This is a genomic window from Azospirillum humicireducens (genome assembly GCF_001639105.2).
GTDB classification, from domain to species: Bacteria; Pseudomonadota; Alphaproteobacteria; order Azospirillales; family Azospirillaceae; genus Azospirillum; species Azospirillum humicireducens.
In genome coordinates this window covers 2,274,171-2,329,457 of record NZ_CP015285.1, presented here as the reverse complement: position 1 = coordinate 2,329,457, position 55,287 = coordinate 2,274,171, and the positions used below count along the sequence as shown (strand labels likewise).

Annotated in this window: 60 protein-coding genes (2 of these 60 running past the window's edge); 41 read left to right on the top strand and 19 right to left on the bottom strand. The window is 67.4% G+C overall.

Annotated elements, in window-relative coordinates:
- Positions 1–843: the beginning of a methyl-accepting chemotaxis protein gene (locus A6A40_RS10900; RefSeq protein ID WP_063636231.1), read on the bottom strand. The gene continues 1,680 nt to the left of window position 1, outside the view; only the first 843 of its 2,523 coding nucleotides appear in the window; it begins with the start codon at positions 841–843; its stop codon lies off the left edge, out of view.
- A 275-nt stretch (positions 844–1,118) separates the two neighbouring features.
- On the opposite strand from A6A40_RS10900, the gene A6A40_RS10895 reads away from it, so the two are divergent.
- The 11 genes from A6A40_RS10895 (at position 1,119) to A6A40_RS10845 (ending at position 11,950) form a co-directional block, all read left to right on the top strand.
- Complete coding sequence (locus A6A40_RS10895; RefSeq protein WP_063635420.1) at positions 1,119–3,011, top strand: ABCB family ABC transporter ATP-binding protein/permease; 1,893 nt, start codon at positions 1,119–1,121, stop codon at positions 3,009–3,011.
- 23 nt (positions 3,012–3,034) lie between these two features.
- Positions 3,035–3,604, top strand: coding sequence for a biliverdin-producing heme oxygenase (locus A6A40_RS10890; RefSeq protein ID WP_063635419.1), 570 nt, complete (start codon positions 3,035–3,037; stop codon positions 3,602–3,604).
- Between the two features lie 72 nt (positions 3,605–3,676).
- Positions 3,677–4,402, top strand: coding sequence for an orotidine-5'-phosphate decarboxylase (pyrF, locus tag A6A40_RS10885; RefSeq protein WP_063635418.1), 726 nt, complete (start codon positions 3,677–3,679; stop codon positions 4,400–4,402).
- Positions 4,399–5,043, top strand: coding sequence for a phosphoribosylanthranilate isomerase (locus A6A40_RS10880; RefSeq protein ID WP_063635417.1), 645 nt, complete (start codon positions 4,399–4,401; stop codon positions 5,041–5,043). The genes pyrF and A6A40_RS10880 overlap by 4 nt, the downstream gene beginning before the upstream one ends.
- A gap of 96 nt (positions 5,044–5,139) precedes the next feature.
- Positions 5,140–6,048, top strand: coding sequence for a diguanylate cyclase (locus A6A40_RS10875; protein ID WP_063635416.1), 909 nt, complete (start codon positions 5,140–5,142; stop codon positions 6,046–6,048).
- Positions 6,049–6,144: 96 nt separating this feature from the next.
- Positions 6,145–6,795, top strand: a complete 651-nt coding sequence (gene upp / locus A6A40_RS10870; protein WP_063635415.1) for a uracil phosphoribosyltransferase — start codon at positions 6,145–6,147, stop codon at positions 6,793–6,795.
- Between the two features lie 435 nt (positions 6,796–7,230).
- Positions 7,231–8,445: a 5-aminolevulinate synthase gene (gene hemA, locus A6A40_RS10865; RefSeq protein ID WP_063635414.1), complete on the top strand. Its 1,215-nt coding sequence runs from the start codon at positions 7,231–7,233 to the stop codon at positions 8,443–8,445.
- A 186-nt stretch (positions 8,446–8,631) separates the two neighbouring features.
- Positions 8,632–9,189 (top strand): hypothetical protein, encoded by a 558-nt coding sequence (locus A6A40_RS10860; RefSeq protein WP_063635413.1) that lies wholly within the window; start codon positions 8,632–8,634, stop codon positions 9,187–9,189.
- Positions 9,190–9,314: 125 nt separating this feature from the next.
- The gene (locus tag A6A40_RS10855; protein WP_063635412.1) at positions 9,315–10,091 is read left to right on the top strand and encodes an Hpt domain-containing protein; all 777 of its coding nucleotides are present in this window, start codon (positions 9,315–9,317) and stop codon (positions 10,089–10,091) included.
- A gap of 118 nt (positions 10,092–10,209) precedes the next feature.
- Positions 10,210–11,094: an ABC transporter permease gene (locus A6A40_RS10850; protein ID WP_063635411.1), complete on the top strand. Its 885-nt coding sequence runs from the start codon at positions 10,210–10,212 to the stop codon at positions 11,092–11,094.
- A 40-nt stretch (positions 11,095–11,134) separates the two neighbouring features.
- Positions 11,135–11,950, top strand: coding sequence for an ABC transporter permease (locus A6A40_RS10845; RefSeq protein WP_063635410.1), 816 nt, complete (start codon positions 11,135–11,137; stop codon positions 11,948–11,950).
- Between the two features lie 3 nt (positions 11,951–11,953).
- Here the strand turns inward: A6A40_RS10845 and A6A40_RS10840 are convergent, their stop codons facing one another.
- Entirely contained in the window at positions 11,954–12,199 is a 246-nt protein-coding gene (locus A6A40_RS10840; protein ID WP_042442341.1) for a hypothetical protein, read from the bottom strand.
- Between the two features lie 178 nt (positions 12,200–12,377).
- Between A6A40_RS10840 and A6A40_RS10835 the strand changes: the two genes are divergently transcribed.
- A complete protein-coding gene (locus tag A6A40_RS10835; protein WP_063635409.1) occupies positions 12,378–12,800 on the top strand; it encodes an acyl-CoA thioesterase in 423 nt (140 codons plus the stop codon).
- 36 nt (positions 12,801–12,836) lie between these two features.
- Positions 12,837–14,168, top strand: coding sequence for a class I SAM-dependent RNA methyltransferase (locus A6A40_RS10830; protein ID WP_063635408.1), 1,332 nt, complete (start codon positions 12,837–12,839; stop codon positions 14,166–14,168).
- Between the two features lie 43 nt (positions 14,169–14,211).
- Here the strand turns inward: A6A40_RS10830 and A6A40_RS10825 are convergent, their stop codons facing one another.
- Both A6A40_RS10825 and A6A40_RS10820 read right to left on the bottom strand, forming a co-directional pair.
- Positions 14,212–15,423 carry a class I SAM-dependent rRNA methyltransferase gene (locus A6A40_RS10825; protein WP_063635407.1) on the bottom strand — a complete coding sequence of 404 codons (1,212 nt, stop codon included), beginning with the start codon at positions 15,421–15,423 and terminating at the stop codon, positions 14,212–14,214.
- A gap of 66 nt (positions 15,424–15,489) precedes the next feature.
- A complete protein-coding gene (locus A6A40_RS10820) occupies positions 15,490–15,975 on the bottom strand; it encodes a hypothetical protein (protein WP_236783638.1) in 486 nt (161 codons plus the stop codon).
- 309 nt (positions 15,976–16,284) lie between these two features.
- On the opposite strand from A6A40_RS10820, the gene ccoN reads away from it, so the two are divergent.
- The 8 genes from ccoN to A6A40_RS10780 all read left to right on the top strand — a co-directional run bounded on the left by ccoN (position 16,285) and on the right by A6A40_RS10780 (position 23,919).
- A complete protein-coding gene (gene ccoN, locus A6A40_RS10815) occupies positions 16,285–17,781 on the top strand; it encodes a cytochrome-c oxidase, cbb3-type subunit I (protein ID WP_063635405.1) in 1,497 nt (498 codons plus the stop codon).
- Positions 17,782–17,802: 21 nt separating this feature from the next.
- Positions 17,803–18,543, top strand: coding sequence for a cytochrome-c oxidase, cbb3-type subunit II (gene ccoO, locus A6A40_RS10810; protein ID WP_063635404.1), 741 nt, complete (start codon positions 17,803–17,805; stop codon positions 18,541–18,543).
- Between the two features lie 15 nt (positions 18,544–18,558).
- The gene (locus A6A40_RS10805) at positions 18,559–18,720 is read left to right on the top strand and encodes a cbb3-type cytochrome c oxidase subunit 3 (RefSeq protein ID WP_014248870.1); all 162 of its coding nucleotides are present in this window, start codon (positions 18,559–18,561) and stop codon (positions 18,718–18,720) included.
- 3 nt (positions 18,721–18,723) lie between these two features.
- Positions 18,724–19,614 carry a cytochrome-c oxidase, cbb3-type subunit III gene (ccoP, locus tag A6A40_RS10800; protein ID WP_063635403.1) on the top strand — a complete coding sequence of 297 codons (891 nt, stop codon included), beginning with the start codon at positions 18,724–18,726 and terminating at the stop codon, positions 19,612–19,614.
- Between the two features lie 231 nt (positions 19,615–19,845).
- Positions 19,846–20,376, top strand: a complete 531-nt coding sequence (locus tag A6A40_RS10795; protein ID WP_063635402.1) for a FixH family protein — start codon at positions 19,846–19,848, stop codon at positions 20,374–20,376.
- 57 nt (positions 20,377–20,433) lie between these two features.
- Entirely contained in the window at positions 20,434–22,968 is a 2,535-nt protein-coding gene (locus A6A40_RS10790) for a heavy metal translocating P-type ATPase metal-binding domain-containing protein (protein ID WP_063635401.1), read from the top strand.
- Entirely contained in the window at positions 22,874–23,074 is a 201-nt protein-coding gene (gene ccoS, locus A6A40_RS31275) for a cbb3-type cytochrome oxidase assembly protein CcoS (RefSeq protein WP_063635400.1), read from the top strand. Before A6A40_RS10790 ends, ccoS begins: the two co-directional genes overlap by 95 nt.
- A gap of 182 nt (positions 23,075–23,256) precedes the next feature.
- Positions 23,257–23,919: a Crp/Fnr family transcriptional regulator gene (locus tag A6A40_RS10780; protein WP_236783637.1), complete on the top strand. Its 663-nt coding sequence runs from the start codon at positions 23,257–23,259 to the stop codon at positions 23,917–23,919.
- Between the two features lie 98 nt (positions 23,920–24,017).
- Here the strand turns inward: A6A40_RS10780 and A6A40_RS10775 are convergent, their stop codons facing one another.
- The 4 genes from A6A40_RS10775 to A6A40_RS10760 form a co-directional block, all read right to left on the bottom strand.
- Complete coding sequence (locus A6A40_RS10775) at positions 24,018–25,091, bottom strand: COX15/CtaA family protein (RefSeq protein ID WP_063635398.1); 1,074 nt, start codon at positions 25,089–25,091, stop codon at positions 24,018–24,020.
- A gap of 102 nt (positions 25,092–25,193) precedes the next feature.
- Entirely contained in the window at positions 25,194–25,688 is a 495-nt protein-coding gene (locus A6A40_RS10770; protein WP_063635397.1) for a lysozyme, read from the bottom strand.
- A 136-nt stretch (positions 25,689–25,824) separates the two neighbouring features.
- A complete protein-coding gene (locus A6A40_RS10765; protein WP_063635396.1) occupies positions 25,825–26,097 on the bottom strand; it encodes a hypothetical protein in 273 nt (90 codons plus the stop codon).
- Positions 26,098–26,228: 131 nt separating this feature from the next.
- Positions 26,229–26,492 carry an usg protein gene (locus A6A40_RS10760; RefSeq protein WP_063635395.1) on the bottom strand — a complete coding sequence of 88 codons (264 nt, stop codon included), beginning with the start codon at positions 26,490–26,492 and terminating at the stop codon, positions 26,229–26,231.
- 358 nt (positions 26,493–26,850) lie between these two features.
- On the opposite strand from A6A40_RS10760, the gene groES reads away from it, so the two are divergent.
- The 6 genes from groES to A6A40_RS10730 all read left to right on the top strand — a co-directional run bounded on the left by groES (position 26,851) and on the right by A6A40_RS10730 (position 32,790).
- The gene (groES, locus tag A6A40_RS10755) at positions 26,851–27,141 is read left to right on the top strand and encodes a co-chaperone GroES (protein ID WP_042702035.1); all 291 of its coding nucleotides are present in this window, start codon (positions 26,851–26,853) and stop codon (positions 27,139–27,141) included.
- Positions 27,142–27,189: 48 nt separating this feature from the next.
- Positions 27,190–28,833, top strand: a complete 1,644-nt coding sequence (gene groL / locus A6A40_RS10750) for a chaperonin GroEL (RefSeq protein WP_063635394.1) — start codon at positions 27,190–27,192, stop codon at positions 28,831–28,833.
- Between the two features lie 274 nt (positions 28,834–29,107).
- On the top strand, positions 29,108–29,449 hold the full coding sequence (locus tag A6A40_RS10745) for a hypothetical protein (protein WP_063635393.1): 342 nt from the start codon (positions 29,108–29,110) through the stop codon (positions 29,447–29,449).
- Between the two features lie 14 nt (positions 29,450–29,463).
- Positions 29,464–30,381 (top strand): DMT family transporter, encoded by a 918-nt coding sequence (locus A6A40_RS10740; RefSeq protein WP_063635392.1) that lies wholly within the window; start codon positions 29,464–29,466, stop codon positions 30,379–30,381.
- 394 nt (positions 30,382–30,775) lie between these two features.
- Positions 30,776–31,480, top strand: a complete 705-nt coding sequence (locus A6A40_RS10735) for a response regulator transcription factor (RefSeq protein WP_063635391.1) — start codon at positions 30,776–30,778, stop codon at positions 31,478–31,480.
- A gap of 155 nt (positions 31,481–31,635) precedes the next feature.
- Entirely contained in the window at positions 31,636–32,790 is a 1,155-nt protein-coding gene (locus A6A40_RS10730; RefSeq protein ID WP_063635390.1) for an ATP-binding protein, read from the top strand.
- A gap of 7 nt (positions 32,791–32,797) precedes the next feature.
- Here the strand turns inward: A6A40_RS10730 and A6A40_RS10725 are convergent, their stop codons facing one another.
- Complete coding sequence (locus tag A6A40_RS10725) at positions 32,798–33,196, bottom strand: hypothetical protein (RefSeq protein ID WP_063635389.1); 399 nt, start codon at positions 33,194–33,196, stop codon at positions 32,798–32,800.
- 201 nt (positions 33,197–33,397) lie between these two features.
- Between A6A40_RS10725 and A6A40_RS10720 the strand changes: the two genes are divergently transcribed.
- A complete protein-coding gene (locus A6A40_RS10720) occupies positions 33,398–34,408 on the top strand; it encodes a zinc-binding alcohol dehydrogenase family protein (protein ID WP_063636230.1) in 1,011 nt (336 codons plus the stop codon).
- A 21-nt stretch (positions 34,409–34,429) separates the two neighbouring features.
- On the opposite strand, the gene A6A40_RS10715 is transcribed toward A6A40_RS10720, so the two are convergent.
- On the bottom strand, positions 34,430–35,323 hold the full coding sequence (locus A6A40_RS10715; protein ID WP_063635388.1) for a LysR substrate-binding domain-containing protein: 894 nt from the start codon (positions 35,321–35,323) through the stop codon (positions 34,430–34,432).
- 182 nt (positions 35,324–35,505) lie between these two features.
- On the opposite strand from A6A40_RS10715, the gene A6A40_RS10710 reads away from it, so the two are divergent.
- Together A6A40_RS10710 and A6A40_RS10705 are read left to right on the top strand one after the other, a co-directional pair.
- Complete coding sequence (locus A6A40_RS10710) at positions 35,506–36,027, top strand: substrate-binding domain-containing protein (protein ID WP_063635387.1); 522 nt, start codon at positions 35,506–35,508, stop codon at positions 36,025–36,027.
- 209 nt (positions 36,028–36,236) lie between these two features.
- Positions 36,237–36,737 carry a GNAT family N-acetyltransferase gene (locus A6A40_RS10705; RefSeq protein ID WP_063635386.1) on the top strand — a complete coding sequence of 167 codons (501 nt, stop codon included), beginning with the start codon at positions 36,237–36,239 and terminating at the stop codon, positions 36,735–36,737.
- 4 nt (positions 36,738–36,741) lie between these two features.
- On the opposite strand, the gene A6A40_RS10700 is transcribed toward A6A40_RS10705, so the two are convergent.
- Positions 36,742–38,295, bottom strand: coding sequence for an ATP-binding protein (locus tag A6A40_RS10700; protein WP_063635385.1), 1,554 nt, complete (start codon positions 38,293–38,295; stop codon positions 36,742–36,744).
- 209 nt (positions 38,296–38,504) lie between these two features.
- On the opposite strand from A6A40_RS10700, the gene A6A40_RS10695 reads away from it, so the two are divergent.
- Positions 38,505–40,385, top strand: a complete 1,881-nt coding sequence (locus A6A40_RS10695; protein WP_063635384.1) for a GGDEF domain-containing protein — start codon at positions 38,505–38,507, stop codon at positions 40,383–40,385.
- Positions 40,386–40,416: 31 nt separating this feature from the next.
- On the opposite strand, the gene A6A40_RS10690 is transcribed toward A6A40_RS10695, so the two are convergent.
- The 6 genes from A6A40_RS10690 to A6A40_RS10665 all read right to left on the bottom strand — a co-directional run bounded on the left by A6A40_RS10690 (position 40,417) and on the right by A6A40_RS10665 (position 47,249).
- Complete coding sequence (locus A6A40_RS10690; protein WP_199275899.1) at positions 40,417–41,193, bottom strand: ABC transporter ATP-binding protein; 777 nt, start codon at positions 41,191–41,193, stop codon at positions 40,417–40,419.
- A 2-nt stretch (positions 41,194–41,195) separates the two neighbouring features.
- On the bottom strand, positions 41,196–42,044 hold the full coding sequence (locus A6A40_RS10685; protein WP_063635382.1) for an ABC transporter ATP-binding protein: 849 nt from the start codon (positions 42,042–42,044) through the stop codon (positions 41,196–41,198).
- A gap of 2 nt (positions 42,045–42,046) precedes the next feature.
- The gene (gene nikC, locus A6A40_RS10680; RefSeq protein ID WP_063635381.1) at positions 42,047–42,979 is read right to left on the bottom strand and encodes a nickel transporter permease; all 933 of its coding nucleotides are present in this window, start codon (positions 42,977–42,979) and stop codon (positions 42,047–42,049) included.
- A complete protein-coding gene (locus A6A40_RS10675) occupies positions 42,976–43,986 on the bottom strand; it encodes an ABC transporter permease (RefSeq protein WP_063635380.1) in 1,011 nt (336 codons plus the stop codon). Before A6A40_RS10675 ends, nikC begins: the two co-directional genes overlap by 4 nt.
- A 263-nt stretch (positions 43,987–44,249) precedes the next feature.
- Positions 44,250–45,254 carry a thioredoxin-disulfide reductase gene (gene trxB, locus A6A40_RS10670; protein WP_063635379.1) on the bottom strand — a complete coding sequence of 335 codons (1,005 nt, stop codon included), beginning with the start codon at positions 45,252–45,254 and terminating at the stop codon, positions 44,250–44,252.
- A gap of 51 nt (positions 45,255–45,305) precedes the next feature.
- Complete coding sequence (locus tag A6A40_RS10665; RefSeq protein WP_063635378.1) at positions 45,306–47,249, bottom strand: hypothetical protein; 1,944 nt, start codon at positions 47,247–47,249, stop codon at positions 45,306–45,308.
- Between the two features lie 175 nt (positions 47,250–47,424).
- Between A6A40_RS10665 and A6A40_RS10660 the strand changes: the two genes are divergently transcribed.
- From A6A40_RS10660 to sigJ, 10 genes are all read left to right on the top strand, one after another.
- Positions 47,425–48,048 carry a PadR family transcriptional regulator gene (locus A6A40_RS10660; RefSeq protein WP_063635377.1) on the top strand — a complete coding sequence of 208 codons (624 nt, stop codon included), beginning with the start codon at positions 47,425–47,427 and terminating at the stop codon, positions 48,046–48,048.
- A gap of 20 nt (positions 48,049–48,068) precedes the next feature.
- The gene (locus A6A40_RS10655; protein WP_063635376.1) at positions 48,069–48,362 is read left to right on the top strand and encodes a DUF2218 domain-containing protein; all 294 of its coding nucleotides are present in this window, start codon (positions 48,069–48,071) and stop codon (positions 48,360–48,362) included.
- A 236-nt stretch (positions 48,363–48,598) separates the two neighbouring features.
- Positions 48,599–49,054 carry an RrF2 family transcriptional regulator gene (locus A6A40_RS10650; RefSeq protein ID WP_063635375.1) on the top strand — a complete coding sequence of 152 codons (456 nt, stop codon included), beginning with the start codon at positions 48,599–48,601 and terminating at the stop codon, positions 49,052–49,054.
- A 147-nt stretch (positions 49,055–49,201) separates the two neighbouring features.
- Positions 49,202–50,161, top strand: a complete 960-nt coding sequence (gene cysK, locus A6A40_RS10645; RefSeq protein WP_063635374.1) for a cysteine synthase A — start codon at positions 49,202–49,204, stop codon at positions 50,159–50,161.
- 152 nt (positions 50,162–50,313) lie between these two features.
- Complete coding sequence (locus tag A6A40_RS10640) at positions 50,314–51,105, top strand: hypothetical protein (RefSeq protein ID WP_063635373.1); 792 nt, start codon at positions 50,314–50,316, stop codon at positions 51,103–51,105.
- 91 nt (positions 51,106–51,196) lie between these two features.
- Positions 51,197–51,985: a HesA/MoeB/ThiF family protein gene (locus A6A40_RS10635; RefSeq protein WP_063636229.1), complete on the top strand. Its 789-nt coding sequence runs from the start codon at positions 51,197–51,199 to the stop codon at positions 51,983–51,985.
- Positions 51,986–52,019: 34 nt separating this feature from the next.
- Positions 52,020–52,484, top strand: a complete 465-nt coding sequence (locus A6A40_RS10630; RefSeq protein WP_108546650.1) for a DsrE family protein — start codon at positions 52,020–52,022, stop codon at positions 52,482–52,484.
- Between the two features lie 42 nt (positions 52,485–52,526).
- Positions 52,527–52,784 (top strand): hypothetical protein, encoded by a 258-nt coding sequence (locus tag A6A40_RS10625; RefSeq protein ID WP_063635372.1) that lies wholly within the window; start codon positions 52,527–52,529, stop codon positions 52,782–52,784.
- A gap of 107 nt (positions 52,785–52,891) precedes the next feature.
- Positions 52,892–53,344 (top strand): carboxymuconolactone decarboxylase family protein, encoded by a 453-nt coding sequence (locus A6A40_RS10620; protein WP_063635371.1) that lies wholly within the window; start codon positions 52,892–52,894, stop codon positions 53,342–53,344.
- Positions 53,341–54,240, top strand: a complete 900-nt coding sequence (gene sigJ / locus A6A40_RS10615; protein WP_063635370.1) for an RNA polymerase sigma factor SigJ — start codon at positions 53,341–53,343, stop codon at positions 54,238–54,240. The genes A6A40_RS10620 and sigJ overlap by 4 nt, the downstream gene beginning before the upstream one ends.
- Positions 54,241–54,268: 28 nt before the next feature.
- On the opposite strand, the gene A6A40_RS10610 is transcribed toward sigJ, so the two are convergent.
- Positions 54,269–54,643 (bottom strand): response regulator, encoded by a 375-nt coding sequence (locus tag A6A40_RS10610; protein ID WP_063635369.1) that lies wholly within the window; start codon positions 54,641–54,643, stop codon positions 54,269–54,271.
- 77 nt (positions 54,644–54,720) lie between these two features.
- Positions 54,721–55,287 carry the 3' portion of an HAD family hydrolase gene (locus A6A40_RS10605; RefSeq protein ID WP_082860780.1) on the bottom strand. It continues 180 nt past the right edge of the window, so only the last 567 of its 747 coding nucleotides appear in the window; the start codon falls outside the window, past its right edge — the gene reads right to left on this strand; it ends in the stop codon at positions 54,721–54,723.

The following is a 55,287-nucleotide window of genomic DNA, read 5'->3' as shown; positions in this document are numbered from 1 at the left end:
CGCGACGATGGTCTTGCCCGCGAGCGACGCGAACTCCTCCGCCTCCTTCGGCATGACGCCGAAGGCAAGCGACTGGGCGTCGCGGATGGCGGCGATCACACGCTTCAAGCTCTCCCGATAGCGGGCCGCAGTCTGCGCCGACTCCTCGGCGGACCGCTTCAGGGCCGGGTCGGTCAACCGGGCCGTCAGCGCGTCGAAGCTATTCAGAAAGCCATCCATGCGGTTTTGCGCCTCGTCGGCCCACTTGTCGGCGGGATCGGTCAGGAAGCGCTGCGCGCTGAGGCGGGCGAGGATCAGCGTTTCCAGGGCTTGGCCGGCATAGGCGGCGGTTTCGAAATCGCCGGCGGCGATGCTGTTGGCGATGACCTTGCTCAATCCCTCGCGCGCCTTGACGCCCTGCGGCATCATCTCGTCCGCCACCAGCCGGTCGCGCTGCTCGCGCAGCTTGACCAGCTGGGTGAAGTGGGCGCCATAGCTTTCGAGCTGTTCTATCATCCGTTCGATGTTGGCACGTCGGCCCGCATCCAACGTGGCATCCCGGCTGGCGCGCAGCATTTCGGTCAGCTTTTTCTGCTGCTGCTGAATCGGTGCGACGACTGCCGTGTTGCCGGTGAAGGAATAATTCAGCGCATTGCGCCGCATGTCCGAAAATGAACCGTCGATGTCGGAGAGCAGAAGCGAGTTGTCCGAGATCGAAGCGTAGCGATTGAAACCCGCTTCCAACGTCGATAGTGACCTGACGCCCAGCGCGGCCACCAGGACAAGGAGGGCGAGAATCAGAAGGAAACCCACCTGGATGCGGGTTCCCACCTTGAATCGGCCGGCGAAGCTGGCGTTCTGCATGGTCAAATGCCTTGGTCTGCGGTGCGAATCGAACGCGATACGCCCGGCAGGGTAGAGGAAGATGGTTTCCAGTCCGTTGCCATCGCGACAGGAAATGCACCGCAGGCTGTTCAGGGCAGCGCCAAAAACGTGCCAAAGCGGTGACATGCCCCTTTGACGATGCTGCACGGATCCCTAGGTTAGGTCGCCTGATCCCAATCCGTTGTGATGGCTGTTCGGAACGGCGCCATCTCCGGCACGATTTTCCGAACAATCCCCGAGACCTGAACAGACCGATGCGCCGCAGCCTTCCGCCAAGCCCCCCGGCCAGCCCCGATTCCAGCGCCTTCTCCCGTCCTTCCGGCGATCTGCGCGCGGCGATCCGCTCGCTCGCCCCCTATATCTGGCCGCAAGAGTCCCTGGAAACGCGGGCGCGGGTGGTGCTGGCGATGCTCCTGCTGGTGGGGGCGAAGGTCGCCAACGTCTATGTGCCGATCTTCTACAAGCATGCGGTGGACGCCCTGACGCCGGCCGGCGGGGCAGGAGCGGGGGCGGATGCGATCGTCGCCATCCCCCTGGGACTGATCGTCGCATACGGCCTTGCCCGCGTCACTTCGCTGGTCTTTGCCGAGCTGCGCGACGCCGTCTTCGCCACGGTGGCGCAACGGACCATCCGCAAGGTGGCGCTGTCGGTGTTCCGGCACCTGCACGCGCTGTCGCTGCGCTTCCACCTGGAACGCCAGACCGGCGGCCTGACCCGTTCGCTGGAGCGCGGCACCAGGGCCATCGAGTCGCTCTTGCGCTACACCCTGTTCTCCATCGTGCCGACGCTGGTGGAGATCGCCCTGGTCTGCGCCATCCTGTGGAAGCTGTTCAGCGTCTGGTTCGCGCTGGCCACCTTCGTCACGGTGATGGGCTACATCCTCTACACCTTCTTCGTGTCGGAATGGCGCATCAAGTTCCGCCGCCTGATGAACGACACCGACAGCAAGGCCAACACCAAGGCGATCGACAGCCTGCTGAACTACGAGACGGTCAAGTATTTCGGCAACGAGGAGCATGAGGCCCGCCGCTACGACGCCGCGCTGCAGAGCTACGAGAAGGCGGCGGTGCACAGCCAGCAGAGCCTGTCGCTGCTGAATGTCGGCCAGTCGGCGATCATCTCGCTGGGGCTGGCAGTGGTGATGGGCATGGCCGCCAAGGGCATCGTCGACGGCACGATGTCGCTGGGCGACTTCGTTCTGGTGAACACCTATCTGCTGCAGCTCTACCAGCCCCTGAATTTCTTCGGCGTCGTCTATCGCGAGATCAAGCAGTCGCTGATCGACATCGAATCGATGGTGACCCTGCTGGCGGTCGACCGCGAGGTGGCCGACTCCCCCCATGCCAAACCGTTGGAGATCGATGGGGCGGAACTGCGCTTCGAGGCCGTGGAGTTCGGCTATGACCCGCGGCGCGCGATCCTGAAGGATGTCAGCTTCACCGTGCCTGCCGGAAAGACCGTGGCCATCGTCGGTCCGTCGGGGGCCGGCAAGTCCACCATCAGCCGGCTGCTGTTCCGTTTCTACGACGTCAATGGCGGCCGGGTGCTGATCGACGGGCAGGACCTCCGCGACGTCACCCAGGCCTCGCTGCGGGCGTCCATCGGCATCGTCCCGCAGGACACCGTGCTGTTCAACGACACCGTCTTCTACAACATCGCCTATGGCCGCCCCGGCGCCAGCCCGGCGGAGGTGGAGCGGGCGGCGAGGCTAGCCCACATCCACGACTTCATCATGGCGCTGCCCGACGGCTACCAGACCACGGTGGGTGAACGCGGGCTGAAGCTGTCCGGCGGCGAGAAGCAGCGCGTCGCCATCGCCCGCACCATCCTGAAGGACCCGGCGATCCTGCTGTTCGACGAAGCGACCAGCGCGCTGGACACCCACACGGAGCGCGAAATCCAGGCCAACCTGCGCGAGGTCAGCCGCGGCCGCACCACGCTGGTGATCGCCCACCGGCTGTCCACCGTGATCGATGCCGACGAGATCCTGGTGCTGGAGGCCGGCCGGGTGATCGAGCGCGGCCGCCACGCCGACCTGCTGGCCGCCCGCGGCGCCTATGCCGCCCTGTGGGCGCGGCAGCAGGACTCCAGCCAGGGCTCGACCGGGGGGGCGGCGCCGCTGCCCGGCCTGCTGGCGCCGACCTGACCGGGGCGCGGGGGACGGGAGCGATGGGACCGGCAAGGCAGGCGCTGCGCGCCGCGACGCGGGAAAGCCACGAGCGGCTGGACAAGGCGGCGGTGCTGCAGCCGCTGGTCCGGCCGGACATCACGGCCGGCCAGTATGCCCGCGCGCTGGGCGTGCTCTATGGCTTCAACGCGCCGGTGGAGCGGGCGCTGGGAGAGGCGTCGGGCGCGGCGCGGCTGGCGCTGCTGCGCGAGGATCTGCAGGTGCTCGGCATCGATCCGGACGCGTTGCCGGAGATGGCCGGACTGCCGCCGCTGGACAGTGCGCCGGCCCGGCTGGCGGCGCGCTACGTCCTGGACGGCTCCGCCCATGGCGGGCGGGCGATGCTGCCGGGGATCACCCGTGCGCTGGGATATGACGCCCGGCGCGGTGCCCGCTTCCTGGCCTCGGACGGGCTGGACATGGCGGGCGCCTGGAAGGCTCTGATGCTGCGGCTGGAGGAGGAGCTTGCCGACCCTGCGGCGCTGGCCGCCGCCTGCGCCGCCGCCGCCGGGCTGTTCGCGGCGCTGGAGATGTGGACGGCGGAGCAGTGGAGGAAGGAGCGGAGGGGTTGAAACTGGCGTACAGGCCCATCCCTTGCTAGGGTGCCGCACCATCCTCATCCGGGTTCTGGAGACCGCTTTCCCATGACCGCGCCCGCCTCGCGCATCTATTGCTCCGTCGACACCACCGAGATCGACGCCGCCCGCCGCATCGCCGGGCAGGTGGCCGGGGCTGTCGGCGGCATCAAGCTGGGGCTGGAGTTCTTCATCGCCCAGGGGCCGGCCGGTGTCCGCGCCGTGGTGGGCGAGGACGGGCCGCCGCTGTTCCTCGACCTCAAGTTGCACGACATCCCCAACACCGTGGCCGGAGGCGTGCGCGCTGCGCTGCCGCTGAAGCCGGCCTTCATGACCATCCACAGCTCCGGCGGTCCGGCGATGATGCGGGCGGCGGCGGAGACGGCGGCCACGGCCGGCGCCGACCGGCCGAAGATCCTGGCCGTGACCGTGCTGACCAGCCTGGACGAGGACGATCTCGGCTCCGTCGGCCAGTCGGTGCCGGTGGCCGACCAGGTGGTGCGGCTGGCGACGCTCGCCAAGGCGTCTGGGGTGGACGGCGTTGTCTGCTCCCCTGCCGAGGTTGCGCTGGTGCGCGCGGCCTGCGGTCCCGACTTCATCCTGATGGTGCCCGGCATCCGCCCGGCCTGGGCCGCCACCAACGACCAGAAGCGTTTCATGACCCCGGCGGAGGCTCTGGCCGCCGGCGCCGACCATCTGGTCATCGGCCGTCCGATCACCGCCGAACCCGACCCGGCCGCCGCCGCCCGCCGCATCGTCGCCGAGATCGAGGCCAGTTCCGGAGGGACCGCATGACCGTCGCCGCCAAGATCTGCGGACTGAGCGAGCCCGAAAGCCTGCGCGCCGCCGTCGCCGGCGGCGCACGCTATGTCGGCTTCGTCTTCTACCCGCGCAGCCCGCGCGCCATCGCCCCGCCGATGGCGGCGGAACTGGCGCGGCTGCTGCCGACCGGCGTGCGGTCCGTCGGGCTGTTCGTCGATCCCGACGACGAGTTCCTGGAGCATGTGACCGGGCAGGTCCCGCTCGACCTGATCCAGCTGCATGGCGCCGAGACGCCGCGCCGCATCGCCGAGATCAAGGCGCGCTATGCCCTGCCGGTGATGAAGGCCGTCAGGATCGGCGGGCCGGAAGACCTGACCGTGGCGATGGAGGCGGCGGAGGTCGCCGACCGGCTGCTGTTCGACGCCAAGCCGCCGGCCAGGGTGTCGGCGCTGCCCGGCGGCAACGGCATCGCCTTCGACTGGACGATCCTGGCCGGGCGCAGCTGGCCGCGCCCCTGGATGCTGTCGGGCGGGCTGACGGCGGAGAATGTCGCGGAGGCGGTGCGCGTCACCGGCGCCACCGAGGTCGACGTGTCGTCCGGCGTCGAGGACCGCCCCGGCCACAAGGACCCGGCGCTGGTCCGCGCCTTCCTGTCGGCGGTCGCCGGGCTCTAGGGTCGATTTTTGCCCGATAGCGGCCTGTTTTAGACGAATGCTTCGGCTTATCTTGATCGCATGGCGGGACTCCGCGCCGTCGGGTAGGATGCGCCCATGAGCGATTCGACCACTCCATCCACAACCGAGGCGCTCGGCGCCGTGCTCGACGAGCATCTGCGCTGGATCGGCCAGTGGCAGCGCGCCGTTTTCTATCGCGAGGGCCGCGGCGGGGAGCGGTCGTCGGCCCCGGCCTCCTTCGAGGCATGGTGTCAGGCGGCGCGCCGCGACGACCTGCTGCAGCAGCCTGCGGTGCAGAAGCTGGCCAACCTGCACGAGCAGATGCACCGGCAGGCCCGGCTGATCCTGCTGAAGGCGTCCGGCGGCGAGCCGCCGACCGAGGCCGAATATGAGGGGGTGATCGGCCGCTTCGAGGAGTTCATGCTGCATCTGCGCCGGATGGAGCGCGCCTTCGCCGCCGCCGCCTCCGGCCTGGACCCGCTGACCGGCCTGCGCACCCGCCGCGGCATGAACGAAGCGCTGGAGCGCGAGCACAACCGCTACAGCCGCACCGGCCAGCCCTTCTGCGTCGCGCTGTGCGACATCGACAAGTTCAAGGGCATCAACGACAGCTACGGCCACGACATCGGCGACCGGGTGCTGGCTGCCACCGCCGCCGTCATCAGCCGCGGCGTCCGCAGCTTCGACGAGGCCTTCCGCATGGGGGGCGAGGAGTTCCTGGTCTGCCTGAAGGAGACCGGTCTGGACGAGGGGTATGCGGTGATCGAGCGGCTGCGCGTCGATTTGATGCGCTCGCCGGTGATGCTGCCCGACGGCCGGCTGGTCCCCGTCACCGCATCCTTCGGGCTGGTGGAGGCGGTCTCCGATCTGACCGTCGACGATCTGGTGGTCTGCGCCGACCGCGCGCTCTACCAGGCCAAGAATTCCGGCCGCAACCGCGTGATCCGCTACGGCATCGACCGGCCGGAGCAGAAGGCCGTTCCGGCGAAGGCGGGGCGGGGGTAGCTGGCCTGCGAGCCGGGCCGGTCAGCCCCCTTGGCCCCGGCACCCTTGGCGCGGTAGGATCGGGCCAACCCTATTGTCAGCCGCGATCCGGATTCCATGCGCACCCAGCCCGAGTTCCCCAACCTGTTCATCCTCGACCATCCGCTGATCCAGCACAAGCTGACCCACATGCGGAACAAGGAGCGGTCGACCGGCGGGTTCCGCACCCTGCTGCGCGAGATCTCGCTGCTGATGGGCTATGAGCTGACGCGCGATATCCCGCTGACCACCGAGCGGATCGAGACGCCGCTGCAGCCGATGGACGCGCCGGTGATCCTGGGCAAGAAGCTGGCCGTCGTTCCGGTCCTGCGCGCCGGGCTCGGCATGTCGGCCGGCCTGCTGGAACTGGTGCCATCGGCGCGCGAGGGTCATATCGGCCTCTATCGCGACCATGACACCAAGCAGCCGCACGAATATCTGGTGAAGCTGCCGCCGGCCGAGGGGCGGCTGTTCATCGTCGTCGATCCGATGCTGGCGACCGGCAACTCCGCCGCCCATGCCTGCGACGTGCTGAACCGCCATGGCGTGGACGATCACAACATCCGCTTCATGGCGCTGGTCGCCGCGCCCGAAGGCGTACGCCGCTTCCACGAATCGCACCCGGACGTGAAGGTCTTCACCGCCGCTCTCGACAGCCATCTGGATGAGAACGCCTATATCGTCCCCGGTCTTGGCGATGCCGGCGACCGCATGTTCGGCACCAAGTAGCACCCGGTCCATCGACTGCAGGGCGGGCGCCGCACGGCCGGCGTCCGCCCCGTTTGGCGTCATCCCCGGCGGGCCGCAACCGCTTTCCCTCCCTGCCGGCGGTGGAGCCGGACCGGCATGAACCGTATTCACGGAGAAATCGCAGGGTTATTCCGGAGTTCTTTGCCATATTCATGGGATTGTCGCCAAGTCATGGCATCCGGAAGGATGATGGCCGAGATGGTCGATGCGAGGCGCGACAGGCATCGCCGCAAAATGGGATCCAGCCGTTTTTGCACAGGTCCCATTCGGGAGCGGCTTGATTTCGATCAATGCCGGGTAGCGTGCCGGTAAGGATCATGCGATCCTCTCGATGCAACGCCCCAATGGCCTAAGCCGAATGTTACAGGGCGATGCAGCCGATCCTTAGTGGATGAACGCGAACGGGAACGCGCGATGGATTACGAAACTTTCTTCCGCAACCAGATTGCGGCGCTGAAGCAGGACGGCCGCTACCGCGTGTTCGCCAATCTGGCACGCCATGCGGGCAACTTCCCGACGGCGACCTTCCGCGATTCCAACGGGCGCGAGCGTCCGGTCACGGTCTGGTGCTCCAACGATTATCTCGGCATGGGCCAGCACCCCAGCGTGCTGAAGGCGATGCATGATGCGCTGGACCAGGTCGGCGCCGGTGCCGGCGGCACGCGCAACATCTCCGGAAACAACATCTACCATGTGCTGCTGGAACGCGAACTGGCCGACCTGCACCATAAGGACGCGGCGCTGCTCTTCACCTCGGGCTATGTGTCGAATGACGCGACGCTGACCACGCTGGGCAAGATCCTGCCCAATTGCGTGATCCTGTCGGACGCGCTGAACCACAACTCGATGATCACCGGCATCCGCAATTCCGGTGCCGAAAAGCACATCTTCCGCCACAACGACCCCAAGCACCTGGACGAGCTGCTGTCGGGCATCGCCCCCGGCCGTCCCAAAGTGGTGGCGTTCGAAAGCGTCTATTCGATGGACGGCGACATCGCCCCCATCCATGACCTGTGCGACGTCGCCGACAAGCACGGCGCCATGACCTACCTGGACGAGGTGCACGCCGTCGGCATGTACGGCGCCCGCGGTGCCGGCGTGGCCGAGCGCGATGGAGCCATGGACCGGCTGACCATCATCGAAGGCACGCTGGGCAAGGCCTTCGGCGTGCAGGGCGGCTACATCACCGGTTCCAGTGCGCTGATCGACTGCATCCGCAGCTTCGCCGCCGGCTTCATCTTCTCCACCTCGCTGTCCCCGGTGCTGGCGGCCGGTGCCCTGGCCTCCATCCGCCACCTGAAGAACAGCCAGACCGAACGGACGATGCACCAGGAGCGCGCCGCGACGCTCAAGCGGCTGTTCACCGACGCCGGCCTGCCGGTGATGCCGTCGGTCAGCCACATCGTTCCGTTGATGGTCGGCGATGCCCATCGCTGCAAGCGCGCTTCGGACGAGCTGCTGGAGCGGCACGGCATCTACGTCCAGCCGATCAATTATCCCACCGTCCCGCGCGGGACGGAGCGGCTGCGCTTCACCCCGACCCCGCTGCACACCGATGCGCAGATGGGCATGCTGGTGGATGCGCTGCTGGACGTGTGGAGCAGGCTGGATCTGCGTCTCGCGGCCTGAATCGAAGGTCCCTGAAAAACCCCTTCGGCGGTAAGGACGTTTTGCCCTCTGGACATATGGGTCGGTCATCCCTAACTTGGGGATAGTGTTGCGACCGGTTCGCAGTTTCTTCGCTGCGGGCCGGCCGCTGCCGTGCCGCCTATTCCGTCCCTTCGTCTTTCCGGGGCATCGCCCAGGGGGTTCGCCATGTACCGTGACAACTCGCTGATGCCGAAGGAGGCCGTGCGCCTCGTCGTCCTGGGCACCCTGATCCAGGGCGGTCCGCTGCGCTATGCCGATCTGGCCGGTTCCGTGCGTCATTTCCTCGACCGCATCATGGGGCCGTCGCTGGACCTGATGGGCACCTCGCTGGAGATGCTGCGCTACGAGGGGCTGATCGAGGCGCTGGACGGCAGCGGCATGGAGGACAACGCCCTGCTCGGTCCGACTCCGGCCGGTCGGACGGAGTTCGACACGCTGATGCGCGCCAATGTCCGCGCGCCGTCGGCCGACGGGCTGAACAAGCTGGTCATCGCGCTGAAGCTGCGTTTCCTGCATCTGCTGGAGCCTGAGTCGCAGCGCGACCAGATCGACAATCTCGTGGCGCTCTGCGAAACCGAACTCGCCCGGCTGGGCGATCTGAAGCGGGCCGATGTCGGCAGCGACGTCGGCAGCGACAGCCACTTCGCCTCCTGGCTGGATCTGGATATCGCCCAGGCCGAAGACCGGCTGGCCTGGTTCCAGGGGCTGCTGGCGCGGCTCTGAGCGTGTCGTAGCAGGAATTCGTTAACGGCGGCGCGCTCCTGCATATAGGGGCGCGCCGCGTCTGTTTCGGCGCGTGGATTTGGTGTACCTTCGGGTTACCCCTCTTCCCAGCTGGAAACTGCTCCATGGCCTCGTACCTGTCGACCGACGACCTCGAAGACCGCCTGCGCATGGAGTTCGTCGACGACGCGCGCGATCGGCTGGAGATGATGAACGCGACGCTGGCGGATCGTGTGAAGGGCCAGCGCAGCGATGTCGAGACGATTGGCGTGCTGCGGCTGGCGGCCAACAATTTCAGGGGCATGGGCACCAGCTTCGGCTATCCCACCGTCAGCCTGATCGCCCATCGTCTGGAGGATTATCTCAGCGGCCTGAAGCGGCTGGATGAGAAGCAGCTGGTCGACATCCAGATCTTCATCGACCGCATCGCCCAACTGGTCGACCGCGCCGAGCAGCCGCTGCTGGCCGAGACCAACCAGATCATCCGCGCCCTGCCGGTGCGCTACGAGTTCCAGGTCACCGACGTCGAGGTCCACAACGTCGAGATCATGCTCGTCACCCCGTCGAAGGTCGTCGCCAAGAAGCTGGGGTCGGAACTGGCGGCCTGCGGGTTCCGCACCATGACGGTGACCGACCCCATCGAGTCGATCAGCCTTGCCGTCCGCGTGCCGCCGGACATGGTCATCGCGTCGATGGTGATGGACGGGCTGTCCGGCCTCGACCTGATCCGCGGCCTGCGCGCCATGAGCGTGACCCATCATGTGCCGATGGCGCTGTTGACCTCGCTGAACCTCGATCACCCGTCGCTGAAGGAGATCCCGCACGGCGTCTCCGTCATCCGTGTCGGCGAGCATTTCGGCGACGACTTCGCCGCGGTGGTGTCCAAGCACAATCTCGGCTGATCGGGCAGCCGATCGGCCGCTCCTCATCTGAACGTCATCGTCATATAGCCGCGCTTGCGCCGGCGGGAATCCCCATGTTAGGCGTCGGACCGGTCCAACAGGCTGGAGCAGCGCCCGAATGACGGAAGTTCTTCGCCGGTACGGTCCGGTTCTGACCGGGGTGATCCTGCTGGCGGTGGCGCTATGGCTGGCGCTGTTGGTCGTGCTGCCGCAGTTGATGATGATCGGCTTCTCCTTCCGGCCGTCGCTGCCGCCGTCGAAGCTCGGCGGGCCGGAAGATGTGTTCACGGTCAAAAACTATCTGACCCTGTGGACCAACCAGATCCATCTGACGATCTTCCTGAAGACGATCTGGGCCAGCGCGCTGGTCACCGCCACCACGCTGGCCGTCTGTTATCCGGTCGCCTTCTATCTGGCGCAGGTGGCGCCGAAGCGGCGGCTGCCGCTGCTGATCCTGATGCTGGTCGTGCCCTTCTGGATCAATGAGCTGCTGCGCACCTTCTCCTGGTACATCATCCTGGCCTTCAACGGGCCGCTGAACGCGATCCTGCTGGGGCTGGGCATCATCGACGAGCCGCGGCGCTTCCTGGGCGGCGACGGCGGGGTGATCGTCGGCATGGTGTATGTCTACATCCTGTTCATGGTCTTCCCGCTGTACAACGCCATCGAATCGCTGGACCGCAACCAGATCGAGGCGGCGCGGGATCTTGGTGCCGGCTGGCTGCGCATCCACCGCCGCATCGTCCTGCCCCATGCCAAGCCGGGCATCGCCGTCGGCTGCATCATGACCTTCATGCTGGCGGCCGGCAGCTATGCCGTGCCGGCCCTGCTGGGCGGGCCGAACAGCCGCTGGTTCACCGAGATCATCTATAACTGGTTCTTCGAAGGCGGGAACTGGAACCAGGGGGCGGCCTACGCCTTCATCCTGCTGGTGCTGTGCATCGGTTTCATCCTCGGCGCGATGCGGCTGTTCCGCGTCGGGCTGGCCGATATCGCCAAGTGAGCCATCGCCAAGTGAGCCTGCCGCCCATGGGATCGCCGACATGACCGCCGCCCGCCTCCGCCGCCTGCTGACCGGCGCCTATCTGGTGCTGTTCTTCGGCTATCTGTTCCTGCCGCTGGGCATCATGGCGGCGGCGACCTTCAACAGCAGCCGCTTTCCCACCGTGACGCCCTGGATGGGCTTCACGCTGAGCTGGTTCCAGGCATTGTGGGAGGATCAGCGCATGTGGGCAGCGCTGGGCACCAGCCTGCTGGTGGGGGCGGGGGTGATCGTGCTGGCGGTGCCGCTGGGGCTGGCGGCGGCCCTGCTGCTCGACCGGCTGCACAGCCGGGCCAAGACCTTCCTCTACGCCCTGATGGTGTCGCCGCTGCTGACGCCGGGGGTGATCGTCGGCATCTCCACCCTGGTGTTCTGGCGGGAGTGGTTCGGGATCAGCGGCGGGCTGTTCCTGACCGTGGTGGCGCAGTCCAGCTTCATCGCCGCCTATGCCATGCTGCTGTTCTCGGCAAGGCTGGAGCGGTTCGATCCGGTGCTGGAGGAGGCTGCGCTCGACCTCGGCGCCACGCATGGGCAGGTGTTCCGGCGCATCACGCTGCCCTACCTGATGCCGGCGATCCTGTCGGCGTCCCTGCTGGCCTTCCTGCAGAGCTTCGAGAACTACAACACCACGCTGTTCGTGCGCGGGCTGGACACCACCCTGACCGTCTATATCGCGACAAAGGTGCGCACCGGCCTGACCCCGGCGGTCAACGCGCTGTCGCTGGTGCTGATCGCGCTGACTATCCTGGGGGCCGTCGCCTACGAGATCCTGCGCCGGCGCGAGGCGCGCCGGCAGGCAGGTCCCGCGGAAGCCTGAGACTCAGTCCTCGTCCGCCTCGTCGGCGTCCGCCTCGATCTGGGCGGCGAGGTCGCGCAGCATGTCGATCACATCTTCGTGGCTGGTCTCGTCCACGGCGGCGTTCACCGCGGCCTCGATCATGGCGACGGCGATGTAGGGGCCGAGCGGGCCACCTTCCTTGATCGCCTCATCCAGATGCTTTTCGGCGATCGACAGCGCCTTTTCGAACAGCGCCTCGGCCGTCTGGTTGGTGGTGTCCTTGCTCATCGTCCGGTCCGTTGCGGAGGGTTGGTCCGACTCCAATAACACGCCCAATCGGCGGTTGGCGCGGGAATTCGCGGGGGCCGCCGCAAATACCGGCCGTAAACGGGCGGCCGGGCTTGCGCCACCCCCAACCATACGCCACAGTCCGGAAACGGATTGACCTATACGGCAAGGGAACAGCATGACCGGCACGCCCGACCTGACCAGCCCCGACAGCTATCGCTTCTGGTGGGAGGAGCGCGTGCGCTTCAACGACCTCGATGCGCTGGGCCATGTCAACAACAACGCCATCGGCGTCTATTTCGAACAGGCGCGCATCGCCTTGCTGCACGGGGCCGGCGGCTTCCGCGAGGACGATCCCTGGACCGTCGTTCTGGCCCGCAGCCTGATCGAATACAAGGCGGAGCTTCTGTATCCCAACACCGTTCGGATTGGCGCGCGGACCCTGCGGCTGGGCACCAGCTCGATCACGCTCGGCTGCGGCATCTTCCTGGGCGAGCGCTGCATCGCCACCCAGGAGACGGTGGCGGTGATCGTCGACAAGGCCGCCCATCGCCCGACCCCCATTCCGGAACCGTTGCGCGCCAAGCTGCTGGAGGCGTAAAGGGGGCGTAGTAGCCCCGCACCACCGGAATCCGCCATGACGCGACCCGCCAAGCGTCCCTTCGCCAAGGGACGCCAGCCCGCCCGCAAGACCTCGCTTGCACCTGCCGAAACGCGGGACCTGGAAGTGGTCATCACCGATGTCGGCGCCCGCGGTGACGGGGTGGCCTTCGCCGACGGCCTTCGTCTGTTCGTGCCCTATACGGTGGCTGGCGACCGCGTGCGCGTACGCATTGCCGACAGCGATGGCAAGGGGGAAGGCGTACGGGGAGAACCCCTTGAAGTCCTTGAGCCCGGTCCCGGACGACAGACCCCGCCCTGCCGCCATTTCGGCCGCTGCGGCGGCTGTACGCTTCAGCAGATGGACGATGCGACGTACGCAGCCTGGACCGTCGGGATGGTGCGCGGGGCGCTGGAGAGGGTCGGGCTGGGCGAGGTGCCGCTGGAGCCGCTGGCGCGTACGCCGGCCGGCGCCCGCCGCCGCGCCCGCTTTGCGGCGCTGAAGCGCGGCAAGCGCGTCTGGTTCGGCTTCAACGAGCGGCAGAGCCACCGGCTGGTCGATCTGGAGGAATGCCCGGTTCTCGCACCCCGCCTGTTCGCCCTGGTGGAGCCGCTGCGTGCTGTGCTGGCGGAGATCCTGCCGGACGGCGGCGATGCCGACGTGGTGCTGACGGATCTGGAGGGTGGGGCCGATCTGCTGCTGGTCGGCCCGCGCAGCCTCGACCGCGCCGCCCGTGAGGCTCTGGTCGCCTTCGAGCCGGAGCGCATCGCCCGCATCGCCTGGCAGCCGACCGACCGCGCGGCAGCGGAGCCGGTGGCGAACCGCCGTCCGGCCTTCATCCGTTTCGCAGGCGTTCCGATCCAGCCGCCGCCCGGCGCCTTCCTGCAGGCCAGTGCGGAGGGCGAGGCGGCTCTGGTCGCCGCGGTGCGCGAGGGGGTGGGGCAGGCGGGCCGCGTCGCCGACCTGTTCGCCGGCATCGGCACCTTTTCCATTCCGCTTGCACAACAAGCCGCGGTTCATGCGGTGGAGGGTGACGAGCCGGCGGTGGCGGCGCTTGGCCGTTCGGTGCAGGGGCTGCGGCTGACGGCGGAGCGGCGCGACCTGTTCGAGAGCCCGTTGAGCGCCAAGGACCTCAATCGTTACGATGCCGTGGTGTTCGATCCGCCGCGCGCCGGTGCGGCGGCCCAGGCGGCGGCGCTGGCCGGAAGCAGAGTTCCGCGCGTGGTGGGGGTGTCCTGCAATCCGTCGAGCTTCGCCCGCGACGCGCGGGTGCTGGTGGATGGCGGCTATCGTCTGGCGAAGGTCTGGCCGGTCGACCAGTTCCTGTGGTCGGCCCATGTGGAACTGGTGGGCCTGTTCGAGCGGTGATGAGGAGGGGAGGGGGCACCCGAAGCCCACGCTCCCCGAACACTCAATCCAGTTGCAGCACGATGGCCTTGAGATAGGCCGACTCCGGCAGATGCGGATGGACCGGGTGGTCCGGGCCGGCGCCTGCGCTGCGCAGGATGCGGCCGGTGCGGCCGGCGTCATGCAGGCCGCGGGCGACCAGTTCGGCGAAGGTCGGCGGGTCGACATTGTGGCTGCACGACCCGCAGAGCAGATAGCCGCCCGGTGCCGTGATCTTCGCGGCCAACCGCGCCATCTTACGGTAAGCGCGGCTGCCGGCCGCCAGATCCTTCTTCGACTTCACGAAGGCCGGCGGGTCGGCCACCACCACCTGGAAGGTCTCGCCGGCCGCACCCAGCCGTTCCATCTCCTGGAAGGCGTCGGCGCGGCGCGCCTCGAACCGGTCGGCGACGCCGTTGGCCTCGGCGGCGCGGGTGGCGTTCTCCAGCGCCAGGGCGGAGCGGTCGACGGCGATCGCCTGGGTGGCGCCGGCCACCGCGCACTGGATGCCGAAGCCGCCATTGTAGCTGTAGAAGTCGATGGCGCGCCCGCCCTTGGCGAGCGAGGCGATGAAGGCGCGGTTGTCGCGCTGGTCGTAGAACCAGCCGGTCTTCTGGCCGTCCAGCGGGTTGGCGAAGAAGGTCACGCCATTCTCCTCCAGCCGGATCGGGCCGTCGAGCTCGCCCTTCGCCAGCCGGGTCTCCTCGGTCAGCCCCTCCAGCGCGCGCTGGCTGCCGTCGTTGCGCAGGATGACCGCACGCGGCGCCATCACCTCGTCGACGGCGGCCAGGATGTCGTCGATCCGGTTGTCCATGAAGACGGAATTTGCCTGCACCGTCACCACGTCGTCGAAACGGTCGACGATCAGGCCGGGAAGCCCGTCGGCCTCGGCATGGACCACGCGGTAGAAGGGACGGGAGAACAGCCGCTCGCGCAGTTCCACCGCGCGGCGAAGGCGGTCGGTGATGAAGGCGTGATCCACCACGGCCGCCGGATCGCTCGACAGCCGCCGGGCGGCGATCAGCGTGTGCGGATTGAAGGTGTAGATGCCCAACGGCGTCCCGCCGGGGTCCAGAAGCCGCACCGGGCTGCCGGGCGGGACCGCCTTGGCGATGCTGTCCATCTGGACTTCGTTGGAATAGACCCAGGGATGCCCCTGCATGACGCGCCGCTGGCGGCCGGCCTGCAGGTGGATCGGCGGGTACTTCTTGACGGGTTTGGTGCCGGTGTCGCTCATGGAGCCGCATCCTAACGGCAAATTGCCGCCGCGCAACGGATCCCTGCATCGCCCGGCCGGCGGGTTCTACTCCACCTCGCGCAGTCCGCCCGTTGCGACCGGGGAGTTGTCGTTGACGACCGCCAGATCCTTGCAGAAGCGGATCGTCTCCTGCCGGTGCCCCTCGGTGCGGAAGCAGTCGGGGATCGGGTTGCGCCGGGAGTCGAGCGGGATGTAGCGGTCCGACAGGGTGGTGTGGATGGCGGCGCAGCCGAGCCGCCGGGCGAGCACCTCCATCGCCCGCAGCAGAGTCTCGGCGATGCCGGCAAGGTCGAACAGGTCCAGCACCACGAAGTTGTCGACGCTCAGCACCCGGCCGTGGCGCAGGTGAGGCTCCACCTTGTAGGAAAACAGGCCGTGCATGTAGCCCTGCACGTTCTGCACGGTGATGATTCCCGCCTCAGCGGGCAGGCGGGGGGCTTCGGCGCTGCTGCCCTTGGTTGCGGTACCCAGCAGCGCTGCGGCAAATGCGCGCCATTGGTCGACCCCCAGGCCCGGCGCGATTGCACACACCAGCGGGTAAGCCTGGTCGATCTGGCGTCGATCAAGGGGTTTCGCGATAAAACCGTCGTCCATTTCAGTCCGGCCGATTGCAAGGACACTGAACGATGGCAGGGCGGGGCCGTCAGGGTCGTTGACGTAGATCAATGTTGTTCAACCTCCCCATACACATAGTGGGGTTCATTGGAGACAGGCGCGCCCGGCGTCCCTCTTGGCATTTCCGAGTGCAACCTGTCCCGCTCCTTAACAGTACGTACCCAGTGGTGGTGCAACCCAGAAGGCGCGGCCTCACAGCCGCCCGGGGCAAACGGGAGAGATTGTATGACATCAGCGACTCTGACTTCAGGGGCCACCCTGGGCAGCCAGCGGGTGTCGGAAGACGTGCGTTACCATGAGGACGCCATCCGACTCTTCGTGATCGCTGCAGTGTTCTGGGGCGTGGTCGGTTTCCTGGCCGGCACCTTCATCGCTCTGCAGCTGGCCTTCCCGGCGCTGAATCTCGGGCTGGAGTGGACGAGCTTCGGGCGCCTGCGCCCCGTCCATACCTCGGCCGTGATTTTCGCGTTCGGCGGCAATGTGCTGTTCGCCACCTCGCTCTATTCGGTTCAACGGACTTGCCGTCAGCATCTCTTCGGGGGCGAAGGGCTGGCGAAGTTCATCTTCTGGAACTACAACGTCTTCATCGTGCTCGCGGCGCTGAGCTATGTCCTGGGCTACACCCAGGGCAAGGAATACGCCGAGCCCGAGTGGATCCTCGACCTGTACCTGACGGTCGTCTGGGTGCTCTATGCGGTCCAGTTCATCGGCACCGTGATGACGCGGCGCGAGTCGCACATCTATGTGGCGAACTGGTTCTTCATGGCGTTCATCCTGACCGTCGCGATCCTGCACATCGGCAATAACATCAACATCCCGGTGTCGCTGTTCGGCATGAAGTCCTACAGCTTCGTGTCGGGCGTGCAGAGCGCGATGGTGCAGTGGTGGTACGGCCACAACGCGGTCGGCTTCTTCCTGACCGCAGGCTTCCTGGGCATCATGTACTATTTCGTGCCCAAGCGCGCCGAGCGGCCGGTCTATTCCTACCGCCTGTCGATCGTCCACTTCTGGACCCTGATCTTCCTCTACATCTGGGCCGGTCCGCACCACCTGCACTACACCTCACTGCCGGACTGGGCGCAGACCCTGGGCATGACCTTCTCGGTCATGCTGTGGATGCCGTCCTGGGGCGGCATGATCAACGGCATCATGACCCTGTCGGGCGCCTGGGATAAGCTGCGCACCGACCCGGTCCTGCGTTTCCTGGTCACCTCGGTCGCCTTCTACGGCATGTCGACCTTCGAAGGTCCGCTGATGTCGGTGAAGCCGGTCAACGCCCTGTCGCACTACACCGACTGGACCGTCGGGCATGTGCATTCCGGCGCTCTCGGCTGGGTCGCCTTCGTCTCCTTCGGCGCGATCTACTATCTCGTGCCGGTGCTGTGGAAGCGCTCGCAGCTCTACAGCATGCGTCTGGTCAGCTACCACTTCTGGACCGCCACCGTCGGCATTGTGCTCTACATCACCGCCATGTGGGTGTCGGGCATCATGCAGGGCCTGATGTGGCGCGCCTACGACAACCTGGGCTTCCTGCAGTACTCCTTCGTGGAGACCGTCGCGGCGATGCACCCGTTCTACGTGATCCGCGCGATGGGCGGCGTCCTGTTCGTCGCCGGTGCTCTCATCATGGTCTACAACCTGTGGCGCACGGCGAAGGGCGATGTCCGCATCGAGAAGCCCTATGTCACCACCCCGCACAAGGCGGCGGTCGGCGCGGCCTGACGCTAGGGAAGGATGCGAGAAATGGCTCAGGAAAAAAAGGGATTCAGCCACGATCTGATCGAGCGGAACACGCTTCTTCTGATCGTGCTCGTGCTGATCACCGTGTCGATCGGCGGTCTGGTCCAGATCGTCCCGCTCTTCACCATCGAATCGACCATCGAGAAGGTGGAGGGGGTCCGCCCCTACTCCCCGCTCGAACTGGCCGGGCAGAACATCTACTACCGTGAAGGCTGCTACAACTGCCACAGCCAGCAGATCCGTCCGTTCCGTGACGAGGTCGAGCGTTATGGCCACTACTCGCTGGCTGCGGAGTCGATGTACGACCACCCGTTCCAGTGGGGTTCCAAGCGCACGGGTCCGGACCTGGCCCGCGTCGGCGGCAAATACTCCAACGACTGGCAGGTCGCCCATCTGGTCAACCCGCGCGCGGTGGTGCCGGAATCCATCATGCCGGGCTATGCCTGGATGAAGGACCGTCCGCTGAGCTACGGCGACATCGCCGACCACCTGAAGGCGCTGAAGATCGTCGGCGTTCCCTACACCGACGAGCAGATCGCCAACGCCAAGGCCGACCTGGAAGCGCAGAAGAACCCGGACGGCGACACCGCCGGCCTGACCAAGCGCTATCCGAAGGCCGTGGTCGCGAACTTCACCGGCAACAAGACCGTCACGGAAATGGACGCTCTGGTCGCCTACCTGCAGGTGCTGGGCACCATGGTGGACTTCACCAAGTACCAGTCGCCGAAGCAACTGCAGCAGTAATCGGGGGAGGAATCCATGGACTTGGATTCGATCACGGTGATGCTTCGGTCCTTCTGGACGGTGTGGTTGACGCTGCTGCTGACGGGCATCCTGGTTTACGCCATGTGGCCCGGCAACCGCCGCACCTTCGACGACGCCGCCCAGATCCCGCTCAAGGATGATGGTCAGGAGCTTTAGACCATGGCACAGAATTACAAGGACGAGCTGTCCGGCGTCGAGACCACCGGCCACGAGTGGGATGGACTGCGCGAACTGAACAACCCGCTGCCCAAGTGGTGGCTGTACCTCTTCTACGTCTGCATCGCCTGGTCGTTGGTGTACTACGTGTTCTACCCGGCCTGGCCGCTGGGCAAGACCTACACGAAGGGCATCCTCGGCTACTCGCAGCGTGAGGAACTCGACACCAGGATGGCGGAGGCGAAGGCCGGTCAGGCCAAGTACCTCACCGCCATCGCCGCCAAGTCGGTCGAGGAAATCCAGAAGGACAAGGATCTGCTGGGCTTCGCCATGGCCGGCGGCCGCTCCTACTTCAACGAGAACTGCGCCGCCTGCCACGGCGCCGGCGGCCAGGGTGCCAAGGGCTTCCCGACGCTGGCCGACGACGTGTGGCTGTGGGGCGGCTCCTCGGCCGACATCTACAAGACCATCCAGCACGGCATCCGTTCGGATGACGGCGACACCCGCGGCGTGCCGAACGTCGGCATGACCGCGTTCGGCAAGGACGGCATCCTTAACCGCGACCAGATCGATCAGGTCACGGATTACGTGCTGTCGCTGAACGGCAAGTCCGCCGATGCGGGCAAGGCTGCCAAGGGCAAGACCGTCTATGAGGAGAACTGCGCCGCCTGCCATGGCGACGCGGGCCAGGGCTCGGTTGCTGCCGGTCTCGACGGCATCGGCGCGCCGCCGCTTCGCCAAGCCAACTGGCTCTATGGCGGCGACAAGGCCACGCTGATGGACACGGTGACCAACGGCCGCGCCGGCATGATGCCGGCCTGGTCCAAGCGCCTGGACGACGCGACGATCAAGTCGCTGGCGGTCTACGTCCACAACCTGGGCGGCGGCAAGTAAGCCGCTCCCGATCCGGGGACAGGTTGTGAGCCGACCGGAAGGGCGTCGGGGAGTTCGCTCCCCGGCGCCCTTTTCCTATGGGGGACAGCCTGCGGACTGGCGGTTGCGTGAACTTCCTGTCATTTGATCCAGCGCAATGTACCTGCGGCAATCGGTCGCCATAGTGCCCGGACCGGCCAGCAGGATTTGCCGACCAGAAGCCGCCGACCAGTCGAAGGGCAGCCAGCGACCATGACCATCAGCACGACCACCGGAAACCGTCCCGCCGCTCCGAAGCGTGTGAAGCAGCCGCGCCAGAAGGGATGGTACATCCCCTGGATCTTCGTCGGCCTCTTCATGATCGTTCTGTCGGTGAACGCGATCATGGTCCATTTCGCCGTGTCGAGCTGGACCGGGGTGCAGACCGAGAACCACTTCATCAAGGGCATCAACTACAACAAGGATCTCGCCGGCGCCCGCGCCCAGGCCGAACGCGGCTGGCAGGTGCAGGCGGAATTCACCAGCACCGAACCTCGCAAGGCCCTGGTCGCCATCACCGCCCGCGACAAGGAGGGGCGCGTCCTGAAGGATGCCGGCGTCACCGTGTCGATGATCCGTCCGACCACCGTCGGCCACGACAAGACGCTGACCCTGCCCTATCTGGGGGAGGGCCGGTACGGCGCTCCGGTGGAGCTGGACCTGGAAGGCCAGTGGGATATGCGTTTCGTCATCACCCACTCGACCGGCGACTATCAGGACCAGAAGCGCGTCTGGGTGCAGTGACCTTTGAAGGGCCAACCGGCAAGGACCGGCTGGCCGGGATCATCGGGGTGATGTGAGATGAGCGTCTGCCTGCATTGCGGACAGGAACTGGAAGGGCAAGCCGCCGCCGATGCCGGCGCCGACGCCGCCATGACCGCCACCGACGGGGCCGGCCCCTTCTGCTGCACCGGCTGCGCCGCCGCCTACGATCTCGTCCGCGGCCTGGGGCTGGAGCGCTACTACGAGCGCCGCAGCGTCGATCCCACCGCGCGCCCGCTGCGTCCCGACGACGCCCCGACGGTGGATTACGAACCGCATGCGCGCGAGGAGTCCGACGGCAGCCGCAGCCTGCACCTGATGGTCGACGGCATGCAGTGCGCCGCCTGCGTCTGGCTGATCGAATCGGCGCTCAGCCGTCAGCCGGGTGTCGGCCATGCCCGCATGAACATGACGACGCGCCGGCTGACCGTGCGCTGGAACCCCAAGGCCACCGACGCCAACACGGTGGTCGGAACCGTCGCGCAGCTGGGCTATCGCGCCGTGCCCTTCGATCCGGACCGGCTGGGCGGCGCCCAGGCCAAGGGCGAGAAGGAGCTTCTGCGCGCCATGGCCGTGGCGGGTTTCGCCATGGGCAACGTCATGCTGCTTTCGGTGTCGGTCTGGGCCGGCCACAGCCAGGGCATGGGCGCCGCCACCCGTGACCTGATGCATTGGATCTCGGCGCTGATCTGCATGCCGGCCATCGCCTATGCGGTGCGACCCTTTGCGCGCTCGGCCCTGTCGGCGCTGCGTCATGGCCGGACCAACATGGACGTGCCGATCACCATCGGCGTCCTCCTCGCCACCGGCATGAGCCTGTTCGAGACGATCCACAGCGGCGAGCACGCCTATTTCGATGGCGCGGTGATGCTGCTGTTCTTCCTGCTGGTCGGCCGCTATCTCGACCAGCGGGCGCGCGGCCGGGCACGCTCGGCCGCGGAACAGCTGCTGGGCCTGCGCGCCAATGCCGTCACCATCCTGCGCGAGGATGGCGCCAGCGCCGTCGTTCCGCCGGAACAGGTCGTCCCCGGGACCACCATCCTGGTCGCGGCGGGCGAGCGCATTCCCGTCGACGGGCGGGTGTCCGACGGCATCTCCGACCTCGATACCGGCCTGATCACCGGCGAGACGGTGCCGGGCACCGCAAGGCCGGGCGACCAGGTCTTCGCCGGAACGCTGAACCTGACCGCCCCCCTGCGTTTGACCGTCACCGCGGTGGGAGAGGGCACGCTGCTGGCCGAGATCGTCCGGCTGATGGAGGTGGCGGAACAGGGCCGCGCCAAATATGTCGCCATCGCCGACCGGGTGTCGCGCCTCTACGCCCCGGTGGTGCATCTGGCCGCCTTGAGCACCTTCGCCGCCTGGATGCTGCTGGGCGGGGCGATGTGGCAGGACGCGCTGATGAACGCCATCGCCGTGCTGATCATCACCTGCCCCTGCGCGCTGGCGTTGGCGGTGCCGGTGGTGCAGGTGATCGCCAGCGGCCGGCTGATGCGCCAGGGCACCCTGTTGAAGAGCCCGACGGCGCTGGAACGGCTCGCCGCCATCGACACGGTGGTGTTCGACAAGACCGGAACCCTGACCGAAGGGCGCCCGGTGCCGCAGTTGGACGGGCTGGCGGCGGAGGATCTGGCGCTGGCGGCCGCGATGGCCGCAACCAGCCGTCATCCGTTGGCCCGCGCGCTGGCGTCCGCAGCGCCGCAGGTGCCGGTCGCCGCAGGCGTCCGCGAGATCGCCGGTGCCGGCCTGTCGCTGCAGACCCCTGACGGTGAGGTGCGGCTCGGTAGCCGCCGATTCACCGGCGCGCCGTTGGAGGCGGAGGACGCAGCCGGTCCGGAGCTGTGGCTCGCCCGTCCGAAGGAGGAGCCGCGGCGGATCCTGTTCCTCGACGCTCCGCGGCCGGATGCCGCCGCCGTGGTGGCGGCGCTGAAGGCCCGCGGGCTGGAGGTGCGGCTGCTGTCGGGCGACCGCAAGGGGGCGGTGGCAGCGGTGGCGGAGCGGCTGGGCATCGCCGACTGGCGGGCCGAGCAGACGCCTGCCGACAAGACCGCCGTGCTGGCCGAGTTGGCCACAGAGGGACGCACCGTTCTGATGGTGGGCGATGGGCTGAACGATGCGCCGGCGCTGGCGGCGGCGGCAGTGTCGATGTCGCCCTCCACCGCGGTGGATGTCAGCCAGACCACGGCGGACGTGGTGTTTCAGGGCCGTCTGTTGCGCCCGATCGTCGAGACTGTCGAGGTTTCCCGCCGGTCCGGCCGTCTGGTCCGGCAGAATTTCGGCATCGCGCTGGTGTATAACCTTTGCGCTGTGCCTCTCGCGATGGGCGGAATGCTGACGCCGCTGCTGGCGGCGCTGGCCATGTCGTCGTCGTCGCTGATCGTCATTCTCAACGCGCTGCGGCTGGCCCGCGGTGCCGTCGTCAAGGATGTACCCGTCCAGGATATGGCTGTGCGGGATCTGCCGGGTAAGGATTCGGGTGATGGACGAGCTTCTCTATCTGATCGCGATCGCGCTCAGCCTGGGCGGTCTGGGGCTGACGGCCTTTCTGTGGGCGCTGAAGTCCGGCCAGTTTGACGATCTCGACGGCGCGGCGCACCGCGTCCTGTTCGACGACGACCTGCCGGCGGCTCCGCGGGCCGGGACCGAACCGGCCACCCCGGAGGCTGTCCGGCGGCAATAGTGCCAAAGCCTGTATGGGCAAAGAAAAGGTTGTATGCGTGCGAGGTTGCGATTCTCAGCGATTGCCACCAATATGAGCCCATGCGGAATGACAGGCTGGGTTCGTCCATGCCACCTTTTGATAATGTTCGCGCTCGGGAAAAGAGCGCTGCGACGGAAATGAATCCCTGCGGGGCTTGTCCCGTGCGCAGCCTGACGGTATGCGCCGCGTTGGAGCCGGAGGAACTGCGCCGTCTTGCCGACATTCTGCAGAATGTGCGCATCGATTCCGGCCATACCCTGTTTGCCGAAGGAGACGCGGCCGACGCGCTCTACAACGTCACCTCCGGTACGGTGAAGCTGTACAAGCTGCTGCCGGACGGGCGCCGCCAGATCACCGGATTCCTGGTGACCGGCGACTTCCTGGGGCTGGCCGTCAACGACAGCTATGCCTACACCGCGGAAACCGTCACCAGCGCCTCGCTTTGCCGCTTCCCGCGCAAGAAGATCGACGCGCTGCTGGAGGAGTTCCCCAAGATGCAGCGGCGCCTGTTCTCCATGGCGTCGAACGAGCTGGCCGCCGCGCAGGATCAGATGCTCTTGTTGGGCCGCAAGACGGCGAAGGAGAAGATCTGTTCCTTCCTGCTGATGCTGTCCCAGCGGGCCGCCCGCCGCGGCCACAAGGAAAACCCCGTCTTCGTGCCGATGAGCCGTGCCGACATCGCCGATTATCTGGGGCTGACCACCGAGACTGTCAGCCGCACCTTCACCCAGTTGAAGACCGCGGGCGTCATCTCGCTGCAGGAAGGCAACAAGGTCCTGATCGCCGACATCGATGCGATGTACGATCTGGCCGAAGGGGCGTGACGCAGGCCGTCACGCCTTGGTTTCCGAACCACATTGCGTCTTCCTAAATTGCCGTCCTATCCGGTGTGGCGGTGATCGTCGCCGGAATACGGCTGCCCTCAGCCCCGACCGATCGGCCGCAATTCGAACTGCAGCCAGACCAGCATCGACACCACCAGGATCGCGCCGGCCTGATGGGCGGCGGCGACGGGGAGCCACACCACCGTCAGCAGGGTGACGATGCCCAGCGCAATCTGCAGCAGGATCATGGCGGCCGACGCCAATGCCGCGCGGCTGGCGCGGCCCGGCAGGCGGGCGCTCAGGACGCGGGCGGCCAACGCAAGGACCGCAAGTCCGGTCAGGATCGCCAGAACACGGTGGATGAGTTGGATCGCCGCGGTGTTCTCGAACGGGTTGAGCCACCAGGGGGTCAGCGTGTTCACCTCCGGCGGAATCCAGTGGCCGGCCATCAGCGGGAAACTGTTGTAGGCGAGGCCGGCATCCGAGCCGGCGACGAAGGCGCCCCAGACGATGGTGACGGCGACCAGCCCCAGCGCCCAGCCGGTATGGCGGCGCAAGGATGCCGCCTCCGGACGCCACCCCGCCAGCGGCAGCGGGTCGAGCAACCCCAGAGCGGTGCGCAGCAGCAGGGCGTAGATCAGGATCGCGGTGCCGAGATGCAGGGCAAGGCGATAGTGGCTGACGTTCGGCGCGTCGACCAGCCCGCTCTTCACCATGAACCAGCCGATGCCGCCCTGAAGCCCGCCCAGCAGGAACAGACCGGCCAGCTTCGGCCACAGTTCGGGCGAGATGCGGCCCTGCATCCAGAAGCGCAGGAAGGGGATGAGGAAGACGAAGCCGATCAGCTGGCCCCACAGCCGGTGGAACCACTCCCACCAGAAGATCGACTGGAAACCCGCCAAGTCCATGTGGCTGTTGTAGATGCGGAATTCGGGTGTCTGTTTGTAAAGGTCGAAGACCCGATTCCATTCCGTTTCGGACAAGGGCGGCAGGATGCCGATCAGCGGTTTCCATTCCACCATCGACAGGCCCGATTCGGTCAGCCGGGTGATGGCGCCGATCACGGCCATGGCCAGCACCATGGCGGCACAGACCAGAAGCCACACGGCAATCGGCCGATTGGGGTTCGGGCGGGCTGAGGAGGCGAGGCTGTCGGAGGCAAAGGCGGTCACGGCGGTATTCCGGAGCACGGCGGTGGGATGTTCGCCAATGTGGTGCGAACATCCCGCTCCGTCAAACGCCTCTTGCCTCCTTGTGGGGCGGGCGGTGCCCGATCAGGCGGTGCCGTCGGCCGTGCCGACGCCGCCCTGGGCCTGGACGGTCTGGCCCTGGAACAGCGCCGACTCCGCCGCACGTCGGGCGACGAGGCCCGGCAGCTGTGTCTTCTTACCGTTCACCGTGGCATAGACCCAGCGGCCAAACTGGTCTGCGGCTCCGGCATAGTCGCCAGCGTTCAGCAGCTTCAGCAGGGTCGAGCTCTGCAGGCTGCCGGCCCCCAGATTGAAGACGAAGGAAGACAAGGCGCCGCGCTGGTCGTCGTTGACCGGCACCTTCACCAATGCATCGACATGACCTGCGGCGTCGGTCAGGTCGGAGGAGAGGAAGCTGTCGGCCTGATCGGCAGTGATGGTCTGCCCCATCTTCACCCCGGCGGTGTGGCCGTATCCGATGGTGGGAACGCCCGCCGGGCAGAGGTAGGCTTTGAGATACAGACCTTCGAAATGCTTCACGAGATCGACCGCGGCTTGGCAAACCGGCATGGTGGTCATGTCTGGAAACTCCCGCTTTGCGCGACGGATGGAATGACTCCGCCCTTAAGTGGGAATGATACTAGGCGACATGCCCGTGTAACGGGAAGGATAGAAATCAAATTGTCGCGAATGCGCGGGGTTCAGGATGTGAGGATCAGGGCGCCAGAGTGTGCGCTGCGCCGAACAGCACGAACAGGCCGAACAGAAGCGCGAACAGTCCGGCGATGGTTGTGCATTCCAGCAGCGCCTCCACCAGCCTGCCCTCGCGATCCTGCCAAGCCGCAGGCCTGCAAGCCGGTTGTCCAACGGCGGCATCGGCATCGGTGCAACTTGCCGCCTCGTCCGTCACCTCGCCGGACATGCTGCCCGCAGCGTCGTGATTGCTCCAGCCTTCGATCCGGGACTTCGCCCTGCGCTCCGCCATCATCGCGCCCTCCGCAATCTCCGTCCCCGGAATTCGCTAAAATTTTAGTGATCCGGGCGGCGGGGCGCTGTGACGGCAATCACAGGGTCGCGGAAGGCGTGATGTTGGGGCTGACGCGGGAATGCGGAAGGGAGTCAGTGAATGAGGAAATCCGCGGAGGCGTGGCGCAATTCGCCGGGGGTGATCAGGGTCTGGCTCGCCAGCCGGACCGAATGCAGCTTGCCATCGAGATTGCGCTGCCAGAAATCGAGGAAGCGGCGCAGGACCGGGTAATCCGGCGCCTGATCCAGGTCCTGCCACAGGTAGCTCTGCAGAAGTCCGGGATGGTCCGGCATATGATAGAGGATCTCGGCTGTGGTCAGGCGGAAATCGCGGAGCTGAAGGATGAGATTGGCCATGCGCGGTCTCCCATGTGGTCGGCTGATCGGTCGGTGATGGGCGATGTCCGGTTCCTCTGATGCGGGTCCGGCAGCGGCAGGCCGGCACCGGGAAGGTCAGGGCCCTCTGTGACCCTTTTAAGAAATCTTGCCCGGCCACGGGTTCTGGCACAATACAAAAAATTGTTTTTCATCAACATGTTAGCAGCATAATGGCGTGAGTGCTGCCGGTATCTGCGCCAAAATCCGAAACGAGCCCCTTGAATCCCCAAACCGCTTCGATTAGCTGTCTGGCACTCGCCGGGATGGAGTGCTAACAGCCGCCGCCCGCGCCAATTTTCGTCAGTCAGAACCAAGCCTTGATCCAAGGAGGCATTCCATGAAGTTCCGCCCGCTGCACGACCGCGTCGTCGTCAAGCGTCTGGAGTCCGACACCAAGACCAAGGGTGGGATCATCATCCCCGACACGGCCAAGGAAAAGCCGCAGGAAGGCGAGATCATCGCCGTCGGCCCGGGCGCCCGTGACGAGTCGGGCAAGGTCGTGGCGCTGGACGTCAAGGCCGGCGACCGCATCCTGTTCGGCAAGTGGTCGGGCACCGAAGTGAAGATCGAAGGCGTCGATTACCTGATCATGAAGGAATCGGACATCATGGGCGTCATCGAGGCCTGAGTCCTCCGCCCGTATCCTTCGAAATTTGCAAGTTAAAGGAATCGAGACATGGCTGCCAAAGACGTCAAGTTCGGCCCCTCCGCGCGCGAAAAGCTGCTGCGTGGCGTTGACATCCTCGCCGACGCCGTGAAGGTCACGCTGGGCCCGAAGGGCCGCAACGTCGTGATCGAGAAGTCCTTCGGCGCTCCGCGCATCACCAAGGACGGTGTGTCGGTCGCCAAGGAAATCGAGCTTGCCGACAAGTTCGAGAACATGGGCGCCCAGATGGTCCGCGAGGTCGCCTCGAAGACCAACGATCTGGCCGGTGACGGCACCACCACCGCCACCGTCCTGGCCCAGGCCATCGTCCGCGAAGGCGTGACGAAGGTCGCCGCCGGCCTGAACCCGATGGACCTGAAGCGCGGCATCGATCTGGCGGTCTCCACCGTCGTCGCCGACATCCAGGCCCGCGCCAAGAAGGTCACGACCAACGACGAGATCGCCCAGGTCGGCACCATCTCCGCCAACGGCGAAGCCGAGATCGGCAAGATGATCGCCCAGGCGATGGAGCGCGTCGGCAACGAGGGCGTCATCACGGTGGAAGAGGCCAAGAGCCTGGACACCGAGCTGGACGTCGTCGAAGGCATGCAGTTCGACCGCGGCTACCTGTCGCCGTACTTCGTGACCAACGCCGACAAGATGGTCGCGGACCTCGAGAACCCGTACATCCTGCTGCACGAGAAGAAGCTGTCGGGCCTGCAGCCGCTGCTGCCGGTTCTGGAAGCCGTCGTCCAGTCCTCGCGTCCGCTGCTGATCATCGCCGAGGACATCGAGGGCGAGGCGCTGGCCACCCTGGTGGTCAACAAGCTGCGCGGCGGCCTGAAGATCGCCGCCGTCAAGGCTCCGGGCTTCGGCGACCGCCGCAAGGCGATGCTGGAGGACATGGCCATCCTGACCGGCGGCCAGGTCATCTCCGAAGACCTCGGCATCAAGCTCGAGAACGTCACGCTCGACATGCTGGGCACCGCCAAGAAGGTGGTGATCTCCAAGGAGACCACCACCATCGTCGACGGCGCCGGCGACAAGGCCGACATCGAAGCCCGTTGCGGCCAGATCCGCGCCCAGGCCGAGGAGACCACCTCGGACTACGACCGCGAGAAGCTGCAGGAGCGTCTGGCCAAGCTGGCCGGTGGTGTCGCCGTCATCCGCGTCGGCGGTGCGACCGAGGTCGAGGTGAAGGAGCGCAAGGATCGCGTTGACGACGCGATGCACGCCACCCGCGCCGCGGTGGAAGAGGGTGTGGTCGCCGGCGGCGGCACCGCCCTGCTGTACGCCAGCAAGGCCCTGGACAAGCTGACCCCGGTCAACGACGAGCAGCGCGTCGGCATCGACATCATCCGTCGCGCCCTGCAGGCTCCGGTCCGTCAGATCGCCTACAACGCCGGCACCGACGGTTCGATCGTCGTCGGCAAGCTGCTGGACCAGACCGACACCAACTTCGGCTACGACGCCCAGAAGGGTGAGTTCACCGATCTGGTCGCCGCCGGCATCATCGACCCGGTGAAGGTGGTTCGCACCGCCCTGCAGGATGCGGCCTCGATCGCCGGCCTGCTGATCACCACCGAGGCGATGATCGCCGAGAAGCCGGAGAAGAAGGCTGCTCCGGGCGGCATGCCGGGCGGCATGGGCGGCATGGACGACATGGGCTTCTAATAGCCCATCGTCTGACCGTCCTTCGGTTCGGAAAGGGGCGCCTCCGCAAGGGGGCGTCCCTTTTCTTTTGGGGCTTGGGGTATTCCGGAATGCTCCGGATATGGTCCGCCTGTACCTGGGCAGGTTGCAGCTGCCCTCCGCCATCCTGAAATGTCAAGGTGAACTCCGCCTTGCTTTGGCGCCGGCGCCTCCCAATAATCCGCCCCTCCCGCCGGGCGCCCCAATGGGGGGCGCCGGATTGTGAATTCCGTATTTTTCAACGAGGGCCTGTTCCATGCGCTCCTTCGAGGGCCAGCATTCCGACAACGTCGCCATCAAGCGCACCCGCGAGCAGAAGCAGCGTCAGCTGGTTCAGCTCAAGGAGCAGCTGGCGACGCTGAAAGCCCACGCGGCCCCCGCCATCCGTGAAGCGCTGGTCAAGCGCATCGCCGAACTCGACGCCGAACTGCGCCAGCCTGCCAAGCCGCCCCGCGAGGGCCGCGAGGGCCGCGAGGACGCGCCGCGTCCCCCCCGCCGCGAAGCGCGGCCCAGCGTCTTCCGCGCTGAAGACGGCGGCGACCGCAGCGCGGCGCTGTCCGCATCCAGCGTCTTCGCCTCGCCCCGCCGCCGCAGCTGAGGACGGACAGCGCCATGCCTGCCGACCGCACCGCTCCTCTCAAGGGATCCCGTCTCGCCGATCAGGCCTGGCTGCTGATGATGCTGCCGCCCCTGTTCTGGGCGGGCAACGCGGTCCTGGGGCGTGCGGTCGCCGGGGCCGTGCCGCCCATCGGGTTGGCCTTCTGGCGCTGGTGCCTGGGCATGCTGATCGTGCTGCCCTTCGCCTGGCCGCACCTGCGCCACGACATCACGCCGATCCTGGCGCGGTGGAAGAGTGTGCTGCTGCTGGGCACTCTGGGCATCGGCATCTACAACACCTTTCAATACATCGCGCTGAACACGACGACCGCGCTGAACTGCGTGATGCTGCAGTCGTCGATGCCCGTGATGATCGTCCTGATGAGCCTCGTCCTGTTCCGCGACCGGATCGGGGCGATGCAGGGGGTGGGAATCGCGGTCTCGCTGGTCGGTGCGATGACTCTGATCTCCCACGGCGACCCTGCGACGCTGTTGGGGCTGGAACTGAACGCGGGCGATGTCTGGATGCTGGCGGCGGTGGTGATCTATGCCGCCTACACCACGCTGCTGCGCCGCCGTCCGGCGATCCATGGCCTCAGCTTCGTCGTCGTCACCTTCGCCATCGGTGCGGTGGAACTTCTGCCCTTCTATCTCTGGGAAAGCCTGAGCGGGCATCCGATGCAGGCGAGCGGCATCACGCTGCTGGCGGTCGGCTATACCGTGCTGTTCCCGTCCATCGCCGCCTATCTCTGCTTCAACCGGGCGGTGGAGCTGCTCGGCCCGAACACGGCCGGCCTTGCCATCCATCTGGTGCCCGTCTTCGGCAGCCTGCTGGCCATTCTGTTCCTGGGAGAGCAGCCGCATCTCTATCATGGGATCGGCATCGCCCTGATCGCCGCCGGCATTGTCCTGGCGACCCGCCGCCGCGCCTGAGGCTGCCGGATTGTTTCCTGCTGTGGAAATTATCATCGTTCAGTGTTGAAACGATGTTGTTTGAGAGTTGTTCTCGCTCGCAAGGCAGCATCGGTCCGGCAATATTCTTGAGTCGGTTCTTCTGATTGCCTGGATTATCGCGAGGATACTCTCGAAACTCGCCGTTCGGTATTGCGGTGTGTGGTGGGATAGCGTGCGGATTGGGCGTGGTGAGCGGATGTTCGCGCGTATACTATCCCCGATATCCTTTTAGACACACTCGCTATCCTTCGCGCCAGCAGCGGTCAATAAGGGATGACCGCTAAAATGCAGGTCATGGCGGCGGTTCGCAGATCGATCGGTCGCCATGAGGAGCCGGCGCTGTCCGCCGGTCCGCTGTGGTGGAGGTCCCAAGATGCCCCTGCAAATGCCTGTTCCGGTCTCCGTGAATACCGCCTGCCTCATTCACATCGTCGACGGCGATCTGCTGTCGCGCAGCACGCTCTCGCGGGCATTGGGTGCCGTCGGCATCGCCTGCCGCGTCCACAGCACCGGCGCCGACGCGCTGGCCGTGTTGGGCACCGCCTCCTCCTGCATCGTCCTGCGCAGCGACCTGCCGGACATGACCGCCATCGAATTCATGGCCGAGGCCTCGCTGCATGGCCATGACCTGCCGGTTCTGATCGTCACCGAACAGGGCGACGTCGACGCCGCCGTGGCCGCGATGAAGGCCGGGGCGTCCGACTGCATCGCCCGGCCCTTCGCCGTCCCGGCCTTCCTGGATCGGCTGCGGGCCTGCCTGGCGTCCGGCACCCCCCATGCCGAGCAGCGCGACCGCAGCCGCGACGCTGTCCGCCGGCTCACCCTGCTGAGCCGCCGTGAGTCGGAGGTGCTGGAACTGATCGTCGAAGGCAAGCAGAGCAAGACCATTGCCTGGGAACTGGGCATCAGCATCAAGACGGTGGAGGTCCACCGCGCCCGCATCATGGAGAAGACCGGCTGCCGGTCCATCGTCGGGCTGGGCCGCTTGTGGGAAGCGGCGGAGATGCTGCGCGGCCGCGACCTGCCGCGTGTGTTGCCCATCCGCCAGCCGGCGATGATGGAAGCGATCGCGTCCTGACAGCCCATCCGGGTGCGGTTTTCCGGGCGGACTGACATTGCCGGGACCGGAGCTTCGAAAATCGGTACCGGCCAGGTCCTTCTCGTTGGGATCGGCGGCCAGAGGATTGTAAAGTTCTGGAGAAGAGCAACCAGAACGCCGACAGGAGCGGTCCGATGTTCCCCGACCATGGTCACCGTCGCATTTCCGTGGCGTCGCCCGACGATACCGCCACGGCGCGGCGGATCGCGGCGGAGCGGGCTGACGGCGTACTGGCTGCCGAAGAGGCCGCCCGTTTGGACAGTCTTGTGGCGGCGCTGTCCGGATATGTGCTGGGCCGTCCCGATGGGACGCTGCTGATCGCCCGCATGCGGTCCGGAGCCGGCGTCGAGTGCCTGGCATACGACCGCGATCCTGCAACGGCCGAAGAACTGCCGACGGACGCGGCCCAAGGGTTAGGCGCCGATCTGGAGGCGGTGCGGCGGTTGGCCGACCGTTTCCATATCCATGCCACGCCGGGCATCGGGTCGGCGCTTCTGGTCCGCGTGCTGCGCCCCGGTGCCGACGATTCGCCGCACGCCGACGCCATGGCGGAGGTCGGAGCGGTGATGGTCGGGCGGCAGGATGGCGAAACCGCCCTGCGCGAGCCCTTCCTCGACCATTGGTTCGTCCGATGTTCCGCCGCCCGCGGGCCGGACGGCCCCTGCGGGATCGCGCTGATGATCGACGGCGAAACCGAGCCGGATGACCAGGCAGCCGATCAGGCGGCCGGGGGCGGCGGTGAGGATGCGCGGTCCGGGCCGTTCACCAGGATGACGCCGGAGGTGATCGCGCAGGTCGAGACGGTGGTCGCCGCCACTGTGCCCGATCTTCCCGCGCCCGTGGTTGTCAACGCCATCCGGCGCGATCTGAGGGTTCGGCCCGAACTGGGACTATCCCATGATCCGGTCCTGAAGCAGATCGGCCGGTCCGCCCTGGCGATCCTGCGATTCGACGGCAAGGCGGTCGATTACACGGCGCTCGGCACCCTGGCCGGCGCGGTGGTGCGCCCGCAGGAGATCCTGGCTCTCGGTGCCCGCTGGGCAATGGTGGGCTTCAATCCGCTGGCTCCGGCGTCGGTCCATCTGCTGTGGGGGCCGGGCGATCATGTCGTGTTGTATACCAGCGGCTGCGCCCGGCTGCCGGCCCTGTTCATCCATCGCAACCTGCACAAGGTCGATCCCACCCTGACCGCACTCGTCCTGCTGCGCGACGGTGCCGTGCGCGATGATGACCATACCATCCTGGTCCTGCGAAACCGGGCCGACCGGGTACCCGCCTCCGCCGGCTGAGCGTCCCTCAGCGGCGCCAGCCTTGCGGGCCGCCTTGGTGTTCCCACGCATGCGGGGCGCCGTTATGGTCCCAGCCCCTCCTGTGGTCCCATCCGCCCCGGTTGTCCCACCCCCTGCGATTCTCCCACCCGCGGCCGCGCCAGCCGCGGTCGTCGTCCCATGAGCGATAGCGGTAGCCGGGTTGCACGACGACCGGCGGCGGAACCGCATACATGGCCGGAGGCGGCACCACCACGGTCCCGCCATAGGCTGGATAATAGGGGTCGTATCCACCCGTGGCGACGCAGCCCGACAGTGCGGCGGCGCTCGCGGCCAGGAGCAGGGCGGTCAGGATCTTGGGGCTGGCGATGCTCAAGGCCTTGCTTTCCATGGTGCAGAGACCGGAATCGGCGGTGAAGCCGGTCATCGGTACAAACACCCAAACCCAGCCGGATATTCCATACCCCTTTGGCGTCTATCCGTTCGCCCGGCGCTTCAGGGGGGCGCTTCAGGGCGTCATCGATCATGGATCGGGATGGATGAAACATGAACTATGAATTTAACATATCCTGTGGACGCCGCCATCCTGCGCTTCGACTTCTTCTCCATCCTTGAAGGCGAGGCCATCATGAAAGCCATCGGTTACCGCAAGACCCTGCCCGTCACCGACGCCGACGCGTTGATCGACGTCGAGATCGCCCGCCCGACTCCTGCCGGCCGCGACCTGCTGGTCCGTGTGGAGGCGGTTTCCGTCAATCCCGTCGACACCAAGCTGCGCCGCAACGCCGCTCCCGCCGATGGCGACCTGCGCATCCTGGGCTTCGACGCCGCCGGCGTGGTCGAGGCGGTCGGGCCGGATGTCACCCTGTTCCGCCCCGGCGATGCTGTCTTCTATGCCGGCTCCATCGACCGCCCCGGCACCAATGCGGAGTTCCATCTGGTCGACGAACGCATCGTCGGCGCCCGTCCGGCCAGCCTGAGCGTGGCCGAAGCGGCCGCCCTGCCGCTGACCGCCATCACCGCCTGGGAAATGCTGTTCCACCGGCTGGGCCTGCCGCGCGACGGTGGAGAAGGAAAATCGCTGCTGATCGTCGGCGGGGCCGGCGGTGTCGGTTCCATCGCCATCCAGCTGGCTCGCCGGCTGAGCAAGGTCCGCGTGCTGGCCACCGCCTCTCGCCCGGAAACGGCCGACTGGGTGCGCGAGTTGGGTGCCCATGACGTGATCGACCACAGCCGGCCGATGGCGGAGCAGGTGAAGGCGCTGGGGCTGTCCGGCGTCGATTACATCTTCTCCACCAACGCCACCGACCGCCATTTCCAGGATCTGGTGGCGCTGGTGGCGCCGCAGGGCCATATCGGCCTGATCGACGACCCCGAGCCCATCGACGTCCGCCTGCTGAAGCGCAAGAGCGTCTCGCTGCATTGGGAGCTGATGTTCACCCGCCCGCTGTTCCAGACCGACGACATGATCGCCCAGCATGAGCTGCTGACCGAGGTGTCGCGTCTGGTCGATGCCGGCACCCTGCGCACCACGCTGACGGGAACGCTGGGCCGCATCGACGCCGCCACCCTGCGCAAGGCCCATGCCCTGATCGAATCGGGCAAGGCCCGCGGCAAATTGGTGCTGGAAGGATTCTGACCGGCCGGCTCGACCCGCTGCTCACCCCGCCAGGGCGAGCGGCGGGCGGGCGGGGTGCATGGTCGACAGGCTGTCCAGGATGAAGCCGACCAGCGGTTCGGCGAGGCGGCGGTTGCGCGGCGTCTCGCCGAATATCGCCATCTCGACATTGCCCAGTTCGGGAAGTCCGTCCTCCACCCCCAGCCTGCGCACACCCTCCGGTATGGAGGATTCGCTCAGCACCGCGACGCCCAGCCCGGCGCGGACGGCGGCCTGAACCCCCATGACGCTGCCGCTGGTGTAGACCACCCGCCAGGAGCGTCCGGCCTCGCCCAGCGCCGCCAGCCCGCGGTTGCGGAAGACGCAAGGGGCTGGCAGGGCGCAGAAGGGCAGGGGGCCGTCGTCCGGGATCTCCAGCCCAGGGGCCGCGACCCAGCGCATCGGCTCGGTCCAGATGCCGCGTCCCCGGTTGTCGCCCGCATCGCGGCGGGAGATGACGAGGTCGAGCTCACCCGAATCCAGTGCCGAGACCAGGTCGCCGCACAGGCCCACCCGCACGTCGATGTGCAGGCGCGGGTGCAGCCTGGCGAACCGGCGCAGCACATGGGGCAGATGGTCGGAGAGGAAATATTCGGCCACGCCCAGCCGAAGCTCGCCTTCCGCCGCCGGTTCGGCGAAGCGGCGCACCGTCTCGTCGTTCAGGTCCAGCAGGCGGCGGGCGTAACCCATCAGCAACTCGCCGTCATGGGTCAGCGCCAGCGACCGGCTGGTGCGCTCGAACACCCGACGGCCGAGCGTGTCCTCCAGCTTCTTGATCTTGACGCTGATCGCCGACTGGGTGCGGCCCAGCCGCTCCGCCGCCGCGGTGAAGCCGCCGGCCTCCGCCACGGTGACGAAGGCGCGCAGCGCGTCGATCTCCAGGTCGGGCAGGGACATCGGGGATACATTCTGATTTATGATCGTTGGCTATATTTCTATCTTGGAATTGCATCGATGGCGAGCGGCGCATTGGGACAAGCGGCGGCCGGGCCGTTGAAGCGGGGCGGGGGCGTTCTCATTGTCAGCCCTCCGGGCCTCGCCGCCCGGATGCCTGACGATTCTGAGGAGTGAGACGTCCGATGACCCGTTTTTCCGCGCCGGCCCGCAGTTTGGTCCTCGCATTTGCCGCTGCGGCGCTGCTCGCCGGCTGTCAGATGCCGGGCCTCACGCCGCCGCCGCAACAGACCGCCGCCCTTCCGCCGCCGGCAGTGCCCAAGCCCCCGCCCGAGGCCCGCGGCATCTGGATCGTCGGGAGCCCGGCCCTGCGCGGCACCATCGATCAGGCGGCGGTGAAATATGCCGGCGGTCCCGACACCAAGCCGCGCCTGGACGCCCGCGGCACCGCGACCGGCTTCCGTGCCTTCTGTGGCGGCGTCGGGCTGGACCATCCCGACATGGTCGCCTCCGACCGTCCGATCAGCGCCGCCGAGTACCAGCGCTGCCGCGCCGCCGGCATCACGCTGACCGAGTACGGCTTCGGGCCAAAGCGCTTCGTCTATGTCAAGGACGCCCACATGATGGCGGTCCCCGGCGTGAACGACTTCGTCGCCAGTTGGGGCCAGAGCGGCAAGCCGGTCAGCGCGCCGACCGCTGGAAGCTGAACGGCGGAGAGCCGAAGGGGCAAGGCTTCACCGCCATGTCCCGCATCGAAGGGCCGCTCCGTGAGCGGCCCTTTCCGTTTTCGCGGACATCGGCGCGACGGCGGGAGAGCAAGGCACTTAATTTGATGGAACAAAATCCAATATAATGGAATCATGAGCGGTCGCCTGCGGTACCGCATCGGCAAACCCAGGAGCCGGAGAACCGAATCATGACACGCGATATACGAGCGGCCACGGACGCCGATCTTCCTGCGATCGTCGCCATCCTGAACGAGGCCATCCTCAACACCACGGCGGTGTGGAGCCTGACGCCGACCACGCTGGAGCAACGCCGCGCCTGGATGGCGGAGCGCAAGTCCAAGGGCATGCCCGTTCTGGTGGCCGAACTCGACGGTGCGATCGTCGGCTTCGCGTCCTACGGCGAATTCCGGCCGTGGGAAGGGTACAAGCACACCGTCGAGCATTCGATCTATGTGGATTCGACGGTGCGGGGCCGGGGGATCGGGCGGGGGCTGCTGGCCGCCCTGCTGGACGATGCGAAGCGCAGCGGCAAACACATGATCGTCGCGGGCATCGAAGCGGAAAATACCGCGTCGATCCGTCTGCATGCCGCCTTTGGTTTCGTCGAAGCCGGTTGCATCCGTCAGGTCGGCCGCAAGTTCGACCGCTGGCTCGACCTTCTGTTCCTGCAAAAGCAGTTGGCCGGGTGACCGCTCACCCCGCCGCGAACAGCCCGCCCTCGTCGGAAGCATCGGCTGCATCGTCTGCATTGGGGTCGCCCAGCGCGGTTTCCCAGCCCAGCGACGGCAGGGCGATGGCGCGGGTGTTGCCCAGGCCGCTGCGGCTGGCGATGAAGCCGCGCTGTTCCATGTAGGTCAGCAGGCGGCGTCCGCGCCCCTTCGACCGGCTGCCGCAGGCCCGCGCCACATCGGCGTCCGACGGGCAGGGTGCATGGTCCAGGGCGGCGCGGGCCAGCAGCAGGAAGACAGGCTGGATGTCCTCCGCCAGGGTGGCGGCGACCTCCGTCGCGCGCTGCCAGGCGGGATCGTCGCCGCTGCCGGCCCCGGCGCGGGCGGTGGCCAGACGGCGGCGGAAGGCGGGAAGGGCCAGCCGGTCGCCATCGACCCCCCGGCCCCGGCAACGCACCAGGAAATCCTGGTACAGCACCGCCAGCGAGCGGTAGGGCGCCTCCGGGTCGGCCAGCACCTCGGCCAGCACCGCCTCGTACTGGGCCTCGCGCTCGGCGGCCTGTTCGGGTGTTTCCTGCGGCTCCAGCGGCAGCAGGGCGGGCTGTTCGGCGGCGCTGTCGTCGAGAGAGGGCGGCGGAGCGGCGGGGCGGCCGCGCGCCAGCTGCGCCATCAGGTCGGCGCTGGCCGAGGTGGAGGGGCGGCGCACGTAGCGCGGCGGCTCCGGCCCGGTCGTGGTGAAGATCAGGTCGCGGGCATCCTCCACCGGTGTGGCGGGAGGTGGCATCAGCGTCGGGCTGCCGGTGCGGCCCTGGGTCTCCACCGCACCGATGCGCAGCGGCAGCGGCCGGCGCGAGAGTGCGGGGCCGAGCGCGATGAAATGCCCGCGCTCCAGGTCGCGGAACATCTCCGCCTGCCGGCGCTCCATGCCCAGCAGGTCGGCGGCACGCGCCATGTCGATGTCGAGGAAGGTGCGGCCCATCAGGAAGTTGGACGCTTCGGCGGCGACGTTCTTGGCCAGCTTCGCCAGCCGCTGGGTGGCGATCACCCCGGCCAGCCCGCGCTTGCGCCCGCGGCACATCAGATTGGTCATGGCGCCGAGCGAGACCTTGCGCGCCTCGTCGGACACCTCGCCGGCGGCGGAGGGGGCGAACAGCTGCGCCTCGTCCACCACCACCAGCATCGGATACCAGAAATCGCGGTCGGCATCGAACAGCCCGCCCAGGAAGGCGGCGGCGTGGCGCATCTGCATTTCCGCGTCCAGCCCTTCCAGGTTCAGGACGACGGAGACGCGGTGCTGGCGCACGCGGGCGGCGACCGATTGCAGCGCGGCCTCGCTGTGTTCGTCGGCCTCCACCACCACATGGCCGAAGCGTTCGGCCAGCGTGACGAAGTCGCCCTCCGGGTCGATCACCGCCTGCTGCACCCATTGGGCACTCTGTTCGATCAGCCGGCGCAGCAGGTGCGACTTGCCGGAACCGGAATTGCCCTGGACCAGCAGACGGGTCGCCAGCAGCTCCTCCAGGTCGAGCGTCGCGGCGCTGCCCGCGTTCGTCGCCCCCATGTCGATGCCGACCTTCATCCCGCTCGCCTCCCGCTCACCCGAACCGCCCCCATGATCGGCGGGGGCCTTCCTATAGCGCAGGCGGGCGCGGTGATACGAGGATTCGATTCGGGACCGGCGGGGCGCCGGGGGCATGACAAGGCGGCGTCGCGGTCATGAAACCGCAAACAAGCTCTGTTATAAGCAAGCGCCGGTCTTGTGTCGGATCGGCGCTGGCGGACCGAGCGATGACTGTGCTGACCACAATAGAAGCCGGGACAAATGCCGGAGCCAGAACCGGGGGGCCCGACAGCGACTGTGCCGAGCCCTATGGCGCGCGCCGGATTGCCGCCCGTCCGGGTCAGGGCGAGGCGGCTGTGTTCGATTGGGCATCGGCGGTCGGTGCCCTGCGCTATGCCTTCCAACCCATCGTCCAGCTGCGGTCCGGCCGCTGCCATGGCTATGAGGCGCTGCTGCGCGGATTCGAGCGCACCGGCTTCGCCAATGCCGGAGAGCTGCTGGATGCCGCCGAGGCCGCCGGACTGCTGGCGACGGTGGAGACGGCGCTGCACGCCAAGGCGGTTGCCGCCTATCGCGCGCTGTCGGGATGGAACGAGGCGAAGCTGTTCCTGAACCTGGACGCCCGGTTGGTCGGCCGGCCCGACTCGCCCTGGCTCGCCCGCGACCCGGCCGCCGCCCGCAACAGCGGCATCGTGCTGGAGCTGTCGGAAAGCCGCCCGGTCACCCGCGGCGTTGCGGTGGATGCGGCGGTGGACCGCTATCGCCAGAGCGGGGCCGGCATCGCCATCGACGATTTCGGCGTCGGCCATTCCGGCCTGCGCACGCTGTACGAGGCGCGGCCCGACTATGTGAAGATCGACCGCTTCTTCATCGCCGGCATCGATGCGGATTCGCGCAAGCGGGCCCTGGTGGCGGCGCTGGCCGGCCATGCCCATGCGCTGGGCATCCAGATCGTGGCGGAGGGGGTGGAGACCGCGACCGAGTTCTACACCTGCCGCGATCTCGGCTGCGACTTCGCCCAGGGCTTCCTCATCGCCCGGCCGCGGGTGGATTTGACCGGGCTGCCCAACCGCTATGCCATCGTCGAGGATCTCAACCGCCAGGACCGGCGCCAACCCAGCGAGTCGCACCGCCGCCTGTCGGAGGTGATCGAACGGCTGCCGCCGCTGCGGGTCGATTCGCGGAAGACCGAGCTGCTGGATTACTTCCGCGGCGACGGCAGCGCCGCCATCGCGCCCATCGTCGATGAGCATGACCGGCCGCTGGGCCTGATCCGCGAACGCGACCTGAAGCGCTTCGTCTATTCACGATTCGGCGGGGAGCTGCTGCGCAACCGCGGCCTGGGCAATGGGCTGGACGATCTGGTCATCCGCTCGCCGGTCTGCGACATCTCCACGCCGCTGGACCGGGTGATCGAAGCATTCTCCACCGAATCCGCCGCCGATGGGATCGTGATCGTGGAGGGTGGCGCCTATGCCGGCGTGCTGTCGAGCGGCGCGCTGCTGCGGCTGGTGCATGAGCGCAATCTGGCGATGGCGACCGACCAGAACCCGCTGACCCGGCTGCCGGGCAATGCGGCGATCCTGCGCCACATCGAAGGGGCGCTGGACGATGCGGGGCGCGGCCATGTCCTGACCTATCTGGATTTCGACAACTTCAAGCCCTTCAACGACAATTTCGGCTTCCGCCAGGGCGACCGCGCCATCCTGATGTTCAGCGAGCGGCTGAAGGCCTGGGCCGGCAGCGCCGGGGCGGCCATCGACGCCGACGCCTTCGCCGGTCATATCGGCGGCGACGATTTCTTCCTGGGCGTCAGCGGCGGGGAGGAGTGCGAGGTGCTGGCCCGGCTGGTGGAACTGCTGGCCCTGTTCCGCTCCGACGCCGAAAGCCTGTACGACGCCGAGACGCGGGTCAGCGGCGGCTTCCTGGCGAAGGACCGCTATGGGGCGCTGCGGCGCTTTCCGTTGCTGGCCGCCAGCGGGGTGGCGGTGGTGATCCCGCCCGGCTGCCACGGCCTGACCCCCGACGCCATCAATGCCGCCATAGCCGATCACAAGGCCGCCGCCAAGGGGGCGGAAGACAAGCTGTGCGTGGTGCGGCTGGCGTGAGGGAGGTGGCGGCGCGGGAGTGCTCCCCCACTCACGCATAATCCCGGAAGCTCTCCGCCGTCGCGCGGTCGTAGCCCTGGCTGGCGCGCAGCAGCTGCACCGTGTAGGGCTCGCGCGCGGCACCGCGGCGCAACTCCTCCACGCTCATCTCCTCCACCAGCCGACCGCGGTTCATCACCGCCAGCCGGTCGCACAGATTGGCGACGACGGCGAGATTGTGGGTGACCAGCACCAGGGTCAGGCCATGCTCCGCCCGCAGCCGGCGCAGCAGGTTCAGGATCTCTGCCTGCACCGAGACATCGAGCGCCGAGGTCGGCTCGTCCAGCAGCAGGACGCGCGGCTCCAGCACCAGGGCGCGGGCGATGGCGACGCGCTGGCGCTGGCCGCCCGACAGCTGGTGCGGGTAGCGGAAACGGAAGGCGGGGCCGAGACCGACGTCGCGCAGCACCCGGTCGATGCGGGCGTCGGCATCGCCCAGCCCATGGATGGCGATGGGCTCGGCCAGGATGCGGTCCACCGTGTGGCGCGGGTGGAGGGAGCCGTAGGGGTCCTGGAACACCATTTGGCAGAGCTTGTAGAAGCCCTTTTGCCGTTTCGGTCCCTGGTCCGCGCCGGCGACGGCGATGCGGCCGGTCCACTCGTCGTTCAGGCCGCTGACCGCGCGCAGGACGGTGGATTTGCCGGAACCCGATTCACCGACCAGCCCGAAGCTCTCCCCCTCGCGCACCGACAGGGTGACACCGTCCACCGCCGTGACGGTATCGGTGCCCTGGCCGAAGCGGACCCGCAAATCCCGGATGTCGATCATGGTCATCGCCCCTCCAGCCAGGCCGGATCGCGGCTCAGCACCGGCAGGTCGCCGGGCGGCTCGTCGATCCTGGGCAGGCTGGCCAGCAGGCCGCGGGTGTAGGGGTGCTGCGCCGCGTGCAGCTCCGACGCGCGGCAACTCTCCACCACCCGGCCGGCATACATGATCAGGATGCGGTCGCAGAAGGAGGCGACGAGGTTCAGATCATGGCTGACGAAGATCATGCCCATGCCGCGCTGGGAACAGAGGTCGTCCAGGATCGCCAGCACCTGCATCTGCACGGTGACGTCGAGCGCGGAGGTCGGCTCGTCGGCGATCAGCAGGTCGGGATCGGGGATCAGCATCATCGCGATCATGATGCGCTGGCCCATGCCACCCGACACCTCATGGGGATAGCGGTCATAGACCCGCTCCGGATCGCGGATGCGCACGGCGGCCAGCATCTCCAGCGCGCGGCGCTTGGCCTCGGCGGCACCGGCCCTGCTGTGGACGCGATAGGCCTCGGCGATCTGGCGGCCGACGGTCATCACCGGGTTGAGCGAATATTTCGGGTCCTGCATCACCATGGCGATGCGCCGGCCGCGGATGCCGCGCATGCGCTTGGCCGAGGCCGTCAGCAGATCCTCGCCGTTGAAGGCAAGCCGGTCGGCGGTGACGCGCCCCGGTGGCGGCACGAGGCGCAGGATCGAGCGGCCGGTCATCGACTTGCCGGAGCCCGACTCGCCGACGATGCCCAGCTTCTCCCGCCCCAGGGTGAAGGAGACGCCGCGCACCGCCTCCGCCTCGCCGGTGCGTGTGGGGAAGGCGACGCGGAGGTTGGAGACGTCCAGCAGGGGTGTGTTGTCCGTCATCTTCAGTCGCCCTTCGGGTCCAGCACGTCGCGCAGCCCGTCGCCCAGCAGGTTGAAGCCCAGGCTGACGATGAAGATGGCGAGACCGGGCATGGCGGCCACCCACCATTGCTCCAGCACATATTGCCGGCCATTGGCGATCATCGCCCCCCATTCCGGCAGCGGCGGCTGGGCGCCGAGACCGAGGAAGCCCAACCCGGCCGCGGTCAGGATCACGCCGGCCATGTCCAGCGTCGTCCGCACGATCAGCGAGGCGACGCACAGCGGCATGATGTGGCCCAGGATGATGCGCAGGCTGGAGGCGCCCTGCAGCCGGGCGGCGCTGATGAAGTCGGCGCGGCGGACGGTCAGCGTCTCCGCCCGCGCGATGCGGGCATAGGGCGGCCAGGAGGTGATGGCGATGGCGATCACCGCGTTCTCGATGCCGGGGCCGAGCGCGGCGACGAAGGCAAGCGCCAGGATCAGCTTGGGAAAGGCCAGCGCGATGTCGGTGATGCGCATCAGCACGGTGTCGACCCAGCCGCCGAAATAGCCGGCGACCGTGCCGATCACCAGCCCGGCCAGCGGCGCCGTTGCCGCCACCAGCGCCACGATCATCAAGGTCAGCCGCGCCCCATGGATCAGGCGGGAGAGGATGTCGCGGCCGAAGGCGTCGGTGCCCAGCCAATGGGCGGCGCTTGGCGGCAGCAGCCGGCTGTTCAGATCCTGGGCATAGGGGTGGTGGGGCGCCAACAGCGGGGCGAATGCGGCGACGACGACCAGGGCCAGCACGATCAGCAGCCCGGCGACGGCCAGCCGGTTGCGGCGGAAGGCGGTCCAGCCGGCCCAGGCGCGGCCCAGCCGGGCCTGCGCGCGGGACTGCGGGGTGTCGGTGGTCAACCAGTCCCGCCAGCCGGCGGGCCGGTGGGCGAATGGGGGGTCGGTGCGCGCGGTCATCGGGCCCTGGGATCCAGAAGGCGATAGAGCAGGTCGCACAGCAGGTTCAGCGCGATGAAGACCGCGCCGACCACCAGCGTCCCGCCCAGCACCGCGTTCATGTCGGCGCTGAGCAGCGAATTGGTGATGTAGAGCCCCAGCCCCGGCCAGGCGAACACCGTCTCGGTCAGCACCGATCCCTCCAGCAAACTGGCATAGGACAGGGCGATGACGGTGATCAGCGGCACCGTGATGTTGCGCAGCGCATGGCCCCAGACCACGCGGGTCTCCGACAGGCCCTTCACCCGTGCGGTGGTGATGTATTCCTGGCGCAACTGGTCCAGCATGAAGCCGCGCGTCATCCGCGCGATGTAGGCGACGCAGTACAAGCCGAGGATGGCTGACGGCAGAACCAGATGCCCCACGGCGTTCCAGAAGATGTCGGTTTCGCCGGCCAGCAGGGCGTCGACCGTGACGAGGCCGGTCACCTGATCGACCATCCCTTCATAGAAGATATCGACCCGCCCTGGTCCCGGCGCCCAGTCCAGCTTGGCGTAGAACAGCAGCAGCGCCATCAGCCCCAGCCAGAAAACCGGCACCGAATGGCCGAGCAGACCGAGCAGGCGGATGGCATGGTCGGGCCAGCGCCCGCGGTTGACGGCGGCGAACACCCCGGCGGGGATGCCCAGCACCGCTCCGACGATGGCGGCGACCGTCGCCAGTTCCAGCGTTGCCGGGAAGACGCGCAGCACATCCTCCAGCACCGGGCGGGAGGTCAGCACCGAGGTGCCGAGGTCGCCTTGCAGCACGTCGCCGACATAGCGCAGGAACTGCTGCCACAGCGGCAGGTCGAGGCCCAGCTGCGCGCGCATCTGCGCATAGCTTTCGGCATTCGCCCGATCGCCCAGAGCCGAAAGCACCGGGTCGATCGGCACGACGCGGCCGATCAGGAAAGTGACCAGCAGCAGGCCCAGCAGGGTCACGGCCACCGTGACCAGCAGGGCGAGGCCGCGTTTCAGCGTAGGCAAGAGGACTCCCTCGCGGTTGGAGCGCCAAGGGAATCACAGTCGGAGCTTTGTGCAAAGCCCGTCAAGGGCATAGGGGAGTATGGGGAGCTGGGTGCTGTGGATGCGCCGCTTGCCCCCTCCCTATCCCTCCCCCGCGTTCCGCGGGAGAGGGGATTGGATGCCAGGTAGCGTGACGATTCGCAAAAGAGCGGCGGAGTTCCCTCTCCCGCTTGAGCGGGGGAGGGTTAGGGAGGGGCATCCGTCGCTTGAACTTAACCCTCAGCTCACCAAGTCCCCGCCGGGCTGGGATCGCCATGGGCGCCGGCGGCCGGTTCGTGGTGGGCGAGCCAGCGCTCGGCCTCCAGTGCAGCCATGCAGCCCATGCCGGCGGCGGTGACGGCCTGACGATAGACCTTGTCCTTCACATCGCCGGCGGCGAAGACGCCGGGGATGTTGGTGGCGGTCGAATCGGGCACCGTGACGATGTAGCCCGCCTCGTCCATCTCCACCTTGCCCTGGAAGATGCCGGTCGCCGGCACATGGCCGATGGCGACGAAGACGCCGGCCACCGGGATGACGCGCTCGTCGCCCGACTTGACGTTCTTCACGCGCACGCCGGTGACGGCGCGCGGGTTGCCCATGGTGCCGTCGCCCTCGCCGACGATCTCCTCCACCGTGCTGTCCCACACCACCTCGATCTTCGGGTGGCGGAACAGGCGGTCCTGCATGATGCGTTCGGCGCGGAAGCTGTCGCGGCGGTGGATGACCGTCACCTTGCTGGCATGGTTGGTCAGGTACAGCGCCTCCTCGACGGCGGAGTTGCCGCCGCCGATGACCGCCACCTCCTTGCCGCGGAAGAAGAAGCCGTCGCAGGTGGCGCAGGCCGACACGCCGAAGCCGCGGTAGATCTCCTCGGTCGAGATGCCGAGCCAGCGCGCCTGGGCGCCGGTGGCGATGATGACGCTGTCGGCGGTGTAGGTGTCGCCGCTGTCGCCCTTGCAGACGAAGGGGCGCTGCGTGAAGTCGACGTCGGTGATCAGGTCGAACACCATCTTCGTCCCGACATGCTCCGCCTGCTTCTGCATCTGCTCCATCAGCCAGGGGCCCTGGATCGGATCGGCGAAGCCGGGGAAATTCTCCACATCGGTGGTGATCATCAGTTGGCCGCCCGGCTGCATGCCCTGGACCATCAGCGGTTCCAGATTGGCGCGCGCGGCATAGATGGCGGCGGTGTAGCCGGCCGGGCCGGCGCCGATGATGAGGACCTTGGTGTGGTGCGTGGTGGCCATGGGTCTGATCCCGCAGTGATCGGCAGAAGGGAGTTTGCGATTGGAACGGTTCTAGAAACCGAACATATGGTCGAGGCTGAAGGCGCTGTCACCGGCCGCAAGGCAGCCATGGTAGCCGAACAGGCGGCAGGTGGTGTCACGGATCAGCACATAGGCATGCTCACCCGCCGCCAACCGTTCGGCTTCCGTAAACATCTCGCGATACCGCCAGTAGTGCGAACCGCCGCAGGGAATCGCCAACCGCTTGCGTACCACTTCAACGCCGTCGCGCCGCACCAGTATCAGGTTGGTGTCGGACAGGGCATGCCACGGGGTCGAGGCAGGATAGACAAGATGGCAGAGCGTGTCCCACGGGTCGGTGCCCAGCCGCAGGAACAGGCGGGTCGACAGGCCGGGCGGGCGGCCATGGTAGCTCTGCGGTTCGTCGCGATAGATCATCGCCATATTGAACATGTGGCTGCCGAAGCTGGTCTCCGCCACATGGCCAGTCGTTACGTCCTCGTAACGGACCAGCGCATGCAACCATCCGTCGGCCATCGTTCCGGCTTCGAAATCATAGACCAGTTCGACATGGCCCCAGCCGTCGCCCCCAAATTGGTCGACGACAGCCCTGTCGGCGACCAGCCCCGTCACGTCCAGCGCCACGCTGTCGGAGCGCTTGAGGTTGCCGAAGCGGTGTTCCGCCACCGCGGCGCCGTTGCGGTCATAGACGACGGCCTTCACCGGCAGTTCGGTCTGCGCGGTGCTCATCGGCGTCGGCAGCAGGATGGTGCGCCAACGGCCCATCGGCAGCAGCGGCGCCGGCAGGATGTGGCCCTTGCCGACCACGCCCTTGTCCACCGCGCCGCCGGTCAGCAGCGGCAGCCTGGGGTCCGGCTTCAGATCGGTGCGCTCCACATTGGCGTGGGCCATGCGGCGGCGGCCATCGGCGGCGACGATCTCATAGCGCGGGCGGACGAAATGCTTGCCGGCCTGCACCTCGAACTGTTGCGGCCAGCGGGCTTCGGGGAACAGGCTGGCGGTGTCCAGTTCGACGGTGGCGAAGGCCGGGACCGTCCGGTCCAGCGTCCGGATCTCCGCCGAGCCCATCAGGTTCAGCCCGACGGCGCCGGCCGGGATCGGCGTGGGGTGGCTGTTCTGGATCCACAACGACACCCGCTCTCCCTCGCGCGGGGCGGGCAGGCCGGCATAGAGATCGGCCGGCCAGGCGTTGGCGTCGTGGGTGCAGGACAACACCGTCTCGTCGTCGCCATAGGTGTCGAGCGCGTATTTGACCACGTCGTGCCCGGCGGCGCCGATGACGTGCAGAAACAGCGAGCCGCAGAAGGGGGCGAGGCCGAAGCGCTCGCGCACCTGCCGGCTGTCGATCACCACGGTGCCGTCGGTCGGCGGCATCGGCTCCGTCCAGTCGGCGATCGGGCGGCCCTCGCCATCGAACAGGCAGGCCCACAGCCTGGTGCCCTTGGCGCCGTAGCGCGGCCAGTAGTTGGCCGACACCACGCGGGTGTGATGGCCGTCGCCGTCGCGGAACCAGGCGAAATTGGTCGCCCAATTGAACTTCGACAGGTAATGGCCGGGGTCGTTCAGCATGTCTTCCGGCACGCGCATGGCGTCCAGCGAGACGACGCCGGCCTGTTTCGGGATCAGATGCGCGATGTGGCCTTCCAAGCGCTGCGAATCGAAGGCGACGATGAAGACGGTGCGGGCGCGGCTTGACGGCAGGTCGGTCACCGGGCGGGCGGCATGGCCGAACACCTCTTTCCCCACCTGCTCCACGTCCTGGACATAGATGCCGCACACCGGCACCGCCGACAGGTCATAGAACTCCGCCAGCCCCGAGAGCAGGCCCAGCGGGTCATAGACGGCCACCGGGCCGTACGAGGCCAGCCGCGATATCAGGATCGCGGCCTTGGGCGCCGCCAGCGGATGGCCCACCGCCTTGAAGAAGCTGGAGCCGCCGGTGACGTTGGAGAAGGTCTCGATCCGAAGGGGCATCAGGGCACACACGCGCGATAGCAAAGCCAGGGCGTCGGTTATAGCCCCTTCGACAGGGCAGGCGACAGTGATTTGCAGGCGGCTGCGATTTGTCGGAACGCCCCCCCTTGTCAAAGAGCGAGTTTCGATATATCTAAAATTTCGTTATATCGAAACTGCATCGAGAGAGGGTTCCATGTTTCGGCATCTGTTTCACTGCCAGGGGCGCCGCTTCTCGCGCCCGGACTTCGACGACGAGGCGCCGGACGGGCGCGGCCGCCATGGGTATCGCGGCGGCTGGGAAGGCTCCGGCGGCGGCCGGGGGGGTGGCTTCGGGGGTGGTCGGGGAGGGCGGGGAGAGCGCCGCGTCTTCGACCACGGCGACCTGCGCCTCGTTCTGTCGTGGCTGATCGCGGAGAAGCCGCGCTCCGGCTATGACCTGATCAAGACGATCGAGGAGATGGTCGGCGGCGCCTACAGCCCCAGCCCCGGCGTCGTCTACCCGACGCTGACCCTGCTGGAGGAGCAGGGCCACATCCGCATCGGGTCGACCGAAGGCAACAAGAAGCTCTACGAGATCACGCCCGAAGGGACGGAGGCGCTGAAGGCGGCGGAGCCCGCCGTTGCCGCGGTGCGCGAACGGATCGCCCACGCGAAGGCCCGGCAGCAACGCGAATCCTCGCCGCAGATCGTCCGCGCCGTCGAGAACTTCAAGCTGGCCCTGCGGTTGCGCCTGTCGCGCGGCGACCTGACGGCGGAGCAAACCCAGGCCATCGCCGACGCCATCGACGCCGCAGCCCGCGCCGTCGAACGGATCTGATCGCGGAGGAGACGAAGACCATGATCGTATCGAGCGCCCGCATCGCGACCCCCAACGGCCGCCGCTACATGACCCAGCTGTGCAAGCACTGGGCGCACAAGTTCGAGGTCGCTTATGACGAGAACCAGGGGCTGGTGCCCTTCTCTCCCGACCGCCGCTGCCGGATGGCGGCGGATGCCGAAGGGCTGACGCTGACCATCGAGATGGAGGATGCCGAACAGATGGAGCGCATGCAGGCAGTGGTCATCGACCATCTGAAGCGCTTCGCCTTCCGCGAGGATCTGGGGGAGGTGGCCTGGACGGCCGGATCGTGACACCCGCCCCGCCGGGCGTGCCGTGTGTTCGGAAGGGCTTTTCCCGAGTCTGTCTGCGACAAATCCTGTTGTGAATTCCCGCTTCCAAGGTGTAGAACGCTTCTTAACCAACAGGCGGGAATGGGTGAGATGTCGGCGTTTCCACCTTCGGACCGGTCCGAGGCCGGTGCCGCCGGGAACCGCCGGTCCCCTTGCTGCAGTGGCAGGCACAGTCAGAACACCGGGAGTCGCTCGTGATGCTCCGCATCTCCAAGAAGCTGATGTTCGCCATCGAGGCGGTCCTCGACATCGCCTACAACGCGGGCACCGAGCCGGTGCAGTCGGGAGAGATCACCCGGCGCCAGGGTATCCCGAAGCGTTACCTGGAGCAGGTGCTGCAGCAGCTGGTGCGGGAAGGCGTGCTGGCCGGTGTGCGGGGCCCGCGTGGCGGCTATCGGCTGGCGCGCGAGCGGCGGCGGATCACGCTGGGCGAGATCGTGCGGGTGGTCCGCTCGATGGAGACAGCCACGGATCCCATCGAAGAGCCGGCGGGTTCCGTCCTGGGCCATCAGGTCGTGCGTCCGTTGTGGGGAGAGTTGCAGGAGGAATGCATGGCCAAGCTCGACACCATCACGGTCGAGGATCTGTGCATGCGCGCGCGCCAGGCCGGGGTGGAGAGCGAGACCGAGGACCGGATCGACTTCACGATTTGACGCTCCGGCTGGCGCTTCGACTGCGATCAGCGGGATCGCACGGACGGCCCGCCGACCCCACTTCCCGTTTGACAGGCCATCCGCGCTGGATAATGCTCGGCCTGGGGTGTTGAACTTACACATAACACAAATCTTAGAGGTGGAATCATGGCTGCACCCGAATTCCGTGGCAAGATCTATGACAGCATCCTCGACACGATCGGCGCCACGCCGCTGGTGCGGCTGAACCGCCTCGCCGAGGATGCCGGGGTCAAGGCCCAGATCATCGGCAAGCTGGAGTTCTTCAACCCGCTGGCCAGCGTCAAGGACCGCATCGGCCGCGCCATGATCGATGCCGCGGAGGCCGCCGGCACCATCGCCCCCGGCCGCACGACCCTGGTCGAGCCCACCTCCGGCAACACCGGCATCGCGCTGGCCTTCGTCGCCGCCGCCAAGGGCTACAAGCTGATCCTGACCATGCCGGAAAGCATGTCGGTTGAGCGGCGCAAGATGCTGAAGCTGCTGGGTGCGGAACTGGTGCTGACCCCGGCGTCGGAAGGCATGAAGGGCGCCATCCGCAAGGCCGAGGAGATCCTGGCCGCCGATCCGAACGCCTACCTGCTGCAGCAGTTCAAGAACACCGCCAACCCGGCTGTCCACCGCGCCACCACGGCGGAGGAGATCTGGAAGGACACCGACGGTCAGGTCGATTTCCTGATCTCCGGCGTCGGCACCGGCGGCACTCTGACCGGCACCGCCGAGGTCCTCAAGTCGCGCAAGCCCAGCTTCAAGGCGGTGGCGGTGGAGCCGGAGGACAGCCCCGTCCTGTCCGGCGGCATGCCGGGCCCGCACAAGATCCAGGGCATCGGCGCCGGCTTCGTTCCCGACATCCTGAAGAAGGAACTGATCGACGAGGTGGTGCGCATCTCCAACCAGCGCGCCTTCGAAACCGCCCGCAAGGTCGCCCGTCTTGAAGGCGTTCCGGTCGGCATCTCGTCGGGTGCGGCGCTCGCCGCTGCGCTGGAGGTCGGCGCCCGTCCGGAGAATGCGGGCAAGCAGATCGTCGTGATCCTGCCGTCCTTCGCCGAGCGTTACCTGTCGACCGCCCTGTTCGAAGGGCTGGAGTAACCGCCGACGTTGCGGAGCGGGGGCGACGCCGCTTCCGCTCCGCAGCCTATCCGCGAAATTCCGGTGCGAAATTTGACGGAATTGGCGGTTCGCGCTACTCTTCCCGGCAACAGCAAAGCCTTCGCCGTCCGCGCCGCCGGGGAGTGACCGCCATGTCGGATGTGACCGCCGCCACCTATGTTCCGAACCTGTCGAGCAGCGCCTTCTCGCAGCTCAAGGGGCAGACGACCAAGGTCGGCGCCGACGGGGCCAATGCCGACACCCAGACCTTCACGGTCAGCAAGGCCGGCGAGTTCAATTTCAAGGTCAACAACACCTTCACCAACGTCGAGATCCGCAACGACCGGAACGAGGTGGTGACGACCATCCGGTCGAAGGAATCGGCGTCGGACGCCACCGCGCGGCTGGGGCCGGGCACCTACACGGCGACCATTTCGCAGGCCAACCGGGCGGCCGGCGTGCGCGATTATTCGTTGGACGTCACCGAACGGCAGAACGTCCTGGTGACGGGTGCCGGCGCAACGCTGAAGGGCACCGCCCAGCCGCCGGGCAACGGCGATACCGGCGTGCAGAAGCACACCTTCAACGTCCTGCAGGGCGGCAACTTCACCGCCAACATATCGCTTCCCAACACGCGCTGGGCGATGATGGACAAGGACGGCAAGGTCGTCGCCGCCAGCGACTCGGGCAAGCCCGATTCCCAGCAGACCTTCCTGCAGAAGCCGACCTACAAGCTGGAACCCGGCCAATACACGATGGTGGTGGTCCCGCCGTCGAGTTTGAAGTCGCCGACCGATTTCATGATGAACCTCGTGCCGCGCAATGCGGATCTGTCCGAGTCGGGAGCGAACCAGGAAAGCGCCATATCCAAGACCCTGCGCGAGCGGCAGACCCGGCTGCGGCAATGGGCGTCCGAAGCGAAGCCCACCTCGACCAAGGTCTGACCGCCTTCGCGATGCCGGGCGGCTCCGCGTGTCGGAAAATGCCGCATCGAATGTTGCTGCAACGGCGCGTCCTTGCGCTATGCTGCCGGCCATGGACTTCACGGACACCCAGCTTCACCGCTATTCCCGCCACATCGTGTTGCCGGAAGTCGGCGGCATCGGGCAGGAGCGGCTTCTGCGATCCAAGGTGCTGGTCGTCGGCGCCGGCGGCCTTGGCGCGCCCCTTCTCCTTTATCTGGCCGCGGCCGGCGTCGGCACCATCGGCATCGTCGATGACGACACGGTGGACCTGTCGAACCTGCAGCGCCAGGTGATCCACGACGAATCGACACTCGGCCACCCGAAGGTGGAGAGTGCCGCCGCCCGCATCCATGCGCTGAACCCCGATGTCCGGGTGGAGGCCCACCGGATGCGGCTGAACCGCGACAATGCGATGGACCTGATCGGCCGCTACGATCTGGTTGCCGACGGGTCGGACAATTTCGCCACGCGCTTCCTGCTGAACGACGCCTGCTTCCTTGCCGGGAAGACGCTGGTGTCGGCGGCGATCTTGCGATTCGATGGCCAGCTGAGCACCTTCAAGGCCCATCTCGGCGCGCCGCACCCCTGTTATCGCTGCCTGTTTCCGGAACCGCCGCCGCGCGGCACCGTGCCGTCCTGCTCGGAAGGCGGGGTGTTGGGGGCGCTGGCCGGTTTCGTCGGCTCGCTGCAGGCGACGGAGGTGCTGAAGGAACTGCTGGGGTTGGGCGAGAGCCTGTCGGGCAGCCTGCTGATGATGGACACGCTCTATGCGTCCTATCAGCGCATCGCCATCAAGCGGGATCCCGACTGCGCGCTTTGCGGCGATCATCCGACCATCCACGACCTCTCCGCCCACTGACGGGCGCGACGGGAAAGACGGGAGGCGGCCCATCATGTCCACCACCATGTCGCAGTCCTCGGCCGAGAGCACCTCGGCCCTGTCGATCGTCCTGTTCGCCGGCGGCTTCGACCGGGTCCATTACGCGCTGGTGATGGCCAGCGCCGCGGCGGCCACCAACCGCAAGGTCACGCTGTTCTTCACCGGCCGTGCGCTGCGCGCCCTGGTGCATGAGAGCGAGCCGGGGGTGCTGGGCTGGCACGACCTGGACCCCGCCGACGACGGCAGTTCGCCGGTGGCGCGCGACCGCTATTTCGCCACCCACGGCCTTGCCACCTTCGAGGAACTGCTGGAGGCCTGCGTCGCATTGGGGGTGACGGTGATGGCCTGCGAGATGGGGCTGCGGGCCCTCGGTCTGCCGCCTGGCGTGCAACTGCGTGCCGACGTGCCGGTCGCCACCGGCGGCGTCGTCACCTTCCTGAACGACGCGCCGAAGGGCGGCGCCATGCTGTTCATCTGACACCAGTCTCCGAACCTGTTCATCCGATCTGGCGGAAAGACCATGAATGACAACCGCGAGATCCTCGACCTCGCCAACCGTTTCGAGTCGATTGCCACCGACGGGTTCGAAGGGCGTCCCTACCGGACGGCGCTGGCCGGCCTCGCCCGCCATGTGCGGAGCCATGCCGGGCTGGCGCCGCAGGTTGCCCATGTCCTGGGCGTCATGATCCGCCTGATCGGCGAAAGCGATCCCGAAGGCCGTTTCGCCGCCAAGATCGCCATCCTGCACGAGGCTGTGGAGTTGCTGACGGAGGGCTGACGGGCGGGGTGGATCAGCCTTGAGCAAGGTGCGGGGCTGCCATGCGTCACGCCGGAGCGGGTCGCCCCGTCATGGGGGCGATGACACTCCAAACGAGGATGCGAACCATGGCTTTCCGTTTCACCGTCGCCACCGATGCACCGTCCCTGTTTGCCACGCTGTACGCCACAGCCAAGACTATCCGCGGCAGCGGCCTGCCGACCGGCTTGATTCATCTGATCGACCTGCGCGTGTCGCAGATCAACGGCTGCGCCTATTGCATCGACATGCACAGCAAGGAAGCCCGCCACGACGGCCAGTCGGAACAGCGCATCGCCTCCCTTGCCGAGTGGGAGCGGTCGGATCTGTTCCTGCCCGACGAACGCGCCGCTTTCGCCTGGGCCGAGGTGCTGACCCGCGCCCAGCATGACCGCATCGACGCAGCCTATCGGGAACTGCAACGCCATTTCAACGCCGAGCAGATCGCCCAACTGACGGTGACGGCGGCGCAGATCAACGCCTGGAACCGCATCGGCATCGCCCAGCATATCGAGGGCACCGCCGTGGGGATGGCGGCGTGACGGCGCTGGCCGATCCGGACACCGCGCTCGCCGCCTTCGCGGGCGAGCGGGCGCGGCTGCGCGCCCTGGCCTACCGGCTGCTCGGCTCGGTGGCGGAGGCGGAGGACACGCTGCAGGACGCCTGGCTGCGCTGGTCCGCAGTGGCGCCCGGCAGCGTCGGGTCGGCCCCCGCCTTTCTGACGACGCTTGTGACCCGGCTGGCGCTTGACCGGCTGCGTTCCGCCCAGGTGGCGCGGGAGCGCTATTACGGGCTGTGGCTGCCCGAACCGGAGGTCGCCGCCTGGGCCGACGGGGCTGACGAGGGACCTGAGTGCGAGTCGGTGCCGATCGCGATGCTCCTGCTGCTGGAACGGCTGGCGCCGGACCAGCGCGTGGTCTTCGTCCTGCGCGAGGCGATGGACCTCGATTACACGGAGATCGCGGCGATCCTCGGCAAGTCGGTGGAGGCCTGCCGCCAGATCATGCGGCGTGCCCGCAACCGGCTGAACGAACCCTCCGAATCCCGCGCCGATGCGGATGCCGGACGCCGTCTGGCCGATGCCTTCGCCGAGGCCAGCGCCCGGCGCGACTATGCCGCCATCGTCGCCCTGCTGTCGAACGATGCCCAGTGGCTGAGCGACGGCGGCGGCATGGTGCGGACGGCGGTCAATCCGCTCTTCGGTGCCGAGCGCATCGCCCGCTTCCTGCTGGGCGTTCAGCGCAAGCGGGGCGTCGGGTTCGGCTTCGTGCAGGTGCGGGTGAATGGCGGACCGGGGCTGCTGGCCGAACTGGGCGGCTCCTTCCGCAGCGTGCTGGCCTTCGACATCGCAGATGGCCGCATCCGGCGGATCTACCAGATCGCCAACCCGCAAAAGCTGAAGCATGTGGCGGGCTTCGGAGAGACCGGCGTCCAATAGGGAAAAGCGGCAGGGCTCATGGCCGACCCTATGCCGTCGCCTCGTCCAGCCAGCGGTCGAGTGCGGTCAGGTCGACCGGGCGGGACAGGATGGGAAAGGCGGCATTCTGCAGGCGGGGGCCGGTCATCAGGATGCGCGTCTGCGGGTAAAGCATCGCCGCCAGTGCCGCGGCCCGGTCGCCCTCGTCGCCTTCATGGTGCAAGGGCAGCAATGCGACCACCGGCGCCTCCGCACCGATGATGGTCAACGCCTCCAGCGCATCGTCGGTCTGCGAAACCTGGAAACCGCGGCCGGAGAGATGGCCTGCCAGCGCCTCGCGCTGGATGCGGTCGGCATCGGCAACCACGGCACGGCGCCCGCCATAGCCCGGCATCCCGATGTCGGCGTCGATGCTGAAGCTCACGTTTCCCCTCCGTCCATCATGTTTTTTTTATGGACGGCAAGAAGTATGCGGCGCGGCAGGCGGGTTGTAAACGGTTGCTACCTGCGGTTCGACCTTCGTCGAATGCGGATCACTTCGCCCTTGTGCATCAGCGCCAGCATCGGCAGGTCGCTGGGGTGGTTGCCATAACCCCAGGTGGCGGCGACCGGGCCGTTGCCGGCGATCCAGGCGGTCACACGCTCGGCCTTGTCCAGGCGTACGCAGTTGGCGGTGCTGAGGCTGCCGGTCAGCTTGCCGTCCGCCACTTCCATTCCCGTGGCCAACAGGTCGTCCACCTCCAGCCCGCGCAGAAGGGCCGGCATATAGAGGTCGAGCGCGCCGGTTGCGACCACCACCCGGCGTCCCTGCCGGCGATGCTCCTTCAGCACCTCCAGCATGGGCTGGTGCCAGCGGACGCGGGGCGCCATCCGCTCGGCCGCGGCCAGCGCGTCGGCCACCGGTAGACCGCGAAGGGTGCGCTTCAGATAGATCGCCTTCACCGATCCGGGGAAATCGCAGCCCGGCCCCCGGCCGCGGACATGGCGGTGCATCGCCGAACGGATGGCGTCGGCCAGCGCCAGGGCGGCGCGGTGCCGGCCGATCACCTCGCCGACGAACATCGGCAG

Coding starts and splice junctions, on each gene's coding strand:
- A6A40_RS10895 (WP_063635420.1), top strand. CDS start 1,119: ATGCGCCGCAGCCTTCCGCCAAGCCCCCCGGCCAGCCCCGATTCCAGC.
- A6A40_RS10890 (WP_063635419.1), top strand. CDS start 3,035: ATGGGACCGGCAAGGCAGGCGCTGCGCGCCGCGACGCGGGAAAGCCAC.
- pyrF (WP_063635418.1), top strand. CDS start 3,677: ATGACCGCGCCCGCCTCGCGCATCTATTGCTCCGTCGACACCACCGAG.
- A6A40_RS10880 (WP_063635417.1), top strand. CDS start 4,399: ATGACCGTCGCCGCCAAGATCTGCGGACTGAGCGAGCCCGAAAGCCTG.
- A6A40_RS10875 (WP_063635416.1), top strand. CDS start 5,140: ATGAGCGATTCGACCACTCCATCCACAACCGAGGCGCTCGGCGCCGTG.
- upp (WP_063635415.1), top strand. CDS start 6,145: ATGCGCACCCAGCCCGAGTTCCCCAACCTGTTCATCCTCGACCATCCG.
- hemA (WP_063635414.1), top strand. CDS start 7,231: ATGGATTACGAAACTTTCTTCCGCAACCAGATTGCGGCGCTGAAGCAG.
- A6A40_RS10860 (WP_063635413.1), top strand. CDS start 8,632: ATGTACCGTGACAACTCGCTGATGCCGAAGGAGGCCGTGCGCCTCGTC.
- A6A40_RS10855 (WP_063635412.1), top strand. CDS start 9,315: ATGGCCTCGTACCTGTCGACCGACGACCTCGAAGACCGCCTGCGCATG.
- A6A40_RS10850 (WP_063635411.1), top strand. CDS start 10,210: ATGACGGAAGTTCTTCGCCGGTACGGTCCGGTTCTGACCGGGGTGATC.
- A6A40_RS10845 (WP_063635410.1), top strand. CDS start 11,135: ATGACCGCCGCCCGCCTCCGCCGCCTGCTGACCGGCGCCTATCTGGTG.
- A6A40_RS10840 (WP_042442341.1), bottom strand. CDS start 12,199: ATGAGCAAGGACACCACCAACCAGACGGCCGAGGCGCTGTTCGAAAAG.
- A6A40_RS10835 (WP_063635409.1), top strand. CDS start 12,378: ATGACCGGCACGCCCGACCTGACCAGCCCCGACAGCTATCGCTTCTGG.
- A6A40_RS10830 (WP_063635408.1), top strand. CDS start 12,837: ATGACGCGACCCGCCAAGCGTCCCTTCGCCAAGGGACGCCAGCCCGCC.
- A6A40_RS10825 (WP_063635407.1), bottom strand. CDS start 15,423: ATGAGCGACACCGGCACCAAACCCGTCAAGAAGTACCCGCCGATCCAC.
- ccoN (WP_063635405.1), top strand. CDS start 16,285: ATGACATCAGCGACTCTGACTTCAGGGGCCACCCTGGGCAGCCAGCGG.
- ccoO (WP_063635404.1), top strand. CDS start 17,803: ATGGCTCAGGAAAAAAAGGGATTCAGCCACGATCTGATCGAGCGGAAC.
- A6A40_RS10805 (WP_014248870.1), top strand. CDS start 18,559: ATGGACTTGGATTCGATCACGGTGATGCTTCGGTCCTTCTGGACGGTG.
- ccoP (WP_063635403.1), top strand. CDS start 18,724: ATGGCACAGAATTACAAGGACGAGCTGTCCGGCGTCGAGACCACCGGC.
- A6A40_RS10795 (WP_063635402.1), top strand. CDS start 19,846: ATGACCATCAGCACGACCACCGGAAACCGTCCCGCCGCTCCGAAGCGT.
- A6A40_RS10790 (WP_063635401.1), top strand. CDS start 20,434: ATGAGCGTCTGCCTGCATTGCGGACAGGAACTGGAAGGGCAAGCCGCC.
- ccoS (WP_063635400.1), top strand. CDS start 22,874: ATGGACGAGCTTCTCTATCTGATCGCGATCGCGCTCAGCCTGGGCGGT.
- A6A40_RS10770 (WP_063635397.1), bottom strand. CDS start 25,688: ATGACCACCATGCCGGTTTGCCAAGCCGCGGTCGATCTCGTGAAGCAT.
- A6A40_RS10765 (WP_063635396.1), bottom strand. CDS start 26,097: ATGATGGCGGAGCGCAGGGCGAAGTCCCGGATCGAAGGCTGGAGCAAT.
- A6A40_RS10760 (WP_063635395.1), bottom strand. CDS start 26,492: ATGGCCAATCTCATCCTTCAGCTCCGCGATTTCCGCCTGACCACAGCC.
- groES (WP_042702035.1), top strand. CDS start 26,851: ATGAAGTTCCGCCCGCTGCACGACCGCGTCGTCGTCAAGCGTCTGGAG.
- groL (WP_063635394.1), top strand. CDS start 27,190: ATGGCTGCCAAAGACGTCAAGTTCGGCCCCTCCGCGCGCGAAAAGCTG.
- A6A40_RS10745 (WP_063635393.1), top strand. CDS start 29,108: ATGCGCTCCTTCGAGGGCCAGCATTCCGACAACGTCGCCATCAAGCGC.
- A6A40_RS10740 (WP_063635392.1), top strand. CDS start 29,464: ATGCCTGCCGACCGCACCGCTCCTCTCAAGGGATCCCGTCTCGCCGAT.
- A6A40_RS10735 (WP_063635391.1), top strand. CDS start 30,776: ATGCCCCTGCAAATGCCTGTTCCGGTCTCCGTGAATACCGCCTGCCTC.
- A6A40_RS10730 (WP_063635390.1), top strand. CDS start 31,636: ATGTTCCCCGACCATGGTCACCGTCGCATTTCCGTGGCGTCGCCCGAC.
- A6A40_RS10725 (WP_063635389.1), bottom strand. CDS start 33,196: ATGACCGGCTTCACCGCCGATTCCGGTCTCTGCACCATGGAAAGCAAG.
- A6A40_RS10720 (WP_063636230.1), top strand. CDS start 33,398: ATGAAAGCCATCGGTTACCGCAAGACCCTGCCCGTCACCGACGCCGAC.
- A6A40_RS10715 (WP_063635388.1), bottom strand. CDS start 35,323: ATGTCCCTGCCCGACCTGGAGATCGACGCGCTGCGCGCCTTCGTCACC.
- A6A40_RS10710 (WP_063635387.1), top strand. CDS start 35,506: ATGACCCGTTTTTCCGCGCCGGCCCGCAGTTTGGTCCTCGCATTTGCC.
- A6A40_RS10705 (WP_063635386.1), top strand. CDS start 36,237: ATGACACGCGATATACGAGCGGCCACGGACGCCGATCTTCCTGCGATC.
- A6A40_RS10700 (WP_063635385.1), bottom strand. CDS start 38,295: ATGAAGGTCGGCATCGACATGGGGGCGACGAACGCGGGCAGCGCCGCG.
- A6A40_RS10695 (WP_063635384.1), top strand. CDS start 38,505: ATGACTGTGCTGACCACAATAGAAGCCGGGACAAATGCCGGAGCCAGA.
- A6A40_RS10690 (WP_199275899.1), bottom strand. CDS start 41,193: ATGATCGACATCCGGGATTTGCGGGTCCGCTTCGGCCAGGGCACCGAT.
- A6A40_RS10685 (WP_063635382.1), bottom strand. CDS start 42,044: ATGACGGACAACACACCCCTGCTGGACGTCTCCAACCTCCGCGTCGCC.
- nikC (WP_063635381.1), bottom strand. CDS start 42,979: ATGACCGCGCGCACCGACCCCCCATTCGCCCACCGGCCCGCCGGCTGG.
- trxB (WP_063635379.1), bottom strand. CDS start 45,254: ATGGCCACCACGCACCACACCAAGGTCCTCATCATCGGCGCCGGCCCG.
- A6A40_RS10665 (WP_063635378.1), bottom strand. CDS start 47,249: ATGCCCCTTCGGATCGAGACCTTCTCCAACGTCACCGGCGGCTCCAGC.
- A6A40_RS10660 (WP_063635377.1), top strand. CDS start 47,425: ATGTTTCGGCATCTGTTTCACTGCCAGGGGCGCCGCTTCTCGCGCCCG.
- A6A40_RS10655 (WP_063635376.1), top strand. CDS start 48,069: ATGATCGTATCGAGCGCCCGCATCGCGACCCCCAACGGCCGCCGCTAC.
- A6A40_RS10650 (WP_063635375.1), top strand. CDS start 48,599: ATGCTCCGCATCTCCAAGAAGCTGATGTTCGCCATCGAGGCGGTCCTC.
- cysK (WP_063635374.1), top strand. CDS start 49,202: ATGGCTGCACCCGAATTCCGTGGCAAGATCTATGACAGCATCCTCGAC.
- A6A40_RS10640 (WP_063635373.1), top strand. CDS start 50,314: ATGTCGGATGTGACCGCCGCCACCTATGTTCCGAACCTGTCGAGCAGC.
- A6A40_RS10635 (WP_063636229.1), top strand. CDS start 51,197: ATGGACTTCACGGACACCCAGCTTCACCGCTATTCCCGCCACATCGTG.
- A6A40_RS10630 (WP_108546650.1), top strand. CDS start 52,020: ATGTCCACCACCATGTCGCAGTCCTCGGCCGAGAGCACCTCGGCCCTG.
- A6A40_RS10625 (WP_063635372.1), top strand. CDS start 52,527: ATGAATGACAACCGCGAGATCCTCGACCTCGCCAACCGTTTCGAGTCG.
- A6A40_RS10620 (WP_063635371.1), top strand. CDS start 52,892: ATGGCTTTCCGTTTCACCGTCGCCACCGATGCACCGTCCCTGTTTGCC.